This window comes from Belnapia moabensis DSM 16746, assembly GCF_000745835.1.
In the GTDB taxonomy this organism is placed as follows: Bacteria; Pseudomonadota; Alphaproteobacteria; order Acetobacterales; family Acetobacteraceae; genus Belnapia; species Belnapia moabensis.
In genome coordinates this window covers 1-54,471 of record NZ_JQKB01000008.1, presented here as the reverse complement: position 1 = coordinate 54,471, position 54,471 = coordinate 1, and the positions used below count along the sequence as shown (strand labels likewise).

Annotated in this window: 55 protein-coding genes and 1 pseudogene (1 of these 56 only partly in view); 21 read left to right on the top strand and 35 right to left on the bottom strand. The window is 71.4% G+C overall.

The window, feature by feature from the left end:
• A protein-coding gene (locus EP26_RS31770) for a sensor histidine kinase (RefSeq protein ID WP_052388908.1) crosses the window boundary here: on the bottom strand, positions 1 to 172 show its 5' end (the start). It extends 1,253 nt beyond the left edge of the window; the window shows 172 of its 1,425 coding nt (coding positions 1-172); the start codon lies at positions 170 to 172; its stop codon lies off the left edge, out of view.
• 117 nt (positions 173 to 289) lie between these two features.
• On the opposite strand from EP26_RS31770, the gene EP26_RS07250 reads away from it, so the two are divergent.
• Both EP26_RS07250 and EP26_RS07245 read left to right on the top strand, forming a co-directional pair.
• Positions 290 to 1,288 (top strand): sensor histidine kinase, encoded by a 999-nt coding sequence (locus EP26_RS07250; protein WP_043337458.1) that lies wholly within the window; start codon positions 290 to 292, stop codon positions 1,286 to 1,288.
• Positions 1,249 to 1,647, top strand: coding sequence for a response regulator (locus EP26_RS07245; RefSeq protein ID WP_052388907.1), 399 nt, complete (start codon positions 1,249 to 1,251; stop codon positions 1,645 to 1,647). The genes EP26_RS07250 and EP26_RS07245 overlap by 40 nt, the downstream gene beginning before the upstream one ends.
• On the opposite strand, the gene EP26_RS38070 is transcribed toward EP26_RS07245, so the two are convergent.
• From EP26_RS38070 to EP26_RS07210, 7 genes are all read right to left on the bottom strand, one after another.
• Positions 1,644 to 4,421: a phosphoenolpyruvate carboxylase gene (locus tag EP26_RS38070; protein ID WP_043337564.1), complete on the bottom strand. Its 2,778-nt coding sequence runs from the start codon at positions 4,419 to 4,421 to the stop codon at positions 1,644 to 1,646. The genes EP26_RS07245 and EP26_RS38070 overlap by 4 nt on opposite strands.
• Positions 4,422 to 4,665: 244 nt before the next feature.
• Positions 4,666 to 5,556 carry an NAD(P)H-hydrate dehydratase gene (locus EP26_RS07235; RefSeq protein ID WP_043337455.1) on the bottom strand — a complete coding sequence of 297 codons (891 nt, stop codon included), beginning with the start codon at positions 5,554 to 5,556 and terminating at the stop codon, positions 4,666 to 4,668.
• Entirely contained in the window at positions 5,553 to 6,293 is a 741-nt protein-coding gene (locus tag EP26_RS07230) for a histidine phosphatase family protein (protein WP_043337454.1), read from the bottom strand. Before EP26_RS07230 ends, EP26_RS07235 begins: the two co-directional genes overlap by 4 nt.
• A 53-nt stretch (positions 6,294 to 6,346) precedes the next feature.
• Positions 6,347 to 7,489, bottom strand: a complete 1,143-nt coding sequence (locus EP26_RS07225; RefSeq protein WP_043337451.1) for a DegT/DnrJ/EryC1/StrS family aminotransferase — start codon at positions 7,487 to 7,489, stop codon at positions 6,347 to 6,349.
• A gap of 21 nt (positions 7,490 to 7,510) precedes the next feature.
• On the bottom strand, positions 7,511 to 8,512 hold the full coding sequence (locus EP26_RS07220) for an NAD-dependent epimerase/dehydratase family protein (protein WP_043337449.1): 1,002 nt from the start codon (positions 8,510 to 8,512) through the stop codon (positions 7,511 to 7,513).
• 60 nt (positions 8,513 to 8,572) lie between these two features.
• Complete coding sequence (locus tag EP26_RS07215) at positions 8,573 to 9,529, bottom strand: potassium channel family protein (protein WP_043337448.1); 957 nt, start codon at positions 9,527 to 9,529, stop codon at positions 8,573 to 8,575.
• On the bottom strand, positions 9,522 to 9,908 hold the full coding sequence (locus EP26_RS07210) for a RidA family protein (RefSeq protein WP_043337445.1): 387 nt from the start codon (positions 9,906 to 9,908) through the stop codon (positions 9,522 to 9,524). Before EP26_RS07210 ends, EP26_RS07215 begins: the two co-directional genes overlap by 8 nt.
• 181 nt (positions 9,909 to 10,089) lie before the next feature.
• Between EP26_RS07210 and EP26_RS31765 the strand changes: the two genes are divergently transcribed.
• Entirely contained in the window at positions 10,090 to 11,013 is a 924-nt protein-coding gene (locus EP26_RS31765; RefSeq protein WP_052388906.1) for a transglycosylase SLT domain-containing protein, read from the top strand.
• A 60-nt stretch (positions 11,014 to 11,073) separates the two neighbouring features.
• The gene (locus EP26_RS07200; RefSeq protein ID WP_043337444.1) at positions 11,074 to 11,562 is read left to right on the top strand and encodes a hypothetical protein; all 489 of its coding nucleotides are present in this window, start codon (positions 11,074 to 11,076) and stop codon (positions 11,560 to 11,562) included.
• Here the strand turns inward: EP26_RS07200 and EP26_RS07195 are convergent.
• From EP26_RS07195 to EP26_RS31760, 5 genes are all read right to left on the bottom strand, one after another.
• Positions 11,559 to 12,428, bottom strand: a complete 870-nt coding sequence (locus tag EP26_RS07195) for a metal ABC transporter permease (protein ID WP_052388905.1) — start codon at positions 12,426 to 12,428, stop codon at positions 11,559 to 11,561. The genes EP26_RS07200 and EP26_RS07195 overlap by 4 nt on opposite strands.
• A complete protein-coding gene (locus EP26_RS07190) occupies positions 12,416 to 13,144 on the bottom strand; it encodes a metal ABC transporter ATP-binding protein (protein ID WP_043337442.1) in 729 nt (242 codons plus the stop codon). The genes EP26_RS07195 and EP26_RS07190 overlap by 13 nt, the downstream gene beginning before the upstream one ends.
• Before the next feature lie 164 nt (positions 13,145 to 13,308).
• Entirely contained in the window at positions 13,309 to 13,845 is a 537-nt protein-coding gene (locus EP26_RS07185; RefSeq protein ID WP_052388904.1) for a ferritin-like domain-containing protein, read from the bottom strand.
• A 78-nt stretch (positions 13,846 to 13,923) separates the two neighbouring features.
• The gene (locus tag EP26_RS07180; protein ID WP_211259394.1) at positions 13,924 to 14,802 is read right to left on the bottom strand and encodes a DMT family transporter; all 879 of its coding nucleotides are present in this window, start codon (positions 14,800 to 14,802) and stop codon (positions 13,924 to 13,926) included.
• A gap of 10 nt (positions 14,803 to 14,812) precedes the next feature.
• Entirely contained in the window at positions 14,813 to 15,781 is a 969-nt protein-coding gene (locus tag EP26_RS31760; protein ID WP_052388903.1) for an aldo/keto reductase, read from the bottom strand.
• Positions 15,782 to 15,836: 55 nt separating this feature from the next.
• Between EP26_RS31760 and EP26_RS07170 the strand changes: the two genes are divergently transcribed.
• A complete protein-coding gene (locus EP26_RS07170; RefSeq protein WP_043337438.1) occupies positions 15,837 to 17,492 on the top strand; it encodes an NAD(P)/FAD-dependent oxidoreductase in 1,656 nt (551 codons plus the stop codon).
• Between the two features lie 117 nt (positions 17,493 to 17,609).
• On the opposite strand, the gene EP26_RS07165 is transcribed toward EP26_RS07170, so the two are convergent.
• The 3 genes from EP26_RS07165 to EP26_RS07155 all read right to left on the bottom strand — a co-directional run bounded on the left by EP26_RS07165 (position 17,610) and on the right by EP26_RS07155 (position 20,273).
• Positions 17,610 to 17,951 (bottom strand): hypothetical protein, encoded by a 342-nt coding sequence (locus EP26_RS07165; protein WP_052388902.1) that lies wholly within the window; start codon positions 17,949 to 17,951, stop codon positions 17,610 to 17,612.
• Positions 17,952 to 18,079: 128 nt separating this feature from the next.
• Positions 18,080 to 18,346: a hypothetical protein gene (locus EP26_RS07160; RefSeq protein ID WP_043337436.1), complete on the bottom strand. Its 267-nt coding sequence runs from the start codon at positions 18,344 to 18,346 to the stop codon at positions 18,080 to 18,082.
• A gap of 58 nt (positions 18,347 to 18,404) precedes the next feature.
• Positions 18,405 to 20,273 (bottom strand): ABCB family ABC transporter ATP-binding protein/permease, encoded by a 1,869-nt coding sequence (locus EP26_RS07155; RefSeq protein WP_043337435.1) that lies wholly within the window; start codon positions 20,271 to 20,273, stop codon positions 18,405 to 18,407.
• A gap of 94 nt (positions 20,274 to 20,367) precedes the next feature.
• Here EP26_RS07155 and EP26_RS07150 point away from each other — a divergent pair, with 94 nt between their 5' ends.
• Positions 20,368 to 21,210, top strand: a complete 843-nt coding sequence (locus EP26_RS07150; protein ID WP_245624315.1) for an NUDIX hydrolase — start codon at positions 20,368 to 20,370, stop codon at positions 21,208 to 21,210.
• 76 nt (positions 21,211 to 21,286) lie between these two features.
• Here EP26_RS07150 and EP26_RS07145 read toward each other — a convergent pair whose 3' ends face one another.
• The 4 genes from EP26_RS07145 to EP26_RS07130 form a co-directional block, all read right to left on the bottom strand.
• Positions 21,287 to 21,664, bottom strand: coding sequence for a hypothetical protein (locus EP26_RS07145; RefSeq protein WP_043337432.1), 378 nt, complete (start codon positions 21,662 to 21,664; stop codon positions 21,287 to 21,289).
• 88 nt (positions 21,665 to 21,752) lie between these two features.
• Positions 21,753 to 22,718, bottom strand: coding sequence for an alpha/beta fold hydrolase (locus tag EP26_RS07140; RefSeq protein WP_043337431.1), 966 nt, complete (start codon positions 22,716 to 22,718; stop codon positions 21,753 to 21,755).
• Positions 22,719 to 22,773: 55 nt separating this feature from the next.
• Positions 22,774 to 23,562 carry an aldolase gene (locus EP26_RS07135; protein WP_043337430.1) on the bottom strand — a complete coding sequence of 263 codons (789 nt, stop codon included), beginning with the start codon at positions 23,560 to 23,562 and terminating at the stop codon, positions 22,774 to 22,776.
• 10 nt (positions 23,563 to 23,572) lie between these two features.
• Entirely contained in the window at positions 23,573 to 24,457 is an 885-nt protein-coding gene (locus EP26_RS07130; protein ID WP_211259393.1) for a hypothetical protein, read from the bottom strand.
• 113 nt (positions 24,458 to 24,570) lie between these two features.
• Here EP26_RS07130 and EP26_RS07125 point away from each other — a divergent pair, with 113 nt between their 5' ends.
• The 4 genes and pseudogenes from EP26_RS07125 (at position 24,571) to EP26_RS07105 (ending at position 27,251) form a co-directional block, all read left to right on the top strand.
• On the top strand, positions 24,571 to 25,443 hold the full coding sequence (locus tag EP26_RS07125; RefSeq protein WP_043337429.1) for an MBL fold metallo-hydrolase: 873 nt from the start codon (positions 24,571 to 24,573) through the stop codon (positions 25,441 to 25,443).
• 10 nt (positions 25,444 to 25,453) lie between these two features.
• Positions 25,454 to 26,362: pseudogene (locus tag EP26_RS38575) on the top strand (FAD-dependent oxidoreductase); the annotation flags it as partial.
• A gap of 92 nt (positions 26,363 to 26,454) precedes the next feature.
• Complete coding sequence (locus EP26_RS07110) at positions 26,455 to 26,646, top strand: hypothetical protein (RefSeq protein WP_043337424.1); 192 nt, start codon at positions 26,455 to 26,457, stop codon at positions 26,644 to 26,646.
• Positions 26,647 to 26,690: 44 nt separating this feature from the next.
• Positions 26,691 to 27,251 carry a demethoxyubiquinone hydroxylase family protein gene (locus tag EP26_RS07105; RefSeq protein ID WP_052388924.1) on the top strand — a complete coding sequence of 187 codons (561 nt, stop codon included), beginning with the start codon at positions 26,691 to 26,693 and terminating at the stop codon, positions 27,249 to 27,251.
• Here EP26_RS07105 and EP26_RS07100 read toward each other — a convergent pair.
• Both EP26_RS07100 and EP26_RS07095 read right to left on the bottom strand, forming a co-directional pair.
• A complete protein-coding gene (locus EP26_RS07100; RefSeq protein WP_043337420.1) occupies positions 27,248 to 28,285 on the bottom strand; it encodes an LLM class F420-dependent oxidoreductase in 1,038 nt (345 codons plus the stop codon). The two genes, EP26_RS07105 and EP26_RS07100, sit on opposite strands and share 4 nt — an antisense overlap.
• 5 nt (positions 28,286 to 28,290) lie before the next feature.
• A complete protein-coding gene (locus EP26_RS07095) occupies positions 28,291 to 29,241 on the bottom strand; it encodes a TIGR03619 family F420-dependent LLM class oxidoreductase (RefSeq protein ID WP_052388901.1) in 951 nt (316 codons plus the stop codon).
• 86 nt (positions 29,242 to 29,327) lie between these two features.
• Between EP26_RS07095 and cofH the strand changes: the two genes are divergently transcribed.
• Both cofH and EP26_RS07085 read left to right on the top strand, forming a co-directional pair.
• Positions 29,328 to 31,673: a 5-amino-6-(D-ribitylamino)uracil--L-tyrosine 4-hydroxyphenyl transferase CofH gene (cofH, locus tag EP26_RS07090; protein WP_211259392.1), complete on the top strand. Its 2,346-nt coding sequence runs from the start codon at positions 29,328 to 29,330 to the stop codon at positions 31,671 to 31,673.
• Between the two features lie 56 nt (positions 31,674 to 31,729).
• Positions 31,730 to 32,716: a Bug family tripartite tricarboxylate transporter substrate binding protein gene (locus EP26_RS07085; protein ID WP_043337417.1), complete on the top strand. Its 987-nt coding sequence runs from the start codon at positions 31,730 to 31,732 to the stop codon at positions 32,714 to 32,716.
• Here the strand turns inward: EP26_RS07085 and cofC are convergent.
• The 5 genes from cofC to EP26_RS07060 are packed head-to-tail and all read right to left on the bottom strand — an operon-like array spanning position 32,706 to position 36,868.
• On the bottom strand, positions 32,706 to 33,353 hold the full coding sequence (cofC, locus tag EP26_RS07080) for a 2-phospho-L-lactate guanylyltransferase (RefSeq protein WP_052388900.1): 648 nt from the start codon (positions 33,351 to 33,353) through the stop codon (positions 32,706 to 32,708). The genes EP26_RS07085 and cofC overlap by 11 nt on opposite strands.
• Entirely contained in the window at positions 33,350 to 34,258 is a 909-nt protein-coding gene (gene cofD, locus EP26_RS07075) for a 2-phospho-L-lactate transferase (RefSeq protein WP_043337415.1), read from the bottom strand. The genes cofC and cofD overlap by 4 nt, the downstream gene beginning before the upstream one ends.
• Positions 34,255 to 34,992, bottom strand: coding sequence for a coenzyme F420-0:L-glutamate ligase (cofE, locus tag EP26_RS07070; RefSeq protein WP_043337414.1), 738 nt, complete (start codon positions 34,990 to 34,992; stop codon positions 34,255 to 34,257). Before cofE ends, cofD begins: the two co-directional genes overlap by 4 nt.
• Positions 34,993 to 34,995: 3 nt before the next feature.
• On the bottom strand, positions 34,996 to 36,000 hold the full coding sequence (gene fgd / locus EP26_RS07065) for a glucose-6-phosphate dehydrogenase (coenzyme-F420) (protein ID WP_043337412.1): 1,005 nt from the start codon (positions 35,998 to 36,000) through the stop codon (positions 34,996 to 34,998).
• A gap of 13 nt (positions 36,001 to 36,013) precedes the next feature.
• Complete coding sequence (locus EP26_RS07060) at positions 36,014 to 36,868, bottom strand: TIGR03620 family F420-dependent LLM class oxidoreductase (protein ID WP_052388899.1); 855 nt, start codon at positions 36,866 to 36,868, stop codon at positions 36,014 to 36,016.
• A 127-nt stretch (positions 36,869 to 36,995) separates the two neighbouring features.
• Between EP26_RS07060 and EP26_RS07055 the strand changes: the two genes are divergently transcribed.
• The gene (locus tag EP26_RS07055) at positions 36,996 to 38,621 is read left to right on the top strand and encodes a peptide chain release factor 3 (protein ID WP_043337554.1); all 1,626 of its coding nucleotides are present in this window, start codon (positions 36,996 to 36,998) and stop codon (positions 38,619 to 38,621) included.
• Between the two features lie 206 nt (positions 38,622 to 38,827).
• Positions 38,828 to 39,853, top strand: coding sequence for a lipase family protein (locus tag EP26_RS07050; RefSeq protein WP_043337411.1), 1,026 nt, complete (start codon positions 38,828 to 38,830; stop codon positions 39,851 to 39,853).
• Here the strand turns inward: EP26_RS07050 and EP26_RS07045 are convergent.
• From EP26_RS07045 to EP26_RS07025, 5 genes are all read right to left on the bottom strand, one after another.
• A complete protein-coding gene (locus EP26_RS07045; protein ID WP_043337410.1) occupies positions 39,850 to 40,140 on the bottom strand; it encodes a contact-dependent growth inhibition system immunity protein in 291 nt (96 codons plus the stop codon). The genes EP26_RS07050 and EP26_RS07045 overlap by 4 nt on opposite strands.
• A 1-nt stretch (position 40,141) precedes the next feature.
• A complete protein-coding gene (locus EP26_RS07040) occupies positions 40,142 to 41,431 on the bottom strand; it encodes an adenylosuccinate synthase (RefSeq protein WP_043337408.1) in 1,290 nt (429 codons plus the stop codon).
• Complete coding sequence (locus EP26_RS07035; RefSeq protein ID WP_043337406.1) at positions 41,431 to 42,582, bottom strand: ATP phosphoribosyltransferase regulatory subunit; 1,152 nt, start codon at positions 42,580 to 42,582, stop codon at positions 41,431 to 41,433. Before EP26_RS07035 ends, EP26_RS07040 begins: the two co-directional genes overlap by 1 nt.
• Before the next feature lie 51 nt (positions 42,583 to 42,633).
• The gene (locus EP26_RS07030) at positions 42,634 to 43,026 is read right to left on the bottom strand and encodes a hypothetical protein (RefSeq protein WP_043337404.1); all 393 of its coding nucleotides are present in this window, start codon (positions 43,024 to 43,026) and stop codon (positions 42,634 to 42,636) included.
• A 67-nt stretch (positions 43,027 to 43,093) separates the two neighbouring features.
• Positions 43,094 to 43,528: a VOC family protein gene (locus EP26_RS07025; protein WP_043337403.1), complete on the bottom strand. Its 435-nt coding sequence runs from the start codon at positions 43,526 to 43,528 to the stop codon at positions 43,094 to 43,096.
• 55 nt (positions 43,529 to 43,583) lie between these two features.
• Here EP26_RS07025 and EP26_RS07020 point away from each other — a divergent pair, with 55 nt between their 5' ends.
• The 3 genes from EP26_RS07020 to EP26_RS07010 all read left to right on the top strand — a co-directional run bounded on the left by EP26_RS07020 (position 43,584) and on the right by EP26_RS07010 (position 46,284).
• Positions 43,584 to 44,276, top strand: a complete 693-nt coding sequence (locus tag EP26_RS07020) for a winged helix-turn-helix transcriptional regulator (protein WP_043337401.1) — start codon at positions 43,584 to 43,586, stop codon at positions 44,274 to 44,276.
• 200 nt (positions 44,277 to 44,476) lie between these two features.
• Entirely contained in the window at positions 44,477 to 45,697 is a 1,221-nt protein-coding gene (locus EP26_RS07015) for a PQQ-dependent sugar dehydrogenase (protein ID WP_245624314.1), read from the top strand.
• Complete coding sequence (locus EP26_RS07010) at positions 45,694 to 46,284, top strand: c-type cytochrome (protein ID WP_043337399.1); 591 nt, start codon at positions 45,694 to 45,696, stop codon at positions 46,282 to 46,284. Before EP26_RS07015 ends, EP26_RS07010 begins: the two co-directional genes overlap by 4 nt.
• A gap of 50 nt (positions 46,285 to 46,334) precedes the next feature.
• On the opposite strand, the gene EP26_RS07005 is transcribed toward EP26_RS07010, so the two are convergent.
• Positions 46,335 to 47,942, bottom strand: a complete 1,608-nt coding sequence (locus EP26_RS07005; protein WP_043337398.1) for a cisplatin damage response ATP-dependent DNA ligase — start codon at positions 47,940 to 47,942, stop codon at positions 46,335 to 46,337.
• Positions 47,939 to 49,021, bottom strand: a complete 1,083-nt coding sequence (locus tag EP26_RS07000; RefSeq protein ID WP_052388898.1) for a ligase-associated DNA damage response exonuclease — start codon at positions 49,019 to 49,021, stop codon at positions 47,939 to 47,941. Before EP26_RS07000 ends, EP26_RS07005 begins: the two co-directional genes overlap by 4 nt.
• Positions 49,022 to 49,287: 266 nt before the next feature.
• Here EP26_RS07000 and EP26_RS31755 point away from each other — a divergent pair, with 266 nt between their 5' ends.
• From EP26_RS31755 to pdeM, 3 genes are read left to right on the top strand one after another with little or no spacing between them, the layout of a single operon-like run.
• Positions 49,288 to 50,334, top strand: coding sequence for a sensor histidine kinase (locus EP26_RS31755; RefSeq protein WP_169747369.1), 1,047 nt, complete (start codon positions 49,288 to 49,290; stop codon positions 50,332 to 50,334).
• Between the two features lie 42 nt (positions 50,335 to 50,376).
• Complete coding sequence (locus EP26_RS06990; RefSeq protein ID WP_084112367.1) at positions 50,377 to 52,923, top strand: ligase-associated DNA damage response DEXH box helicase; 2,547 nt, start codon at positions 50,377 to 50,379, stop codon at positions 52,921 to 52,923.
• Positions 52,920 to 53,642: a ligase-associated DNA damage response endonuclease PdeM gene (gene pdeM / locus EP26_RS06985; RefSeq protein ID WP_043337397.1), complete on the top strand. Its 723-nt coding sequence runs from the start codon at positions 52,920 to 52,922 to the stop codon at positions 53,640 to 53,642. Before EP26_RS06990 ends, pdeM begins: the two co-directional genes overlap by 4 nt.
• On the opposite strand, the gene EP26_RS06980 is transcribed toward pdeM, so the two are convergent.
• Complete coding sequence (locus EP26_RS06980; RefSeq protein ID WP_043337394.1) at positions 53,620 to 54,099, bottom strand: fasciclin domain-containing protein; 480 nt, start codon at positions 54,097 to 54,099, stop codon at positions 53,620 to 53,622. The genes pdeM and EP26_RS06980 overlap by 23 nt on opposite strands.
• 184 nt (positions 54,100 to 54,283) lie before the next feature.
• Between EP26_RS06980 and EP26_RS06975 the strand changes: the two genes are divergently transcribed.
• On the top strand, positions 54,284 to 54,471 hold a 188-nt coding region (locus tag EP26_RS06975; protein ID WP_043337547.1), incomplete at its 3' end, for a helix-turn-helix domain-containing protein.

Here is a 54,471-nt window from a genome sequence, read left to right as displayed (position 1 = left end):
AGGTGGCCTCGGTCGAGCGGCGCGCCTCGGCCAGCCGGGCGAGGTTCAGCACCAGCAGCACGCCGCCGACCGCCAGCAGCAGGAAGGAAGCCGCGGCGGCGATGGCCGCCAGCCCGGTGAGGTCGCGCAGCCCGCGCCAGCCCAGCCCTGACCTGCCTGTCGCCTGCGGCATTCCACGCCCCTGTTGCCCGGATGCTGCAATGGCCGGCGGCGCATCGGGTTCCCGGCGAATTCACAGGCTGTTCCGCGGCTGGAGCAATCCGCCACGCCGCTGCCCTGTTGAACGCAAATGCGCATCCTGATCGCAGACGACGACCCCGATTTCCGCGGCCTGGCCAGCCGGGCGATGCGCCGCGAATTCGAGGGCGCGGCCATCACCGAGATCGGCGACCGCGCCGGCCTCGATGCCGCCCTCGCCGCGCCGCAGGGCCCGGACCTGCTGATCTCGGACCTCAGCCTCAACTGGATCGACGGCTTCAGCATCTTCGATGAGGTGCGGCGGGCCTGGCCAGGCTGCGTCGCCATCATGTTCACCGGCACCGGCGACGAGGAGGTGGCGGTGCGCGCCATCAAGGCGGGCTTCGACGACTATGTGGTGAAGTCGCCGAAGCAGCTGCGCCGGCTGGCGGCGGCGGCTCGGGCGGCCCTTACCCGCGTCGAGACCCGGCGCGGCCTCGAGGAGAACCGCGATCTGCTGACGCAGGAGCTGTATCACCGGCTGCACAACAACCTGCAGCTCGTGGTCGGGCTGATCGCCTTCACCGCCCGCAGCATCGACGAGCCGGTGGCCCGGCGCCGGCTCGACGACCTCGGCCGGCGGGTGCAGTCGCTGTCGCTGCTGCAGGAGCGGCTCTACCGCGGCGGGGACTTCCGGCGGGTGGATTTCCCGGCCTTCCTCGGGCAGCTGACGGAGGATCTCATCGCCCTCGACGGGCGCGGCGTCGCGACGCGGCGCACGCTGGAGCCGCGCATGCTGCCGGTCGACATCGCCGTGCCGCTGGCGCTGATCGCCAACGAGCTCATTACGAATGCGCTGAAGCATGCGGTGGCGGGGGCGGAGCCGCTGGTCATCGGCGTGGCTTTCCGTAGCGAGGCGGATGGAGCGCCTGTGCTGGAAGTCGCCGACAACGGGAGCGGGCAGCAGAATTCGGAGGCCGGGAGCGGGCTCGGCGGCCGGCTGGTGCAACGTCTTGCGCAGCAGATTGGCGGTGTGGTTGAAGTCGGCTCCAAGGACGGCGGCGGGAGGATATGTCGAATCACGGTGCGGAACCTGGCCAGGCCGGGCTGAGGGTCCTTGTTGTCGAGGACGAATTCCTCATCGCCGATTATCTGGTGGCGGTTTTGGAAGATGCCGGCCACCGCATCGCCGGCACCGCGGCGACGGCGGAGGAGGCCCTGGCGATCCTCGGCAGCGGACAGGCGGTCGATGTCGTCAGCCTCGACGTGAAACTGCCGGGTGGGCTCGACGGCATCGACGTTGCCGAATGGTTGCGCGCTACGGCCGGCCCGCCTTTCCTCTTCGTCACCGGCTCCGGCGACCCTGCCTTCCGCGCCCGCTGCGAGGCAGTGCAGCCGCTCGCCATCCTGCAGAAGCCGATCGATCCCGACCGGCTGTTGCGCGTGCTGGCGGGGGTGGCGGCGGGCTAGCCGAAGGCGCCGACCTCATGGGTGATGGCGGCGCCGCATTCGCGGACCAGGGCGAAGAGCTTCGCCATCGGCTGGAACAGCTTGGCGTGTTCGGTGGCGTAGCTCAGCCCCTCGCGCGGCGGGGCGGGCTCGCCGAATTCGAGGCCGATGACCGGGCCGGGGGCGGCGGGGAAGACTTCCTCCAATAGCTTCAGGGCCGGCTCGACATCGAGCTGGAGGATGCGGGCGACCAGGGCCTCGCGCGCCGCGCCGTGGCGGGGCGAGAAATCGGGAACATCGACGGCGAGCAGCCAGATGCGGTGGATCAGCGCCAGGCGCAGGGCATGCAGCAGGACGAGGCGGTCCGGCATCTCCGGCAGGTCGGGCCAGGCATGGCGGAGCGCCAGGTGGTCGGCCTGGAGGCGGCGGAAGAGGCGGCGCACCGGCGCGTCGAGGTCGAGCGCCTCCACGGCGCCTGCGACGCGGAGCAGCTGCTCGCGCCGGCCGGGGCGGCGGGTGAAGCCGGCGCGGTCGAGCCAGGGGCCGGGGTCGAGCGTGTCGACCACGGCGCGCAGCACGCCGATATCGGAGCAGGCGGCGGCGCGGGCGGCCATGGCAAGCGCCCGGGCGAAGCGAGGCGAGCGGGTGCGGAGGTCGGTGAAAGCGTCCGGGTTGGCGGAGGCGGCGGCGCCGAGGCCGTGCAGCGTGTTCGCCATCCAGCCGAGTTGCTGGAGGATGGCGTTGTTCGGGATCGCCCGCAGCTGCGAGGGGTGGCTGATGCGGATGGGCCCGCCCATGCCATCGGCCTGCCGCACGGCGGGGCGGGAGCCGGTGCGGTCGAGCAGGCCGGGGCCGAAGGCGCCGAGGAGGGCGGCATAGCCTGGGTCGGCGACGAGGGCCTGCATCTCGCGCCGGACGGTGGCGAAAAAATCCGCCACGTAGTCGGCCTCGGCATAGACCGGGTCCGTCACCCTCCAGGCCGGGGCGAAGGCATGTTTCGCAATGCCGGCGATGGTGGCGCGGGCGAGCGCGGACGTGCCGAAGAAGAGGTAGCCGTCGCCGCCCTGGAAGGCCGTCTCCTCGCGTAGCCGCAAGCCCGCACGGTCGAGCGCCATGCGGGCCTGGGGCGGCGAGAGATAGGCGAGGCGGTCGGCGAGGCTGCCCGGATGGCCGCCGCGGCCGACGCTCTCGCCATGGGTGTCGAACAGCACGACCTCGATGCCGTCGAGCTTGTGGCGGCGGAGCAGCTCGACGAGGCGAAGCTTGAGGCGCTCGGCCAGGTAGCTGCCGGCGAGCTGGCCGACATAGCGGCCGCTGTCGGAATAGCCGAATTGCAGGCAGATACGGCCATGGGCGCGGAGGTAGTCGCGGTAGTGCGGGCTGCGCAGCGCCTCCTCCAGCACCCGCTCGCCGCGGTCGAGAGCTTCCGCCGTCTCGAAGAGGGGGGATAGCTCGACCGCCCGGTCGGCGCCGAAGCGGCGGGCGAGCCAGAGGGCGGCGAGGAGCGTGTAGCCAGTCTCCGTCTCGGCGATGAGGAAGCGGATGGGCGCGGAGCCGTCCACATGCTTGGCGATCTGGGCGCAGATCAGCATGAGGCGCGCGGCGCTGGCCTGCTCGGCCAGGAGCGCGCCGAAGTCGACGGGCAGCGGCGCGACCTCGGCCAGCGCCTCGTTGATGGCGGCGAGCAGGCCGCGGCGCTGCGCCATGTCCTCGGCCGAGGCGGCGAGGCCGAGGCGCTGGCGCACGGCATTGTGGAGCTGGGCGGCGTTCAGCCGGACATGGGTGTGGGCCAGGGCGAGGCCATGGGTGGCGAGGCCGGCGCGGGCGGTGGCGAGGGCGAGGCGGGCAGCGTCGTCGGGGGCGGCGGCGATGGCGGCGGGGAAGAGCGCCATCAGCGGCTCGATGCCGGTCATCGCCGCCTCGCGGCGCTCGATCAGCAGATGCGCCATGGCGCGCACCGCCTCCGGCTCCGGCCGCTCGGGGACGGCGGCGAGCTGGGCCTCGGTCGCCTGCAGAGCCTCGGCGGTGCGGCCGGCGAGCGGGGCGGCGGGCTCGCCGAGGGCGGCGAACTGCGCGGCGAGGCGCTCGAGCTGGAGGCGCTTCATCGTCAGGCGGAGGCGGAGCGTGTCCCACCAGCCGATATCGGTGCGGCCGTCGGTGTCGTAGCCGACCCAGCTCGCCAGCAGGATCGGGCGGGGGACGAGCGTCGCCCAGCGGTCGGGCCAGACGGATTTGGCGGCGCCCAGCAGCGCCTCGGTCAGCCCGTCGATGGCGTCACGGCCGCGGGCGATGGCGGCGCCGGCTTGGCGGAATTCCTCGGCCAGCGTCGGCGCGGGGGGGCGGTGGGGGAGGTCCTGGGGGAAGGTTCCGCCGCTCGCCGCCTCGGCCAGGGCCGTGCCGGTCTCGGGCGGCAGCGAGAAGGTCGGGTGGGCGGTGAAGACGGCGGCGAAGCGCGGCGTCTCCAGCAGCGCGCGGTACTGGGCGAAGGGGACCGGGCTGTCATCCGGGTCGGGGCGCACTAGGCGGGCGGCGAGGTCGGCGAGGTCGGGCACGGCATCGGGCAGGCCGACATAGGCGGCGATGCGCTTCGCCCGCTCGCCCGCCGCCGCGTCGGCGATGCGCTGCACCATGTCGGCGACGAGGGCGAGGTCGAGGGCGCCATCATCCAACCGCCGGCTGATGGCCAGCGCGATCAGCAGCACCGGGTCGCCGAAAGGGTCATGCGCCGCCGCCGCCCTCGCCTCCCGTAGGCGGGCGAAGAGGTCTTGGAGGGGGTCGGGGGCGATGTCGGGCATGGCGTCATGTTGCACGTGCGAAGGTGAGGATGGCCAGCCTTTCCCTCGCTCCTCCATGCGCCTGTGGCCTGTCGCTGCCGGGACACATGCGGAACCCCAAACCACAGGATGGGCAAGATCCCGCGCATCTGGCGCAGCTCCGGGCAGTTCTTCGTGGAGCGGGCGGTGCCCGGCTCCGGGGTCGCGGCGGCCCGCGCGGTGCTCTACTTCCTCGCGCGCGCGAGCTGATTCCGGCGCTTGGCGGTCAGCCGGCGAGCCCGGCCATGATGCCGGGCACCTCGTCGGGGATTTCGCGTGCCAGGTAGCCGAGCGGGCCGATGCGGCGGGCCAGCCGGTCCCCCGCCTCGGCATGGAGGAAGACGCCCCAGAGCGTTGCCTGCAAGGGCGGCGCGCCGCGGGCGGCAAGGGCGGCGACGATGCCCGCCAGCGTGTCGCCCGAGCCGGAGGTGGCGAGGCCGACATTGCCGCGGTCGCAGGACCAGGCTTCGCCCTGGGGCGACGCGACGAAGGAGCGGCCGCCCTTCATGTCGACGACCGCGCCGAAGGTGGCGGCGGCGCGGCGGGCGGCGGCGAGCGGGTCGGCCGCGACCTCCTCGGCGGGGCAGCCGAGCAGGCCGCACATCTCGCCGATATGCGGCGTCAGCATCAGGCGGCCGGCATGGCGGCGCAGCGCCTCGCGGCAGTCGGGCAGCGCGGCGAGAGCGCCGGCATCGATGAGAAAGGCGGCTTCGCCCTCGGCCGTGTCCATCAGGCGGTGAGTCAGCGCGGCGAGGGCCGGCGGGTCCATCATGCCGGGGCCGAGCACCACCGCATCAGCCCCGGCGCAGCGGCGGGCGAGCATCTCGGCCTCGGCGGGGTCGATGCCGCCGGCCTCGGTCTCGGCGAGGGGGAAGACGCGGGCTTCGGGCATCGCCATGGCGAGGTGCGACGCGGCGCTGGCGGGGACGGCGAGTTGCACCTTGCCGGCGCCGGCCCTGAGCGCCGCAATGCCGGTGAGCAGGGCGGCGCCCGGCACCTCGCGGCTGCCGGCGATGACGAGGATGCGGCCGCGGCTGTTCTTGTCGGCGCCCTGCTGGTGGTCCGGCAGAGGCATGCCGCGCAGCAGCTCGGGCGTGAGGGAGGCGGGGGCGCTCATGGGGCCGGCGCCGTCGCCGGGGCGTCGGGCTCGGCGGTGACGGGGGCACCCTCCTCCAGCAGGGGCGCGAGGAAGTTGTAGCGGCGCAGGACGAGGCCGGAGCCCGGCTGGTGGACGTACTCGGTGATGCTGCAATTGGCCACGTCGCCCTCCCGGTCGATGGCGAGGATCTGCTCCTCCGTCATCCGCTCGATCAGGTAGCGGAGGCAGAGCACCACGACCTGATGCGCCACGATCATCACCCGCTCGCCGGCATGGTGCAGGCAGATGGTGTCGAGCGCGCTGCGGAGGCGGAGGATGACGTCGCACCAGCTCTCGCCGCCGGGCGGGCGGTGGTAGAATTTGCCGAGGCTCTTCCGCAGTTCGGCTTGGTCCGGGTACTCGGCGGCGATGCCGTAGCGGGTGAGGCGGTCGAGGATGCCGAATTCCTTCTCCCGCAGCCGCTCGTCGAGGGTGAGGGCATCGGGCGGGGTGCCCATCAGCTCGGCGGTCTGGCGGGCGCGAAGATAGGGCGAGGCGAGGACCACGTCGGGCCGCTCGCCGGGCGGCTGGTCGGCGAACCAGCGGCCAAGGGCGCGGGCCTGCTCCTCGCCGCGGGGGCTGAGGGGGACGTCCACGTCGCGGGAGAGGGTTTCGATGCGGTGCAAGCGGGCGGCCTGGGCGGCGTCGCGCGCGACATTGCCTCGGCTCTCGCCGTGGCGGACGATCCAGAGCCGCTCGGGCCAGCGCTGCTGCATGGATACTCCCCCTGCCGGTTGCGGGATGGCAACGCGGCAGGGGGCCGGGGTTTTCAGCCGGCCAGGTTGCGCAGCGCCCAGCCGATATGACCGACCTGCTCGTCGGTCAGCTCCGGGTACATCGGCAGGCTGAAGACCTCGAGCGCGGCGCGGGCGGTTTCGGCGCAGCCGGCTGGGCCGAGGGGGATGCGGCCGAAATAGGCCGGTTGCAGGTGGACCGGCACCGGGTAGTGGATGCCGGTGCCGACGCCGTCCGCGCGCAGGCGGGCCTGGATGTCGGCCCGGGTCATGCCCCAGGCGCCGGCGCGGAGCACGTACTGGTGGAAGACATGCTCGGTATCGGCCCGGCGGGCGGGCGGGGCGAAGGGGCCGCCGGCGAGCGCCGCGTCATAGGCGGCGGCGATCTGGCGGCGGCGCTCATTGCCCCAGTCGAGGGCGGTCAGCTTCACCCGGAGGATGGCGGCCTGGACCTCGTCGAGCCGGCTGTTCACGCCGACCATCGAGGAGACGTAGCGCTCCTTCCAGCCATATTGCCGGATGGCGGCAATGCGGTCGGCCAGCTCGTAATCGTCGGTCGCCAGGACGCCGCCATCGCCGAGGGCGCCGAGATTCTTGGTGGGGTAGAGCGAGAAGGCCGCGGCGCGGCCGAGCGTGCCGAGCTTGCGGCCGCCGAGGGTCGCGCCATGGGCCTGGGCGCAATCCTCGATCAGCGCGACGCCGGCCGCCTGGCAGGCGGCGAGCATCGGCTCAAGGTCGCAGGCCTGGCCGTAGAGATGGACGGCGATGACGGCGCGGATCGGCGGCAGGCCGGGGGGCGGGTCCTCGAGGACGGCGGTCAGTTCCTCGGGGTCCATGGTGTAGGTGTCGGGGTCGATGTCGAGGAGGAGGGGGACAGCGCCGGCCATCTCGATCGCCGCCACGGTGGCGACGGCGGTGTGGGAGACGGTGACAACGGTCGAGCCCTCGCCGATGCCCATGCCGCGCAGGATCAGCGCCAGGGCATCCGTGCCGTTGGCGCAGCCGACCGCGCGGCTGGTGCCGAGCCAAGCGGCGAATTCCTGTTCGAAGGCCTCGCCCTCGCGGCCGAGGATGTACCAGCCGGAGGCGAGGGCGCGGGCCACGGCGGCATCGATCTCGGCCTGCTGGGCGCGGTAGCCGGCGCCGGGATCGGCCTGGGGGATGACGGTCATGCTCATCGGCGGTTCGTCCTTGGAGCCTCAGCCATAGTCAGCCATGCGGGTGCGGTACCAGTCGAGGGAACGCGCGAGGCCCTCATCCAGCCCGACCAGGGGCGCCCAGCCGGTGGCGGCGCGGAAGGCATGGTCATCGGCGTGGTAGCTGCCGATGTCGATGGGGGCGCGGTCGGCGGGGAAAGACTTCACGGCGTAGTGACCTTTCCCGCCATTCGCGGCGATCAGCCGGTCGGCCAGCTCGATCAAGCTGGCGGGGGGCGAGCCGCCGAGGTTGAAGACCCGGCCGGCGACATCCGGCTTCGGCGCGTATTCGGCCGAGAGCAGGAAGGCGCGGACCACGTCGTCGACATAGGTGAGGTCGCGGAGCTGCTCGCCGCCCCAGACCTCGAACCCCTCCCCTTTCAGCACCTGGCGGATCCAGATGCCGAGGAAGGTCTGGCGGGCATCACGGATGCGGAGGCGGGGGCCGTAGCAGTTGGTCAGGCGGAGCGAGACGACGGGGCGGTGCAGCACGCGTTGCTCCAGCAGCCAGTACTGCTCGCCGGCCCATTTGGAGACGCCGTTGGCATCCGGCGGGTTGACCGGGTGCAGCTCGTCGACCGGCAGCTGCATCGGTCGGCCGTAGAACTGGCGGGTGGAGGCGTGGACGACGGTGGCCTTCGGCGCCGCCTCGCGCATCACCTGGATCAGCCGGACCTGGGCGACGGCGTTGATGGCGATGTCGGCCACCGGGTCCTTCTGGCCACCCATATGGCTGGTCTGGGCGGCCATGTTGAACAGCACGTCCACGTCCTGGCAGAGGGTGTGCAGCTCCACGTCGCGTATGTCGCCGCGGACCAGGAGGACGCCGGCGCCCTCCAGATTGGCCATGTTGGCCCCGCCATCGGGGAACATGGCGTCGAGCGCCGTCACCCGCGCGCCGAGCGCGGCGAGGGCATGGCAGAGGGCGCTGCCGAGGAAGCCGGCCCCGCCGGTCACCAGCACGCGCTTGCCGCGCCAGAAAGCGGCCCGTTCGGCCTCGGTCATCGGTCCTCGATCCTTCGTCCAGTCCGGCCAGTATCCGCACCGATTGCGGCGGAACCGCGCCTAATCCCCGGCGGCGGCGCGGCGCGTAGCCTCGTCGCGGGGCGCCGCGTCGGGCAGGCCGGCGCGGCTGCCGCGCATGATCTCGATGAAGCCGAAGAGCAGCAGCAGCTGGGCCAGCAGCATCTGGATGCTCGCCAGCAGCCTGATGCCGTCATCGGCCGGGATGATGTCGCCATAGCCCACCGTCGAGAGCGTCACCACGCTGAAATGCAGCGCATCGGCGAAATCCACCCGGATCGGCCCATGGGTGCTGGTGAAGAGCGGCCCGCCGGAGAGCCCGTCGGCGATGCGGTAGAGGCAGCCGAAGACCACCGTCAGCAGCGCCCAGAGGCTGGAATAGGCAGCGATCGGCACGGCGAGGCGGGAGAGCCGCCGCGTCACCGCGCGGAAGATGACGGCGATGTCGACCAGCAGGCGCACCACGTCGCCGACCGAGATCACGCTGACCGCGGCGATGGCGGCCATGGCGCCGATCAGCGCAAGGCCCTGGCCGGTGGCGGGCAGGCGGTTCACCGGGAAGCCGAGGGAGACGAGGCCGACCAGGCCGGTGATCGCCAGCCAGCGGGCGAAGCGGGGGAGATGGGCGAGGTCGGCGGCCTCCTCCTGCTCGGCCCAGGCGCTGAGGTCGCGGCGGCGGAGCCAGCAGGCGGCGACGAAGGCGGCGATCGGCAGGACGAAGGCGACGGCGCGCGCCCAGTCCGGCGCGTCGGGGAAGCCGGCACGGCCGATCACCACATAGAGGCAGGCATACATCGCCAGCCCGTTGGTGGTGCCGAGGGCGAATTGCGGGCCGTGCGGGAAGAGCCGGTAGAGCGCGCCGATCGCCAGTGCCGAGGCGCCGAGCAGGACCAGTGGGAAGGTGCCGCCCCGGTCGGCGACGCCGCCGGCGACCAGCAGCATCAGCCCGAGCGAGAGGCCGGTAGCGCCGAGGACGCTGCGGGGTCGGCGCTCAGGCATCGGCCCCCGGGGAGGATGCGAGCGCGGGCGAGGGCATCGCGGCGATGCCGGTGATCTCGACGCGCCAGCGAGGGTCGACCAGCGGGGCCTCGATGGTCATGCGCGCGGGCTTGGCGCGCGGGTCGAGCCAGCGGTCCCAGGCGCGGTTCATCGCCGGGGCGTCCTGGATGTCGGCCAGCACCACGGTGACGGTCAGCAGATTCGACTTGTCGGTGCCGGCATCGGCGAGCAGGGCATCGATCTGGGCGAGGATGTCGGCGGTCTGGCCCTCAGCGTCGAGGCCGGGGTCATCGGCCACCTGGCCGGCCAGGTAGACCAGCGCGCCATGCACCACGGCGCCGGAGAGCCGCCCTTCTTCCGCCAAGCGTCGGATCGCCATGCCTGCCTCCCTCTGAAGGGCCGAACCATAAGGGCGAGGATGGCGCGGTGGATACTCCCGATCGGAGGTGTCCTGCGGGTCACAGTGAGCATCGGCCGGCAAGGGCTTGGAACGGAACGGCGCCGGCAGCGTAAAGGGCATTGACACATCCATCGCTCCCACCCCCGAGGGAGATTCCTTCGTGACCGAAGCCACCCATCGTGCCGCCCCCCGCGGCACGCAGCCTTCCCATGTGCGTCGGCTTCGCCCGGCAATTGCCGCCCTCGCCTGCGCCCTTGTAGCGAGCATCGCCGTGCCGGCGCCGGCCGAGGCGCGGCCCAACCAAAGGCCGGGCGCGGCGCGCGCCCAGGCGAAGCCCATGCCCGTCGTCAGGCCGGCGCCACGGCGGCAGGCCGTGGCCCCGGTGCGGGCGTGGGTCAAGACCGTGGCGATGGTGCCCCCCGTCGCCCAGGCCGAGGACGGTACGCCGAGCCCCGTCGTCGCCACGGCACTGGCGGCGGCGACACGCAGCACCGGCGCCGACCCGGTGCTGCTGCGGGCCATCGCCTGGCAGGAGAGCCGCTTCAGCCATCGCGCCGTCAACCGGCAGAGCTCGGCGCGCGGACTGATGCAGTTCACCGAGGCAACCTGGCTTGAGGTGGTACGCGACTTCGGCGCGCGGCACGGGCTGGCGCGGGAGGCGGCGAGCCTGTCAACCGATGCGCGGACCGGAGCCATCACCACCAAGCGGCCGCGCGACCTGCGCCATATTCTCAACCTCCGCTTCGACCCGCGGCTTTCGGCCGTGATGGCGGCGGAGCGGTTGGGGGCGGAGCGGGCGGCGCTGGAGGCGCTGCTCGGCCGGCCGGCAGGGACCACGGAGCTGTACCTCACCCATCTGCTCGGGCCGGCGGGAGCACGGCGCTTTCTCGTCGAACTGGGCCGGGCGCCTTCGCGGCCGGCGGCGGAGGCGGTCGGTGCCGACAGCATCGCGGCGAATCGGGGTGTCTTCTTCGACCGTGCGACCGGGCGGGCGCTGAGTCTGGCCGAGGTGCAGGCTGGGGTTGCGCGGCTTCTCGCCTCACAGCGTGCATTGCCGGCGCCGATTACGCTCGCTGCGCGATAAATTTCTTGCTATCCTAGCAACGGTCACGAGATTACCAATCGTTCGTGGCCGGGGGATTGGATGGACGGCGGGAAGCAGTTGCTGGCGTTGGCGCCGGAGGCGGATCGGCTGTCCTCATCCCTGGGCGCTTGGGCGGAGCGGTTGCAGCTCCAGCCCGAGGCGCCGGTCCCAGCGGTCATCGAGAGCGGCTGGGCTGCGAAGCTGAAGGCGCATGTCCGGCAGGCCGGCGGGTTGCGGGCGGTGGCGGCACCTGCCCGGGAGGCCGCGGCGCCGGAGGCCAATCCGACCGGCGCCTTCCTCGAAGCCCTCAGTCTGCTGAAGGAGCAACTGCTGCGCGAGCGGGGGCGGGCGGATGCGGCGGAGGCCTTGCTGGTGGAGGCCGGGGCGCGGCTTGCGGAGCGCGAGGCGGCGCTCGCCGCCGCTGAGGCGCGGCTGGCCGAGGCGTCGAGGCGGGTGGAGAAGGCCGAGAAGGAAGCCCAGGCGGCGCAGCAAGGGCTGCGGCGGCTGCGCAAGCGCGGGCTGATCGCGCGGATTCTGAACGCCGACTAACCTGCAAGGTGCCGCCGGCGGAGCAGGCGGGCGGCGAGGCCGTCGACCGGTCCGGCCAGGACCGAGACCGCCCAGGCGAGGCCGGCGCAGAGCACCACCGCCGGGCCGGCCGGGACATCGGCATGGAAGGACAGCAGCAGGCCGGCGAGGCTCGCCGCCATGGCGATGCCGACCGAGGCATAGGCCATTCCGCCGAGCCGCCGCGACCAGTGCCGGGCGGCGATGGCCGGCAGCATCATCAGCCCGACGGCCATCAGCGTGCCGAGGGCCTGGAAGGCCGCCAGCAGGTTCAGCACGACGAGGCCCAGGAAGCCCAGGTGCCAGAGGGCGCCGCGGGCGCCGACCGCCTGGGCGAAGCCGGGGTCGAAGCATTCCAGCACCAGCGGGCGCCAGGCGAGCGCCAGGGCGGCGAGGGTGAGGGTGGCGGCGCCGGCCATCAGCAGCAGCGCGCCGTCATCGACGCCGAGCACGCTGCCGAAGAGCAGGGTGGTGAGTTCCACCGCGCCGCCGCGCATGGAGACCATGGCGACGCCGGCGGCCAGCGCCACGAGGTAGAGGGCGGCGAGCGAGGCGTCCTCGCGCCCGCCGGTGGCGCGGGAAAGGGCGCCGGCGCCGATCGCCACCAGCAGGCCGGCGACGAGGCCGCCGAACGCCATCGCCGGGAGGGAGAGGCCGGCGATGAGGAAGCCCGCGGCGACGCCGGGCAGGATGCCATGCGCGAGCACATCGGCAGTGAGGCTCATCCGCCGCAGCATGAGGAAGAGGCCGAGCGGCGGGGCGGCGACCGAGAGGGCGAGGCAGCCGACCAGGGCGCGGCGGAGGAAGCCGTACTCGATGAAAGGCTGGAGGAGGATCAGGCGGCGCAGGCCTCCGCCTGCTCGGCCCAGGCCTCGGCCATCATGCGGGCGCGGAGGCGGTTGGCGGCGGTCAGCACCTCGCCGGTCGGGCCCCAGCCGAGGCAGTCGCGGGCGAGCAGCAGCGTCTCGGGGAATTCGCGGCGGACGAGGTCGAGGTCGTGCAGCACGGCGATCACCGTGCGGCCCTCGCCGTGCCAGCGCTTCACCAGCGACAGCAGCTCGGCGGCGGTGCGGGCGTCGAGGGCGTTGAAGGGCTCGTCGAGCAGGATCACCGGCGCATCCTGCAGCAGCAGCCGGGCGAAGAGCACGCGCTGGAACTGGCCGGCGGAGAGGCTGCCGATGGGGCGGCGCTCGAAGCCAGCGAGGCCGATGGCGGCGAGCGCGGCTTCGGCCCGGGCGCGGCCGGCGCGGGGGATGGCGCGGAAGGCGCCCGTCTCGCCCCAGAGGCCGAGCAGGACGGCATCGAGGCAGGTGAGCGGGAAGCTGCGGTCGAGGCTCGATTGCTGCGGCAGCAGCGCGACCTGGCCGGCCGCACCCTCGATGCGGCCGCCATCCGGGCGGTGCAGGCCGGCAATAGCACGCAGCAGGGTCGTCTTGCCGGCGCCGTTGGGGCCGACCACGGCGGTGAGGCTGCCGGGGGCGAAGCGGCCGGAGAGGTGATGCACCGCGGGGCGGCGCTGGTGGCTGACCGTGAGGTCGGCAATTTTGATCTCGGCGGGGCTCATGCGGCCATGGCCCAGGCGACGGCGAGCCAGAGCCCGGTCGCGACGACCGCCGCCAGCGCGAGGCGGGCGGCGGCGCCGGAAGACAGGTCGAGGGGATCAGACCAGGGCATGATGTTATGAAATAACATCACCCCTGGGCGGTTGCTACCCCTGCCCTCGCGGACTTACGAAGCCTTGCGCTTGGAGCCGCCCTTGGCATCGTTGGCCGCCTCGCCGCCCATGACCTGGGCCATCAGCACCTGCTGGGTCAGCTCGGTCAGCTTCAGGTCGGTCTGCTTCTCCTCCTCGAGGATCTCGCCGAGGATTTGGCCGACCTTCTCCTCGCCGAGCGCCTTCGCCAGGGAGGCCGTGGTGCCGTAGGAGGCGATCTCGTAATGCTCGATCTTCTGCACCGCGGCGACGATGACGATGTCGAGGACGGGCCCCTTCTCGTACTCCTCCACCTCGTGCTGCGCCTCCTCGATCAGGCCGCGCATCGCCTCGCAGACCTTGCGGCCTGGGCGGGCGCCCATCTCCTCGAGCGCCTGCTCGACGCGCTCGACCTGGGACTGGGTCTGCTCGACATGCATGGTCAGCGCCTCGCGCAGCTCCGGCGCGGAGACCTTGCGGACGACGCGCTGCATGTTGCGGGTGCCCTGCTTCTCGGCGCTGTAGATGTCCTTCAGCGAGGCGACCAGCATCTCACGGATTTGGTTGTCCATGTCTCACTCTCCATCTGTAGCGTCGATGCGGAAGGAAAGGCTGGCAGCGGGTGAAGTTGCCTGCGTCACGGCAACGTCTCATCCCCTTGAGGCGAGGGCGACCCCGCCGAGCGTGAGCGCCAGCGCCGCGCCCTGGCGCAGGCCGAGCGGCTCGCCGAGCAAGGCGGCGCTGCCGAGCACGCCGATGATCGGCACCAGCAGCGAGCCGATGGCAGCGGTGCCGGCGGGCAGCCGCTTCAACGCGCGGAACCAGGCCAGATAGGCGAGGCACTGGCCGATCACCGAGGCATAGGCGAGGCAGGCCCAGCCGAGCGGGCGGACCTCGGCGGGATGCGCCTGCTCGGTGGCGAGCGCCACGGCGGCGACGGGCAGCGCGCCGATGGCGAGCTGCCAGGCGACGAGCGGCACCGGCGCCATCGCCAGCGGAAAGCGCTTGGTCCAGATGGTGCCGCAGGCGAAGAGCAGCGCCGTTGTGAGGATCGCCAGCACGCCAGGGAGCTTGCCCGCCCCTATGCCGGCGGCGAGGTCGAGCCGGCCGGCCATCAGCAGCGCCACGCCGGCGAGGCCAAGGGCGAGGCCCATGAGACGGCGCCAGCCGGGGCGCTCGCCGAGGAAGGGCCAGGCGAGCATCGTCGCCCAGACCGGCATGGTGTAGGCGATGATCGCCGCCTCCGACGCATCGAGCCAAAGGATCGCCAGCGGGGCGAAGAACAGCCAGGAGGTGACATTAAGCAGCGCCGCCACCGCCAGCCGGCCCCATTGGTCGGGCCGGGGCAGCAGCGCCTCGCGCTGCAGGGCCGCGATGGCGAAGAGCAGCAGGACGGAGCCGCTGGCCGCCAGCACCCGGAAGGTGAAGGGGGGCCAGTCCTGCATCAGCAGCTTCATCACCGGCCAGTTCATGCCCCAGGCGGCGGCCGTGACGGTGAGGTAGCCGAAGCCGGCGAGCTGGGGACTCACTCCCAAGGGGTCATGCCATGAGGACCGCGGCGATGCGCTCCAGCACCGGGGGCGGCAGCGGGCCCCGCTCCGCAGCGGCGATCGCCTGGTCGAGCTGCTCCGGCGAGGCGGTGCCGATCAGGGCCGTGCCCATCTCCGGCGGGGTGATGGCGAAGCGGATGGCGAGCTCGGCCAGCGAGGCGGCATGGCCCTCCTCCACCAGCGGGCGGAGGCGGCGGGCATGGGCGAGATCGGTGGCATAGTCGCCGGCCGAGGCGATGGGCGCGACCTCGGGCATGGCGATGGGGTGGCGCCCCGCTTCGCCGGAGAGGGCGCCGGCGGCGAGGATGCGGATGCCGATCAGCCCGACGCCCTGCGCCGCCGCCAGATGGCCGAGCTGGCGGAAATCCTGCCCCGGCAGGCCGGGCGGCAGCGAGGCGAGCCAGGAAGGATTGAGCGCGTTGAAGGGAAACTGCGCCGTGTCGATCAGCCCGGCCTCCAGGAGTTGGCGGAGGGCGGGTTCGGCGCCGAGGGCGGTGATGCCAAGAAAGCGGCACTTCCCCTGGTCGCGCAGCTGGTGCAGGGCGGGTAGCCCCTCGCCCAGCAGTTCGGTGAGGCTGTAGCCCTCTGGTAGGCCGATCGGGTCGTGGAGCTGGAGGAGGTCCACGGCGTCGCGGCCGAGGCGGCGAAGGCTCGCCTCCAGCGAGGCCGTGATGGCGCCGGGGATGTCGCGCGGCACGGCGGCGGGCAGGCGGAATTTGGTGCCGATCAGCGGGCGGGCGCCGAGCGCCGCCAGGGCCCGGCCGAGATTCTCCTCGGAGGCGCCATTGCCATAGGCGGGGGCGGTATCGACATAGTTGATGCCGGCCTCGAAGGCGCGGGCGAGCGACCGCTCCTGCTCGGCCGGCGTGCCGCGGACCATCAGCCCGCCGACGGCGCCGGCGCCGTAGCCCAGCACCGAGACCTTCAGCCCGGTTCGACCCAGGACCCGCTGTTCCATCCACCGTCCCTCCCCGCTAAGGGGAGGATACGCCTCGCCCGGCCCTTGGAAACCCATGCTGCGTCTGACCGAACTGCGCCTGCCCCTCGGCCATGAGCCCGAACTCCTGCGCGCCGCCATCCTCGCCCGGCTCGGCATCGCCGATGACGAGTTGCTCGACATCACCGTCTTCCGCCGCGGGCATGATGCGCGGAAGCCGCGGGCGATCATGTGGGTCTACACGCTCGACCTCGTGTTGCGCGACGAGGCGGCGGTGCTGGCGCGGCACAGAGGGGATGCGCATGTCCGCCCGGCGCCGGACACGCGCTACCGATTCGTGGCGCGGGCACCCGAGGGGGCGCTGCGGCCCGTCGTCATCGGCACCGGGCCCTGCGGGCTGCTGGCGGGGCTGGTGCTGGCGCAGATGGGTTTCCGCCCGATCATCCTTGAGCGCGGCAAGCTGGTCCGTGAGAGGACCAAGGATACCTGGGGCCTCTGGCGGCGCGGCGTGCTGACCCCTGAGAGCAACGTGCAGTTCGGCGAGGGCGGGGCAGGCACCTTCTCCGACGGCAAGCTGTACAGCCAGATCAAGGATCCGCGGCATTATGGACGGAAGGTGCTGACCGAGTTCGTGAAGGCGGGAGCGCCGGAGGAAATCCTCTATGTCTCGCGGCCGCATATCGGGACCTTCCGCCTGGTCTCGATGGTGGAGAGCATCCGCGCGGAGATCGAGCGGCTGGGGGGCGAGTACCGCTTCGGCAGCAAGGTGGTCGGGCTGGAACTCGGGGCGGGGCGGCAGGTGGAAGGCGTGGTGCTCGAGAGCGGCGAGGCGATCGCGGCGAAATCGGTCGTGCTCGCGATCGGGCACAGCGCGCGGGACAGCTTCGTCATGCTGCGCGATGCCGGCGTGTATCTCGAGCAGAAGCCCTTCAGCATCGGCGTGCGGATCGAGCATCCGCAGGGGATGATCGACCGGCTGCGCTGGGGGCCGAATGCGGGCAACCCGCTGCTCGGCGCGGCGGACTACAAGCTGGTGCACCATGCGTCGAACGGGCGCAGCGTCTACAGCTTCTGCATGTGCCCGGGCGGGACGGTGGTGGCGGCGACGAGCGAGCCGGGGCGCGTCGTCACCAATGGCATGAGCCAGTATTCGCGGGCCGAGCGGAATGCGAATGCCGGCATCGTCGTCGGCATCTCGCCGGCGGATTACCCCGGCGACGTGCTGGCCGGCGTCGACTTCCAGCGGCGGCTGGAAAGCGCGGCCTTCCTCGCCGGCGGCGGCGACTATCGGGCGCCGGGGCAGCTGGTCGGCGACTTCCTCGCCGGGCGGCCCTCGACCGAGCTGGGCGAGGTGCTGCCAAGCTACAAGCCGGGGGTGACGCCGACCGACCTGGCGCTCTGCCTGCCCGACTTCGCCGTGGCGGCGATGCGCGAGGCGCTGCTCGCCTTCGACCGGCAGATGCCGGGTTTCGCGCGGCCGGATGCGGTGATGACGGGCGTCGAGACGCGGACCAGCAGCCCGATCCGCATCCGCCGGGGCTGGGACTTCCAGAGCCTCAACACGCCGGGGCTGTTCCCGGCCGGGGAAGGCGCGGGCTATGCGGGCGGCATCCTCAGCGCTGGCGTCGATGGCATCCGCGTGGCGGAGGCGCTGGCGCTGCTGGCAACCGGACAGGAGGTGCCGCGAGAGATGAGCCGGGGCGTCGAGGCGTCGGAGACGACCTACGGGTAAGTGGGTCCTCGCGACGCCGCTGCGCGGCGCCGTGGGAGCCCCGGATGGTGCCTTGCCTTCAGCACCTCGCTCCGCCTTCCGCGGCAAAGCCGCGGAAGGGCACATGCCGGAAGCAGGCTATTCCGCCAGCAGGCTGCCGCGGCCGACGACGATGCGGCTGACCTCGCAGATGTTGACGCTGCGGATCTCTGCCCCGCGCCCACCGCTCCAGACCACGCGGAAGTCGTAATTGCCGCCGCGGCCAGGGCGGAAGCTGACCTTGCGGCCCGGCGTCAGCACATTCTCGCCCAGGCGGTCGCGGCCCCAATTGCTGTTGCTGGTCGGGTTGAAATACAGCTCGTCCACCTGCGCGCCCGAACTGTTCACGACCTCGATGGAGGTGTCGCAGCCTTGGGCGGAGGCCTGGCCGGCGGCGAGGGTGCCGAGCAGGGCAAGGGACAGGGCGTAGCGGCGGAACATCGGCTTCTCCGTGCAACGGGCGGCAGCCTGGCGATCCGTGCCACGACCCGACGCAGGAGTAAGACCGTTTCGATTAAAAAATCACGAAGAATGTGAGGATGGATGCGGGTGCATCATGCACCGCAACATCAAGGATGGGCGTCGCCGCCCGGAAGCTGGTCGCGCATCTCGCGCAGCTCGCCGCTCTCGACGCTCGCCAACGCGTTGCGCAGCACGCCGGAGATGGAGCGGTCGTCCATTGTGCGGGCCAGCAGGCCGAGCGCGCCGCCGAGCAGCGCGGAGGCGGCCGAGATGGGGGCGATGTTCTGCTCCATCATGTACTCGATCGCCTTGTCCACCACCGAGCCGGCGTGGCTGAGGTCGTCGGGGGCCACGCCCTGGGGGTCCAATTGCATGCCATGCGCTCCTTATTCGATGCGGCAGATAGGGTTTCCGGGGGGCGGCGAAAACCCCTCAGTCGGCCGTCGCCTCGCCGAGGCGGATGCGGGGCTGGTCGAGATCGGCGGCGCGCTGGGCCGCCGCCGCCGCCTCGGCCATGGCGACCGCTTCCGACTGGCGGCGCCACATCTCGGCATAGAGCCCGTCGCGGGCGGTCAGCTCGCCATGGTTGCCGCGCTCGACGATGCGGCCATCCTGCAGCACGATGATCTCGTCGGCCTCCACCACCGTCGAGAGGCGATGGGCGATGACGAGGGTGGTGCGGTCGGCCGAGATCTGGCGCAGCGCGGCTTGGATCTCCTGCTCGGTGCGGGTGTCGAGGGCGCTGGTCGCCTCATCCAGCACCAGGATGCGCGGGTCCTTCAATATGGTGCGCGCGATGGCGACGCGCTGCTTCTCGCCGCCCGAGAGCTTGAGGCCACGCTCGCCGACCATGGTGCGGTAGCCCTCCGGCAGGCGCTCGACGAAGTCATGCACCTGGGCGAGCTTCGCGGCGCGGACGATCTCCTCCTCCGTCGCATCGGGGCGGCCATAGGCGATGTTGTAGCGGATGGTGTCGTTGAACAGCACCGTGTCCTGCGGCACCACGCCGATGGCGGCGCGGAGCGAGGCCTGGGTCACGCTCTCGATCGGCTGGCCGTCGAGCAGGATGCGGCCGCCGGTTGCGTCGTAGAAGCGGAAGAGCAAGCGGGAGATGGTGGACTTGCCGGCGCCTGTCGGGCCGACGATCGCCAGCGTCCTGCCGGGCGGGACGTGGAAGGAGACACCTTTCAGGATCGTGCGGTCGGGGCGGTAGCCGAAGCGGACATCCTCGAAGGTGAGTTCGCCGGGGCCGGCGGCGAGCGGGCGAGCATCGGGCGCGTCGGCCACCTCGCGCTCCTCGCGGAGCAGGCGGAACATCGCCTCCATGTCGGTGAGCGACTGCTTCATCTCGCGGTAGACGAAGCCGAGGAAGTTGAGCGGCAGGTAGAGCTGGATGAGGTAGGTGTTCACCAGCACGAAGTCACCGACCGACATCTGGCCGGCGGCGACACCACGGGCTGCCATCAGCATGACGAGGGTGAGGCCGATGGCGATGATCGCCGCTTGGCCGCCATTCAGCATGTTGAGCGTGACCTCGGAGCGGCTATAGGCCCGCTCGTAGCGGGCCAGCGACGAGTCGTAGCGCCGCTCCTCATGCGCCTCGTTGTTGAAGTACTTCACCGTCTCGTAGTTGAGCAGGCTGTCGATGGCCTTGGTGTTGGCGTCCTGGTCCATCGCGTTCATCTCGCGGCGGAAGCGGAGTCGCCAGTCGGTGAACATCAGCGTGAAGGCGATGTAGACGGCGATGGTGCCGAAGGTGACCGCGGCATATGAGAAGTCGAACATTCCCCACAGGATCACCGTCACCAGCACGATCTCGAGCAGGGTCGGGACGATGCTGAACAGCATGAAGTCGAGCACGAAGGTGATGCCGCGCGAGCCGCGCTCGATGACGCGGGAGAGACCGCCGGTCTGCCGGTCCATGTGGAAGCGCATCGAGAGCGCGTGCAAATGCTGGAAGACCTCCAGCGCGATCCGGCGCGAGGCGCGGGCCTGAACCTTCACGAAGACGGCATCGCGCAGCTCGGCGAAGCCGGCGCTGGCCGCGCGCAGCAGGCCGTAGCCGATCACCAGCGCGATGGGGATGGTGGCGATGCCGCCCGCCTGCGGCCCCAGCGCGTCGACGGCGCGGGCATAGACGATGGGAACGAGGACATTGGCGCCCTTCGCCACCACCAGCAGCGCCAGGGCGATGACCACCCGCGCGCGCAGGCCGGGCTCGCCCTTCGGCCAGAGCCAGGGGGCGAGGGTGAGCAGCGTGCGGAAATGGCTGCGTTCTTCAGGGGCGGCGGAGTGGCTCATGCGCCTGGGACATAGGCCCGAACGGCGGCGGGGCAAACGGGCCATATGGCCGGGAGGGGACGCCGGGCGGTAGACCTACAGGATGAGTCCCTTCATGCGCCATATCGAGTCCTGCAACGACCTGCCCTCCCCGGCCGGCTTCATCCCCTTCCGCATCGCGGGGGCACAGGTGGGCTGGCTCGGGGCGGAGCTGGCGCGGGCGCTGACCTTCTTTCCGCGCGACTTCCATTTCGATGCCGAGGGGGTGACGCTGGCCGGCCGGCTGCGCGGAGTGGCGGCGCGGGCGGAGGCGCTGGCGGCGGTGACCCGCTCGCTGGCGGGGCGGGGGTTCTTCACGCTGAGGGATGAGGCTTTCGACGTGCGGGCGGAGCCGGAGGGGGCGGTGCTGGCGCTGCTGGACCGGGGCGCGATCCCGGCCTTCGGGGTGCGGGCGGAGGGAGTGCATCTCAACGGGCTGGTGCGGCGTGCGGATGGGCTGCAGGTCTGGGTGGGGGTGCGCGCGCGGAGCAAGCCGGTGGCGCCGGGGCAACTCGACCATGTGGTGGCGGGCGGAATCCCGGCGGGTCTCGACCCGATGCAATGCCTGGTGAAGGAGGCGGCGGAGGAGGCCTCGATACCGCCCGAGCTGGCCGGGCGGGCGCGGAAGGTGGCGCGGCTCTCCTATGTCATGCGGCATGGCGAGGGGATGCGGCGGGACATCCTGCATGCCTTCGATCTGGAGTTGCCGGAGGCGTTCACCCCGGTACCGGCGGATGGCGAGGTGGAGAGGTTCGAGCTGTGGCCGGTGCGGCGGCTCTATGAGGCGGTGCGGGACACGGAGAAGGTCAAGTTCAACGTGAACCTGGTGCTGATCGACCTCTTCCTGCGCGAGGGGCTGATCGACCCTGCCAGCGAGGAAGGCCGGGCCTTGCGGCGCGGGCTGGAGCAGGGCGCATGACCGAGCGGGAGATGCGGAATGTGCCGGCCGGGGTGCTCGTCGCGGGCAACCCGGCCCGGGTGGTCAGGTCCCTGCCCTACCAGGCGTAAGCGGGGCGATAGACCACCGGCGGGGGCGGCGCGTAGTAGGCCGGCGGCGGGGCATAATAGGCCGGCGGGGGCGCATAGTAGACCCGCGGCGGCGGTGCATAGACCACTGGCGGGGGCGGCGGGGCATAGTAGACCGGCGGCGGGGGCGCGGCATAGGCATTGGCCGCACCGGCCGCCAGCGCGCCGAGCGCCAGGCCGCCGATCACGCCGGCGACGACAGCGCCGCCACCGCCACCGCGGTGGTGGTGCGGGCCGCCCCAGCCACCACCATAGCCGCCGCGATGCCAGCCTTGTGCCTGGGCGGCGGGGGCGGCGAGAGCGGCAGTGGCGACCAGGGCCGCAGCGGCGGCGATACGAAGTTTCATCACACAACCCTCCTTGGGTCTGTGATGGATGAAACAGCTGGATCGTGACGGGCTTGTGGCAGGAAGCCGGCGGAAAGCCGCCGGAATGTCAATTCGATGCGATGGCGACGCCGCGCAGGAAATCGATCAGGGCCCGGTTCACCGGCTCCGGCGCCTCCTGCTGCACCCAATGGCCGATGCCTTCCAGCAGCACGGAGCCGCGCAAGCCGGGAAGGCGCTGCGGCAGCGCCTCCACCGCCGGCTTCGTCCAGCCGAGCACGGGATCGGCGGTGCCGGTGATGAAGAGGCTCGGCTGACGCAGGGAGAGGCCGGCGAAGGGGGCCATCAGCTGCCAGTTGCGATGGATGTTGCGGTACCAGTTCAACCCGCCGCGGAAGCCGGTGCGACGGTAGATGGCGGTGAGTTCCGCCAACTCCTCGGCCGGGAGCCAGGCGGGGAGCGCGGGCGGTTCGGCGAGGCTGGCAAGGAAGCCGGCCTCGGGCAGGTCCGGGCGCCAGCGCTCGGGCTCGGGCGGGTCGCCCGAAAGGGACCAGAGGGTGCGGCGGAGCGTGACTTCCGCATCGCCTTCGAGATCGGCCTCGGCGATACCCGGCTCCTGGAACCAGAGCTGGTAGAAGCTGTGGCGGCCGGCGCGGCGCAATGCCTCGATGGGGCTCGTGGGGCCGCGCGGGGCGAAGGGCACGCTCAGCCCGGCGACGGCGAGGAAGCGGTCCGGCCGCAACAAGGCGGCGTTCCAGGCGACGGGGGCGCCCCAGTCATGGCCCACGATCGCGGCCTGGGGCAGGCCGAGCGCATCCAGCAGGCCGACCATGTCGCCGACGAGGTGGAGAAGCGTGTAGTCCTCGATCGCCGCCGGCGCCTCGCTCCCGCCATAGCCGCGCATGTCGGGGGCGATGGCGTGGAAGCCGGCCTCGGCCAGCGCCTTCATCTGGTGGCGCCAGGAGCGCCAGGATTCGGGGAAGCCATGGCAGAGCAGCACCGGCGGCCCCTCCCCCGCCTCCGCGACATGAAGGGTGATGCCGTTGGCGGCGAGGCTGCGGTGGGTGATCGGCATGCAGCGTCTCCCGGTCTGGAGCGGGGTCCGTGAGCCAGTGCGAACGGAAACCGCTCTAGCTGGCGAAGTCGGACGCCTCCGCGGCGAGGATGCGCTTGACGCTCTCCAGATGCAGCCGGGCGCTCTCGCGGTCGCCCTCGCGCATCTGCAGGTAGGTTTTCTGCGCCATCGCATGCGGCACCGGCTTCAGCGGGCGGCCGGTGGACATCGCCAGGCGCTGCGCCTCGCAGGCGCGCTCGAGGTAGTAGAGATCGTCCCAGGCCTCGGCGATGGTCGGGCCGAGCACCATGATGCCGTGGTTGCGCATGAAGACGATGTCGGCCTCACCGATGCTGGCGGCGATGCGGTCGCCCTCGGCCTCGTCCAGCGCCAGGCCGGCATAGTCGTCGTCCACCACGGTGCGGCCGTAGAATTTCAGCGCCGTCTGGCCGGCCCAAACGAGGGGCGGGCCTTCCAGCATGGCGAGCGCCGTCGCGTTCGGCATATGGGTGTGGAAGCAGGCGCGGGCGCGTGGGACGTTCTTGTGGACGCGGGCATGGATGTAGAAGGCCGTCGCCTCCGGCACGCCCTCGCCGGCGACGACATTGCCGTGGAAGTCGCAGACCAGCAGGCGGGAGGCGGTGACCTCGGCGAAGCCCCAGCCATAGGGGTTGACCAGGAACAGGTCGTCCCGCCCCGGCACCATGGCGCTCAGATGGTTGCAGATGCCCTCGTGCAGGCCGAGCTTCGCCGCCATGCGGAAGCAGGCGGCGAGGTCGATGCGCGCCTGCTCCACCGTGGCCGCGTCGAGGTCCGAGTTGCGCAGGATGGCGGGGGCGGCGGGCGGGGTGAGGCTGTGGGCCATGGTTTGTCCTTCAGGCGGGCGGCATGGAGGGCGCCAGGACCTCGTGCCCCGGCGCGTAGAGGTTGTTGCTGATCGCAGGGTTGCGGTTGACCAGCGGGCGGCGGAAGAGCGGGTGCGTCATGCTGCGGATCTCGTGCTCCACCTGGAAGAGCAGGCGCCCGTCCTCCGGGTCGACGATGTCGATGAAGCGGTACTGGTGCTCGCTGTCCTCGCGGCTGACGAGGCCGCGCGCGGCGAGCTTCGCATGGACGCCGCCGAAATCGGCGAAGGCGAGCTGGATGTGGTGGCCGTCATACTCCGGTTGCGGCACATCGGTCTCGCGGTAGACCAGGTACTGGCCGGCGGCGACGAGGATATGCAGCGCGCCGTCGTGCATCGTGGCCGGGGCGCCGATGATCCGCTCGTAGAAGCGGGCGATGCCGGGGAGCGTGCCGGGGGTCGCGTCGAGCTGCACATAGGGCATGCCGAGGGCGATCCGGCCGAAGCGCTCCGCGTCAGGCGCGTGGACGCGCATGCGGTTGCCCCAGGGGCAGGTGACGTCGACATGCCCCTCGGCCTCGGCGAAGGCGAAGCGCGTGCCCTCCAGCCAGCGGCGGGCACGGTGGAGCTGGTGCAGCAGCAGCTCCCGGCTCGGTGTCACCAGGCCGACCACGCCGCGCAGCACCTGCGCCTTGCCGGTCGGCAGGTGGAACTGGCTGACGCCGGCATTGGCCCACATGTTGTCGAGGCCGGTCATCAGGTAGGGGTCGCGGGTCAGGCCGAGGCCGGTGATGTAGAAGGCCGTCGCCAGCGCCTGGTCGGGCACGCGGAGGTTGACGTGCTGGAGCTCGACCGAATTGCCGATGGTCTCCGCGGTCCGGTCGAAGGGGCATTCGACCTTCCTCATCCCGTCCATGATCCGTTCCTCCGCTCGCGGCGGGAAGCTTCGCGCCGGGCCTGGGGTCATGCAAGGGGTATGAGGGCGGCGGCTTCGCGCTAAACTGTTGCCGGACAAGGCGGAGACGGGCCATGGGGACGAGCTTCCAGCTGGGTGACCTCACCATCCACCGCGTGATCGAGGAGGAAAGCCCGCTCTTCGACCCACTCACTTTCTTCCCCAACCTGGCGCCGGAGGTGTTGGAGGAGAACCGCCACTGGCTGGAGCCGCAGGCGATCGACCCGGCGACGGGCAAGCTTCGCCTCGCCATCCAGAGCTATGTGATCCGCACGCCGCACCACACCATCCTGGTCGACAGCTGCGTCGGCAACCACAAGCCGCGAGCGCAGCCCTTCTGGAACCAGAAGACCGACGACACCTGGGAGCGCAACCTGGCGGCGGCTGGGTATTCGGTCGGCGACATCGACTACGTCATGTGCACCCATCTGCATGTCGATCATGTCGGCTGGAACACGCGGCTGGAGAACGGGCGCTGGGTGCCGACCTTCCCCAAGGCCCGCTACGTCTTCGCCGAGCGCGAGGTGGCGCATTGGGAGGCGGCGCGGAAGGAGACGCCGAATCCGATCTTCGAGGACAGCGTGCTGCCGATCCTGGAAGCAGGCCGGGCGGAGCTGGTGGCCGCGGACCATGGCATCGGCGACCACCTGCGGCTGACGCCGACGCCGGGGCATACGCCGGGGCATGTGGCGGTGGAGCTCGGCAAGGAGGAGGTGACCGCGGTGCTGACCGGCGACCTCATCCACTCGCCCTTGCAGATGCGCTACCCGGAAATCTCGATGCGGGCGGATACCGACCAGAAGCAGTCGGCGGAGACGCGGCGGCGCTTCCTCGAATGCCATTGCGATACCGGGCGGCTGCTCTGCACGGCGCATTTCCCCTCGCCCTCCACCGGGCATGTGACGCGCTGGGGGGACGGGTTCCGCTTCATGGCGACGGAGGCATGAGGCCGGGCGTATGAGGGTCGGCATCATCGGTTGCGGGGTCGCCGGCAGCGTGCTGGCGGAGATGCTGATGGCGGCGCCGGGCTTCTCCGTCGATGTTTTCGACCGCATGGCGCGGGGCGAGGAGGAGGAGGCCGGGACCGGGCTCAATTGCGGGCCGAATGCGATGAAGGCGCTGCGGCTGCATCTGCCGGCGCGGCATGCGGCGGTGCGGGAGGTCTCGCTGCCCTGGACGCGCTGGACCATCGAGACGGCGGAGGGCCGGAGGCTCTTCGACCTGAACCTGCACGAGGTGGCGGAGGAGCCCGGCATCCGCCTGCGCTGGTCGGAACTGTACCGGCAGCTGCGCGGGCCGGTGGCGGACATCACCCATCACGAGCTGGAGCTGGTGGCGGTGGAGGAGGATGCGGCCGGCCGTCTCGTTCCGGTGCTGGAGGCGCCGGACGGGGCGAGGCTGCGGCCGCGCGGCTACGAGCTGCTGGTCGCCGGCGACGGGCGCTATTCGGCGCTGCGGCGGCTGGTGGCGGGGGTGCCACGGCCGGCCTTCCACGGCATCGCCATGACGCGGCTGCTGGTGCCGGATGCGGCGGACTGCCCCTTCGACGAGTACGGGCAGTGGTTCAACGGCAATGCGCGGCTGCTGGCCTACCGGCTGCCGGGGGGAGCGGCCTATATCGCCGGCGGCTTCCCGCTGGCTTCGGCCGGGGCGGAGACTCCGCCGGAGGCGAAAACGGCGGCCTTCCAGCGGGCGCTCTACACGCCGGACGGGCAGGCCTGCCCTGCCGTCGCCTGGATGGTGGAGCGGCTGGCGGCTGGCGTCGAGGCGATCCATTGGGCGCGCCTGCAGGATTCGCCGCTGCTGCGGACGGCGGCGGCGGGGCGGGTGCTGTTCCTCGGCGATGCGGCGCATGCGATGGTGCCGACGCTCGGCCAGGGCGCGGCCCAGGCGATCGAGGACGGCGTCATCGCCGGCGCCCTGCTGCGGCGCGGCGGCGGGGCGGCGGGGCGGAGGACGTGGCCGCCTGGCGCGACACGCGGATCGACTTCGTTCGCCGCTTCAGCCTGGAGGCGACGGATACGATGTGCCCGGGTACCGACCCGGTGGCGGGCTCCATCGCCAAGCGGGACCCGGCATTCCTGGCGAAGCTGCGGAGGCTCTACACCGACGTGCCGGGGCCAGAGGAATTCGCCCCCGTCCGGGTCTAAGACTTGTTGCAACGAGGGTCAGCGCCATCTCCGCCGCCATGGACATGCCCGCCCCCACCCTCGACGCCGCCACCGTGGCGCGGCTCGCCGCCCGCCATCCGCTGCTGATCGGCGATCTCCGTTCCAACCATGCCGGAGAGACGGGAGCGGTGATGATCTATCGTGGCATCCTCACCTGCTCGCGCGATGCGGCGGTGCGGGACTTCGCCGCCCGGCATCTGAAGACGGAGGCCGGGCATCTGCGGCTGCTCGACGGGCTACTGGAACCGTCGCAGCGCAGCCGGCTGCTGCCGATCTGGCGCGTGGCAGGCTGGCTGACCGGAGCGCTGCCGGCGCTGGCCGGGCCGGCGGCGGTGCAGGTGACGATCGAGGCGGTCGAGACCTTCGTCGACCACCACTACCAGGAGCAGATCGACCGGCTGCCGGAGACCGGCGAGGCCGGTGCGGTGCGGGCGCTGCTGGAGCGGTGTCGGCTGGAGGAGGTGGAGCACCGCGACGAGGCGGCGGAGCTGCTCGGCGCCGGACGCGGGTGGCTCGCCCGGCTCTGGGGCGGCATCGTCGGGCGGGGCAGCGCCGCAGCGGTGGCCGCGGCGCGGCGGATCTAGAGGACGGCCTCGGCGGCGACGCGCAGCGCCTCCGGCGTCGCGCCGGTGAGGACGACGGTGCCGACCTTCCCCTCCTTCGCCACCGCCTTCCAGTCCTGCAGGCGGCCGCGGATGCGGTCGGCCGGGCCGACGAGGGCGATCTCGTCCACCAGCTTGTCGGGCACCGCGGCCGCGGCCTCCGCCTTGCGGCCGTCGAGGAAGGCGTCCTGGATCTTCACCGCCGCATCCGGGTAGCCGAGGCGCTTGCAGTAGTCGTTGTAGAAATTCTTGCCCCTCGCCCCCATGCCGCCGATGTAGAGCGCAAGCTCCGGCTTTACCGCGTCGCGGCAGGCTTGGAGGTCGTCGCCGAGGCGGATCTTGGTGTAGGGGGCGATGTCGTAGGCCTCGAGGCTGCGGCCGGATTTGGCCATGCCTTCCAGCGTCGGGCCGACCACGGCCTCGGCGGCTTCGGGTGACATGAAGATCGGCAGGTTGCCCTCGGCGATCTCGCCCGAGAGGCGCAGGCCGCCCGGGGTGATGGAGGCGGTGTAGATCGGCAGCGAAGGGTCGCCGTGGATGATGCTTCGCAGGGGCTTGCCGTGGCCGGTGGCGCCGGGCCCCTTGTAGGGGATCTGGTAGTGCTCGCCCTCGTGCTCCAGCGGCTTCTCGCGGGCGAGGATGGCGCGGATGATATCGACATATTCGCGCGTGCGGCCGAGCGGCTTGCCATTGGGCTGGCCGTGCCAGCCTTCCACCACCTGCGGGCCGGATGGGCCGATGCCGCAGAGGAAGCGGTTGCCGGAGAGGGCTTGCAGCGTCATCGCCGTCATCGCCGCGCAGGTCGGCGTGCGTGCCGGCATCTGCATGATGCCGGTGCCGGCCTTGATGCGCGTGGTGCGGGCGAGGACGAAGGCGATGGGCGTCACCGCATCCGTGCCGTAGGACTCGCCGCACCAGACGGCGTCGAAGCCGAGGCGCTCGGCCTCCAGCACGAGGTCCATCTCGAGCTGCGGCCTGGCGCCGCGGATCATGCCGATGGTGATGCCGAGCTTCATCGCGGTCAGACCTTGGCCAGGATGGTGTCGCGGAAGGCGCGCATGGCGTCGAGCGCCGCATCCGCCGTCTCGCCGGGGAAGGTGAGGTCGACGGCGGCGACGCCGAGGGATTTCAGCGCTCGGAGATCGGCGGCGATCTCGCCTGGCTGGCCGGAGAAGAGGCGACGCTCGCCGTCGCCAGCCTGCGCAGGTACATCGGACCCGAATTTCTGCACGCGGTAGGCGAGCGCCATCCCGGCCGGGTCGCGGCCAGCGGCGCGGGTCAGGCCGTGCAGCTTCTCGACGGCGGCGCGGTAGCGGGCGAGGCTGTCGAGCGGGTGCGAGGGATTGGTGCCGATCGGGTACCAGCCGTCGCCGAGCCGGGCGGCGCGGCGCAGCGCCGGACCGCTCTCGCCGCCGACCCAGACGGGCAGCGGGTTCTGCACCGGCTTCGGCGCGAAGCCGATATTGCCGAAGCGGACGAACTCGCCCTCGAAGCGCGGCTCCTCCTTGGTCCAGAGCTCGCGGGCGGCGAGGATGTACTCGTCCGTCACGCGGCCGCGGGCGTCGAAATCGGGCGCCTGCAGGGCCTCGAACTCCTCGCGCAGCCAGCCGGCGCCGATGCCGACGGTGAGCCGCCCGCCGGAGAGCACGTCGATGGTGGAGAGGATCTTGGCCGTCAGCATCGCCGGGCGGTGCGGGACGACCATCACTGAGGTGACGATGCGCAACCGCTCCGTCCGCGCGGCGAGGAACATCGCCTGAGTCAGCAACTCATGCCGCTCGCCGCGGCTGCTGGCGGGGAATTCGCCGGTGTCGGTGTAGGGATACTTCGCCCCGATCTCGCGCGGGATGACCACATGGTCGCTGACGGTCGCGTAGTGGAAGCCAAGCGCCTCGGCGCCCTGGGCCAGGCGGGTCAGCGCCTCGGGCGTCGCCAGCGGGCCGCCGCTCGGCGCGTTGAAGCCGATCTGCATGGGTCCGTTTCCTCCTCCCGGCGTTGCGTCGCCCGGGCCTCTGCCACAGGATGCGGCGAGCCCGCGGGACGGGCAAGGGTGACGGGATGGATGCGCTTCTGAACCGGCCGCTGGCGGCGCTGATGGCGGAGGCCGCGGCCTTGCGCGATGAGGGCCATGGACGGCTGTTTTCCTATTCGCGGAAGGTCTTCATTCCGCTGACCAAGCTGTGCCGCGACGTCTGCCATTATTGCACCTTCGCCGGGAAGCCGCAGCGGGGGCGCAACCCCTACCTGACGCCGGAGGAGGTGGTGGCCATCGCCCGCGCCGGCGCCGCCGCGGGCTGCACCGAGGCGCTCTTCACCTTGGGCGACAAGCCAGAGTTGCGCTGGCCCGCGGCGCGGGAGGCGCTGGAGGCGCTGGGTTACGCCAGCACCATCGACTACCTCACCGCCATGTGCGCCCTGGTGCTGAAGGAGACCGGGCTGCTGCCGCATGCCAATCCCGGCGTGATGACGCGCGAGGAGATCGCGGCGCTGCGCGAGGTGACGGCGAGCCAGGGGGTGATGCTGGAGAGCACCAGCGCGCGGCTCTGCGCGCCGGGCGGCGTGCATTACGGCAGCCCGGACAAGGACCCAGCGGCGCGGCTGGAGGTGTTGCGCCTCGCCGGCGAGCTGCACGTGCCCTTCACCACCGGCATCCTGATCGGCATCGGCGAGACGCGGGAGGAGCGTATCGAGGCCCTGCGGGCCATCGCCACCCTTCATGCCGAGCACGGGCATATCCAGGAAGTCATTATCCAGAACTTTCGGGCGAAGCCGGGCACGAAGGCGGCTGGCGCCGAGGAGCCCGATCTCGACGACCTGCTCTGGACCATTGCCGTCGCGCGCATCCTGCTCGGGCCGGCGATGAACCTGCAGGCACCGCCCAACCTCTCGCCCGGCGTCTATCAGCGGCTCGTCGCGGCGGGGCTGAACGACTGGGGCGGCGTCTCGCCGGTGACCATCGACCATGTGAACCCGGAGGCGCCCTGGCCGGAGATCGAGGCGCTGGCGGCGCGCACGGCGAAGGCGGGCAAGGTGCTGGTGCAGCGCCTGCCGGCCTATCCCGCCTATGTCCGCGCGGCCGGGGAGTGGATCGCGCCCGGCGTTGCGCCGAAGCTGCGCCAGGCGAGCGATGCCGGGGGCTGGGCGCGGGAGGATCGCTGGTCACCGGGCGAGATGACGCCGCCAATGCTGCCGGCGCCGCGCCTCGCCGCCGCCGATGCCGTGCTGGCGCGGGATGTCGAGCGCGCGGCCGGTGGCGAGCGGCTGGAGCCGGCGGCGATTATGCGGCTGTTTGCCGCGCGCGATGCCGACTTCGCCCATGTGACGCGGGCGGCGGATGCGCTGCGCGCCGCCGTCTCCGGCGAGACGGTGCGCTACGTCGTCAACCGCAACATCAACTACACCAATATCTGCACCTATCGCTGCACCTTCTGCGCCTTCAGCAAGGGGCGGACGCATGAGGCGCTGCGCGGCCCGGCCTATGACCTCGATCATGGCGAGATCGTTCGCCGCGCGGTCGAGGCCTGGGATCGCGGCGCGACGGAGGTTTGCCTCCAGGGCGGCATCCATCCCGACTATACCGGCGAGACCTATGAGGCGATCTGCGCGGCGATCCGCGCGGTGCTGCCGGAGATGCACATCCACGCCTTCTCGCCGCTCGAGGTGACGCAGGGGGCGGCGACGCTCGGCCTCTCGCTGACGGAGTATCTGGCGAGGTTGAAATCGGCGGGGCTCGGCACGCTGCCGGGGACGGCGGCGGAAATCCTCGACGACGAGATTCGCGCCGTCATCTGCCCGGACAAGGTGAACACCGCCGAATGGCTGGCCGTGGCGCGGGCGGCGCATGGGCTCGGCCTCCGGACGACGGCGACGATCATGTTCGGCCATGTCGAGGGGCCGCTGAACTGGGCACGGCATCTGCTGGTGCTGCGTGACCTTCAGGCGGAGACGGGGGGCTTTACGGAGTTCGTCCCCCTCCCCTTCGTCGCCATGGAGGCGCCGATGTTCCTCAAGGGCCAGGCGCGGCGCGGCCCGACCTTCCGCGAGGCGATGCTGATGCACAGCGTCGCGCGGCTCGCGCTGCATCCGCATATCCCGAACATCCAGACGAGCTGGGTGAAGATGGGGCCGCGGGGCGCGGCGATGGCCTTGCAGGCGGGGGCGAACGACCTCGGCGGGACGCTGATGAACGAGAGCATCAGCCGCGCCGCCGGCACCCAGCATGGGCAGGAATACCCGCCCGAGGCCATGGAGGCGCTGATCCGCTCCATCGGGCGGCTGCCCGAGCAGCGGACGACGCTCTATGGCCCGGTGCCGGAGGGGCGGCGGCAGGCGGCCTTCCAGGCGCCGGAGCTGGCGCCGGTGGTGCAGACGGCGCCGCGGAAGAGGGAGGCCGTGACGGGTTAATCGCCTTTTCAGCGGTCCTGCGTTATGGGGGCGCCAAACCCCTGCCGGAGAGACCGATGCCCCATCGTCGCCTGCTGCTGAAGGCCGCCGCCCTCAGCCTGCCCGCTCTCGCTGCCCGCGCCCAGGGCTTCCCCGAACGGCCGCTCCGCATCGTCGTGCCCTTCGCCCCAGGCGGCGCCGTGGACCTGACGGGGCGGCTGCTGGCGGAGCAGCTGCAGCCAGTGGTCGGGCAGAATGTCGTGGTCGAGAACCGCGGCGGCGCCGGCGGCAATCTCGGTGCCGATGCGGTGGCGAAGGCGGAGAAGGACGGCTACTCGCTGCTGCTCGGCTCGGCGAACATCCTCTGCGCCAATAAATTCCTCTTCCGCCGGTCCATGCCGCTCGACCCGATGCGCGACCTGGCGCCGGTGACGCGGGTCACCACGGGAACGGTGGTGCTGATCGTCAACGGCAAGAGTCCCTACAAGAGCTTCCAGGAGCTGATGGCGGCCGCCAAGAAGGACCCCGGCAAGCTCACCATGGGCTCCTCCGGCACCGGCACCGTCAGCCACCTCACCATCGAGTCGGTGAAGCGCGCGGCGGGCGTCGACATCACCCATGTGCCCTATCGCGGCGGCGGACCGGCCTTCCAGGACCTGCTCGCGGGCAATATCGACATGATGTTCGACGTGATCCCGGCGGCGATCGCCAATATCCGCGAGGGCGCCTTCCGCCCGCTCGCCGTCGGCAGCGCCGAGCGCATCACCTATGTGCCGGAGCTGCGCAACGTGCCTTCGATGAAGGAGCTGCTGCCGAGCGCCAATATCGACATGCAGAGCTGGTACGCCATCAACACCACGGCGGGGACGCCGGCGGACCGCATCGCCATCCTGCACCGGGCGCTGACGCAGGTGGTGCGGGGCGATACCTTCCGCGGGAAGATGGAGCCGATCGGCTTCACCCCCGTCGCCGACGAGACGCCGGCCGCCTATGGCGAGTACATGCGTGCGCAGGAGAAGGTGTGGCAGAAGCTGGTCGAGGACTCCGGCGCGACTATGGAGTGAGGCCGCACTCGCGCAGGAAGGCGAGCGTCCGCGTGCCGGCGGCCTCCGGCAGGCGGGCGAAGCTGGCGAGGTCGGCGGGGTGGTCGATATCCATCCCGATGCCTGGCAGCGGGACGATGCGCGGCGCGATGCCCTGGGCGCGGGCCGCGGCGAGGTGGGGGAAGTAGCTGTCTTCGCCGAAGCGCAGCGGCACGGCGAGCGGCGGCGACATCGCCACGGCATTCGATCCCAGCTCGTCATGCGCGGGCGCGATCGTGAAGGCAGGGGCGTCGCCATGCGCGGCGAGCACCGCCTCGATCTCGGCGGGCGTGACGGCGGGGATGTCGCCGGGCAGCGTCAGGATGCCGCGCGCGCCCTCTGCGGCGAGTGCGCGGGCGGCGGCGGTGACGCTGCCGGTATGGCCGTCGCGGGCGCCCTCGGTCAGAACGCGGGCGCCGCTGCGGTGGGCGAGGTCCGTCGCCCAGGGGTCGAGCGTCACCAGGGCAACGCCGGCGAGGCCGCGCGCCCCGAGCAGCGCCGCCAGCACCTCGCCGATCATCACCTGCATCAGCGCCACGCGCTGCGCCGGGGAGAGGGCGGGGGAGAGGCGCTGCTTCGCGCCTGCCAGCTCCTTCACCGGGAGGATGGCCCAGGTCATGCAGCGGCCAGCACGGCGCGCGCGAGGGCGATCTTGTCCTCGAGGCTCCGCATCAGCGTCGGCGCGCGGATGACCTGCGCCGCGATGCCTGTCGCATCGTCGCCGGGCTCCATAACGTAATGCGTCAGCAGCCCGGCATAGCGAGCGGCGACGGCGGCGGCGCTCGGACCGATGCCGGCCTGCTCGAACATGCGCGCGGTGGGGCCCTTCACCGCCTGGCCGGCGATGATTGACGAGACGGCGACGACCGGGGCGCCGCAGCCGGCGATGGCGGCGCGCAAGCCAGGCACGGCCAGGATCGGCTCTATGCTGATGAAGGGGTTGGAAGGGCAGATCACCACGGCGCGCGGCCGGGCGAGCAGCGCATCCAGCAGCGCGGGGTTCGGTCGGGCCTCGGCGGCGCCGGCGAATTCGATCCCGCGCACCGGCGGGCGAGTCTGGTCGCGGACGAACCAATGCTGGAAGTCGAGCCAGCCTTCGTCGCTGCGGATGCGCGTCCGCACCGGGTCGTCGCTCATCGGCAGGATGCGCGGGCCGATGCCGAGGCGGCGGGCGACGTCGGCGGTGATGGCGGTGAGGCTCTCGCCCGCGCGCAGCCGCCGCGTGCGCTCGACATGGAGCGCGAGGTCGCGGTCGCCGAGGCGGAACCAGGTCTCGCCGCCGATGCTCGCCAGCGTCTCCATGAAGGACCAGGTCTCGTCGCGGCGGCCCCAGCCGAGTTCCTGGTTGTCGAGGCCGGCCAGCGCATAGGTCAGCGTGTCGATATCGGGCGAGATGCTGAGGCCGAGATGCTCGAAATCGTCGCCGGTATTGGCGACGATCAGCAACTCATCCGGCGGCAGGACATGGCTGAGGCCGAGCGCCAGCTTGGCGCCGCCGATGCCGCCCGAGAGGGCCACGATCACCGGAACAAGTCCTCCGCCTCGGGCCGCAGCAGGTCGGCGGCGGGGCTGGGCGGGGCGTCCCATTCCAGGCCGCGCACCAGCACGACGGGCTGCGCCTCGGCGCCCTGGCCTTGCAGCAGGGAGGCGGCGGCGGCGATTTCGTCAGCGAAACCGCTGATGCTGACTTGCAGCGTACGGCCGAAAAGGTCCGGCCGGCCGCGCAGGTCCCAGAGCGCTGGCAGGCCGGCGGCGCCGATCGCGACGCCCACCGTGCCGCGGCGCCAGGCGCGGCCGAAGCTGTCGGTGATGATGATGGGGCAGCCGAGCCGCGCGGCGAGCGCGGCGGCGGTGCCGTCCGGGTCGCGCGGCAGCAGCAGCGCGTGGCCCTCCTCGCCGAGATTGGACTGGTCGATGCCTGCATTCGCCATGACGAAGCCCAGCCGGTGCTGCACGATCAGCAGGCCCGGCCGCGCGCGGACGACGCGCTGGCTCTCCGACAGCACCAGCTCGACGAAGCGCGGGTCCTTCTGCACCCGCTCCGCCAGTGCCCGCGCCTCGGCCGAGGGGGTGACGGTGGCAAGGGCGACGCTCCGCCCCTCGGCCTTGCTGACGATCTTCTGCGCCAGCACCAGCACGTCGTCGCCGCGAAGGGCGAGCCGGGCGCGGGCGAGGCCGGCCTCGATCAGCGATGCCAGGTCATCCCCGGCCCGCACCATCGGCAGGCCGGGCAGCGCCAGCAGTTCCAGCCGCTGCACGGCTCAGCCGAAGCGGCGGCGGAGCAGGGGCAGCACCTGCTCTCCATAGAGCTTCAGGAAGCGCGCCTGGTCCGGCCCCGGCGCGTGGAAGACGAGGTGGTTGAAGCCGAGCGCCACATACTCGCCGATGCGCTCGACATGCTCCTCGGCGTCGCTGGAGACGATCCAGCGGCTGGCGGCGCGCTCCAGCGGCAGGGCATCGGCCAGGCGCTCCATCTCGGCCGGGTCCTCGACCGACATCTTCTCCTCGGGCGAGAGGGCGAGCGCGGCCCAGTGGCGGGTATCCTCCAGCGCACGCTGCTTGTCGGTGTCGAAGGAGACCTTCACCTCGATCATGCGGTCGTAGTTGGGTTTCGGCGCGCCGGCGGCTTCCAGCCCGACGGCGAGGTTGGGCAGCAGCGTCTCGGTGTAGAGCTCCCGCTTCTTGCCGCTGGTGCAGATGAAGCCGTCGCCGCCGCGGCCGGCATATTTGGCGACGAGCGCGCCGGCGGCGGCGACATAGATCGGCACCATCTGCTCTGGCCGGTCGTAGATCGTCGCCTTGTCGGTCCTGTAGTACTGGCCCTCGAAGGTCACGCGCTCCTCGGACCAAAGCCGGCGCATCAGCTGCACCGCCTCGCGCATGCGGGCGAAGCGCTCCTTGAATTCGGGCCAGGGCGCGCCGGTCGAGGGCACCTCGTTCAGCCCCTCCCCGGTGCCGATGCCGAGGATGACGCGGCCGGGATACATCGAGCCGAGCGTGCCGAAGGCCTGGGCGACGATGGAGGGGTGATAGCGGAAGGTGGGCGTCAGAACGGAGGTGCCCATCACCAGCCGCTGCGTCCGGGCGCCGAGCGCGCCGAGCCAGACCAGCGAGTTCGGCGCGTGGCCGTCCGTGTGCTTCCAGGGCTGGAAGTGGTCGGAGATGAAGCAGGAATCGAAGCCGCATTCCTCGGCCATGATGCCGAATTCCAGCAGCTTCGCCGGGGCGAATTGTTCGGCCGAGGCCTTGTAGCCGAGCGTCAGCATCGGTGTGTGTCCTTCACAGGTCGGCCAGCGCCGCCAGCATGGCGTCGCGCGCCGCGATGTCGCCCTTGGCATGGATGGGCTGGATGCAGAGATGCGTCGTGCCCGCCGCGAAATGCTCGGCGAGCTTCGCCTTCACCGCCGCCGCGTCGCCGGAGATCACCATGGCGTCGATGAAGCGGTCGCTGCCGCCATCCTTCAGGTCGTCCTCGGTGAAGCCGATGCGCAGCCAGTTGTTCACGTAGTTCGGCAGGGTCAGGTAGTGCGCCAGCTCGGCGCGGCCGAGGGTGCGGGCGCGGGCGAGGTCGGTCTCGAGGCAGACCTTCTGCTCGACGGCCAGCACCTTGCCCGGGCCGAGGATGCCGGCGGCGATGCGGGTGTGCTCTGGCGTCACGTTGTAGGGCACGGCGCCATGGGTGCGCTTCGCCGCCAGCTCCAGCATCTTCGGGCCGAGGGCGGCTAGGAGGATGGGCCAGTCCTCGCCGGTATCGGCCTGGATGCCGTCGAGATAGGCGCGCATGGCGGGCACCGGCTTGTCGTAGCGATGGCCGCGCACACCCTCCACCAGCGGGATGTGGCTGACGCCGAGGCCGAGGACGAAGCGGCCGCCATGGAAGGCATTCAGCGTCGCCATGCCGCGGCGGGCGGTGAAGGGGTCCCGCGCATAGATGTTTGCGATGGAGCTGCCGACCGTCAGCCGCGTGGTGGCGGCGAGGAGGTGGCCGGCGAGGGTGAGGGACTCGTAGCCGCGCGCCTCCGGATACCAGAGCGTGCCGTAGCCGAGCTCCTCCACCCGCCGGGCGAGGGCGGCGAGGCCCGGCCCGTCCAGCCGGTCGGCGGGGTACCAGACCCCGAGGCGTCCCAATTCCATCCCATGCCCTCCGCCGGCCAGCATTGCGCCGGGGCCGCCCGCTGTCCACCAGCCCTGGTCTTTGGGCGCCCGGGAGCCTAGATCAAGGGCCAGACCCCATATCAGCAGAGACGCGCCCGTGGACGCCATGACCCCGGCCGACCTCTCCGCCACGGCACCGAACCAGGTTTCGGCCGAGGCGGGGCGGCGGCGCACCTTCGCCATCATCGCCCACCCCGATGCCGGCAAGACGACCCTGACCGAGAAGCTGCTGCTGCGTGGCGGCGCCATCCAGCTCGCCGGCGCCGTGCGGGCCAAGGGCAATGCCCGGCGCACCCGCTCGGACTGGATGAAGATCGAGCAGGACCGCGGCATCTCCGTTGCGACCTCGGTGATGACCTTCGAGCGCGGCGGGCTGATCTTCAACCTGCTAGATACGCCGGGCCACGAGGACTTCTCCGAGGACACCTACCGGACGCTGACGGCCGTCGATGCCGCGGTGATGGTGCTGGACGCCGCCAAGGGCATCGAGGCGCAGACCCGCAAGCTCTTCGAGGTTTGCCGCCTGCGCGACATCCCGATCATCACCTTCGTCAACAAGATGGACCGCGAGGCGCGCGACCCCTTCGAGCTGATCGACGAGATCGAGAAGACGCTGGCACTGGACGCCGCCCCCGTCGCCTGGCCGGTCGGGCGGGCGAGCGAGTTCGCCGGCACCTGGGACATGCTGGCGCGGCACTTCCTGCCCGTCGATGCGGATGACCGCTCGGCCGTCGCGCTCTCGGGCCTGGACGATCCGAAGCTGGCCGGGCTGGTCGGGCCGGAGCGGGCGGCGGCGCTGGCGGAGGAGGTCGGGCTGGCCGAGGCCGCCTGCCCGGAATTCGACCTGGAGGCTTTCCGCCAGGGCACCCTCACCCCGGTCTTCTTCGGCAGCGCGTTGCGCGACTTCGGCATTGGCCACCTGCTGGACGGCCTCGCCCGCTACGCCCCGCCGCCGCAAAGCCGCAGCGCCGATGCGCGGCCCGTGGACCCGGGCGAGCCGGCGCTGACCGGCTTCGTCTTCAAGGTCCAGGCCAATATGGACCCGAATCACCGTGACCGCGTCGCCTTCGTCCGGCTCTGCTCCGGGCGGCTGGTGAAGGGGATGCGGCTGAAGCAGGTCCGCACCGGCAAGCAGGTGCCGGTCAATGCGCCCCTGTTCTTCTTCGCCAAGGACCGGCAGGTGGCCGAGGAGGCCTGGCCGGGCGACGTGGTCGGGGTGGCCAATCACGGCACCTTGCGCATTGGCGACACGCTGACCGAGGGCGAGGCGATCAACTTCCGGGGCGTGCCGAGCTTCGCGCCCGAAATCCTCCGCCATGTCCGGCTCGAGGACCCGATGCTGGCGAAGAAGCTGAAGACGGCGCTCTCGCAGCTCGCCGAGGAGGGCGTGGTGCAGCTCTTCCGCCCGCTCGACGGTTCGAACCCCGTCGTCGGCGTGGTCGGTCAGCTTCAGCTCGATGTGCTGCAAAGCCGCCTCAAGGTCGAATATGGCGTGCCGGCCGGCTTCGACGACACGATGTGGCAGATGATGCGCTGGGTCACTGGCGAGGATCGCGCCGCGCTCGACCGTTTCGCCCAGGCCAACCGGCGCGACGCGGGCGAGGACCATGACGGCGCACTGGTCGCCTTCTTCGGCTCCGACTGGCGGCGGAAGCGGGCGGAGGAAGAATGGCCGATGCTGCGCTTCCACGCCGTGCGCGAACAGCATGGGCTGGAGATGGCGAAGCGTTAAGATGGATGTCCAAAAGTAACCGGCTCGGTTGAACAGCCGGCCGGAGCAATTGCCACCAACGCAATCGCGCGGAACCTTGAGCGAGGGCCGCGTGTTCTCTCCCCGAAAGCCGCACCGGGCATGCCCCGGGTAAGCCGGCGGGGCCCGCCATCGGCGGTTCCCTTCGCCCCCGCTGCGGCGGGTGGCCACAATGCAGGAGAGACACAGTGACGACAGCGACTGACGCTGCGCTCGCGCAGCTTTCATTCAATGCCTATTCGAATACGCCGGTGACGTTGCCGGCCGGCTTCACCCCCGCAGCGGACCTGCCTGTCACCCTCGGTGCCGGGCAGAGCTTCGCGGGCGGCCTCTATCAGAGCGACAACTCCGCGGCGCTGGTGACGGAGGGCGTGGTGAACGGCCAGGAGAGCCTCGTCATCGTCTTCCGCGGCAGCGACGACCAGCAGGACAGCTTCAACGACCTGCAGAACATCAATGCCGACTATGCCGACTTTACCTCGCTCTTCCAGGCGGTGGATCAGGCGGCGGCGAGCGGGCGTTACGACCAGATCGTGGTGACGGGGCACAGCCTCGGCGGGTCGCTGGCGCAGCAGTTCATGGCCGCGCACCCTGACCAGGCGGGCGTGACCTATGATGCCGTGACCTTCGGCTCGCCGGGCGCGATCCTGCCGCCGGGTGCGGATCCGCGCATCACCAATTTCGTCATCGCCGACGATCCGGCCGTCGCGCTCGGCGCGCACCGGGCGGAGATCGGCGAGGTGCTGCGGGCCGACCCGACCCTGGCGAATCTTGCCGCCGACAAGGCCGCAGAGGAATTCCCCGGCCTCACCGAGGAGCAGGCGCTGGCGACGATCAACAGCCTTACCGTGAACTACGAAAACCGCGGCGACATCGTGCTGCTGCCGGGCAAGAGCGCCGACCTCTCGCCGCAGGCGGGCATCGCCGGCCTTGTCCAGCTCGATGCGGCGCAGCACGCGCCGGAGCTTTATGCCAGCAGCACCGCGACGGCGGCCGCCTCGCCCGAGCCGGAGCTGATCGTGCCGGAGACGGGCACGACCGACCCGCAGCTGCTCGCGCTGCGCAGCATCTATGACAGCGACGGCGGCGACCCGCAGGTCTTCCAGTCGCTGATCGATGGCTGGCGGCAGGATGTGCAGGCGGAGGCGAACGACGTCTTCACCGGCATCCGCGACGACCTTGCCGCGATCGGGCAGGACCTGAACCTGATCTAGGGCTGCTCCAGCAGCCGCAGGATATCCCTCAGCCACTCGGCCGTGGAATGGCCGTTGGCCGAGGGGTCGATATCCGGCTCCAGATGCCGCAGGAAGGCGGCATCGGCGAGGCTGCCGGGATGGTCGGCAAGGAAGCGGCGGATGTCCGCGGCAAGCAGCGCGCGTTCCGCCAGAGTCTGCACTTGCCGCACCTCCGCCATGATTGCCGCATCGTCGCCGTCCAGGTCGCAGTCCTGATGGAACCGGGCCTGGATGAACCCGGCGAGATGCGGGTAGAGCGCAGGCACGCTACCCCGCGAAGGGGTCGCGCAGCGTGATGGTGTCGTCGCGGTCCGGGCTGGTGCTGAGCAGCACCACGGGCGCCTCCACCAGCTCCTCGATGCGGCGGACATACTTCACCGCCGCAGCCGGAAGGTCGGCATAGGAGCGGGCGCCGCGGGTGGAGCTGGTCCAGCCCTCCAGCACCTCATAGACCGGTTTCGCCGCGGCCTGGGCGCCGGCGGCGGCCGGCAGGCGGCGGTAATGCTCGCCGCCGATGGTGTAGCCGGTGCAGATTTTGAGCTCCATAAGCCCATCCAGCACGTCGAGCTTGGTGAGGGCGAGGCCCTGAATGCCGCCGGTCTTCACCGCCTGCCGCACCAGGCAGGCATCGAACCAGCCGCAGCGGCGCGGGCGGCCCGTCACCGTGCCGAATTCACGGCCGCGCTCGCCGAGGCCCCGGCCGATCTCGTCCGTCAGCTCGGTCGGGAAAGGGCCGCTGCCGACGCGGGTCGTGTAGGCCTTGGCGATGCCGAGCACCATACTGATGGCATCCGGCCCGATCCCCGCCCCCGCCGCCGCATTGCCGGCGACGGTGTTGCTGCTGGTGACGTAGGGGTAGGTGCCGTGGTCGACATCGAGCATCACCGCCTGCGCACCCTCGAAAAGCACGCGCTGGCCGCGATGCCGCGCCTCGTCCAGCCGCTCCCAGGCCGGCTCGGCGAAGGGCAGCAGCCGTGGCGCCAGCGCCAGCAGCCCGTCGAGCAGCGCCTGCTTCTCGAAGGTCTGGGCGCCGAGGCCGCGCAGCAGGCTGTTGTGATGCAGCAGCAACTCGTCGAGCTTGGCCGAGAGCGTCGCCGGCTCGGCGAGGTCGCAGAGGCGGATGGAGCGGCGGCCGACCTTGTCCTCATAGGCCGGGCCGATGCCGCGCCCGGTGGTGCCGATCTTGTCCTCGCCGCGCGCCGCCTCGCGCGCCTTGTCGAGCGCCGGGTGCAGCGGGAGGATCAGCGGCGTGTTCTCGGCGATGCGGAGGTTCTCCGGCGTCACCGACAGCCCCTGCGCGGTGACGCGGTCGATCTCGGCCAGCAGCGCATCCGGGTCGAGCACCACGCCGTTGCCGATGATGCCGAGCTTGCCGCGCACCACGCCCGAGGGCAGCAGCGAGAGCTTGTAGACCTGCTCGCCGATGACGAGGGTATGGCCGGCATTGTGTCCGCCCTGGAAGCGCACGACGATGTCGGCCCGGCTCGCCAGCCAGTCCACCACCTTGCCCTTGCCCTCGTCGCCCCACTGGGCGCCGATCACCGCCACATTGGCCATTACACGTCGTCCTTGCTGAAAGGCGTGGCAGCACCGTCGCGCAGGACATGCGTGCAGCGCAGCGCGGCGGGGCTGTCGCCCGGCGCCAGCGCGGCGACCGTGGCGAAGCCCTGGCTCCGCAGCGCCGCAGCGGCGGCGGGCGGGGTGCCGAGGGGGAGGAAGATGCGTGGCCGTGAGGCGGCGGGACGGGCGGCGCGCAACACGGCGTCGGGGTAGAGGCTCATGCCCGTCGCCGGCTCGTCATTGGCGGAGACATAGCGGCCGCCGCGCGCCAGCTCGCCGGTCGCGCCCGGCCCGTAGAGGGTGAAGGCGACGCCTACATGATAGCGGAAGCCGCGGAACTCCACCGGATCGAGGGTGATGCGCAGCTCCGGCTCCCGCGCGCGGATGGCGGCGATGACGGCGGCGGCGTTGTCTGCGATGGCGCGCGCCGCGGTCGGCAGGTCGGCGGCGGCGAGCGCGGCCAGCGCGCCATCGGCCGGGCCGGCGGCGGCCAGCAGCACCGGCAGCGCGGCGGCCAGCGGCCCCGCCTGCTCGGCCAACGCCGTCGCCGCGGCGGCATCCTTGCGGTCGAGCGCGCGCGCCAGGCGCTGGCTGAGCGTGGACGGCACGCCAGCGGCCTCCAGCAGGGCCGGCGCCATGGTGGGGAGGGTGATGTCGAGGCTCACGGCGGGGACGCCGGCGCGGGCCAGCGCCTCGGCGGCGACCAGGGCGACCTCGGCATCAGCCTCGGCGGCATCACTGCCGATCAGCTCGATGCCGGCCTGCGGGAGCTGGCGCTCCGGCGCAAGCTGGGTGCCGCGCACGCGCAGCACCTGCCCGGCATAGCAGAGGCGGAGCGGCCGGGCCTGCAGGCCGAGCCTTGTCGCCGCGATGCGGGCGACCTGCGGCGTGGTGTCGGCACGCAGCCCCATCATCCGCTGGCTGACCGGATCCATCAGGCGGAAGGTCTGCTCGGCCACTGCGGCGCCGGAGCCGGCGAGCAGGCTGTCCTCGAATTCCAGCAGCGGCGGCTTCACCCGCTCATAGCCATGCCCGGCGAATGCGGCCATCAGCGTCTCGACGAGCGCCGCCTCCCGCTCCGCCTCGGGGGGGAGGAGGTCCATCAGCCCGGCGGGCAAGAGGGCGGGGTTGGGCAGGTCGTCGGTCATGCGGGCGCGGGTGTGGCAGGGGGCAAGGGGGGATGCAAGGGGCTCACGCCCCTATTCGTCCAGGGGATAGTCGGCCAGCTCCGGCCGCATGGCCTCGATGACGAAATCGACGAAGGCGGCCGGGGCGTCGAGGTAGAACTCCCGCGGCGAATAGGCGCCGACCTGCGCCTCCACCCCCTGCCCTGCCAGCCATTCGGCCAGCGCCTCCAGCGCCTCGCGCGGCGTCTCGCTGAGGAAGGAGACCTGGGAGCGGAGCTTGTCCGCATCCCGCCCCGGTGTGTCGCTGTGGCTGAACTGCAGGTCTATGTTGGCTCCCGGCTGGCGAAGCCAGATGGCGCGCTCCGTCCGCCGCAGCACGGCGAAGCCGAGCCGGGCGGTGAAGAGCGCCACCACCGTCTCGAAATGCTCCGGGTTCAGCCGGTTGGCGACATGGTTGAAGCGCATGGTGCGGGCTCCGCTTGGCTCTCGCCGGCAGTGGAGCGCCGAAACCTCACGAGGTCGAGCCGGCTTCTCAGGATGCCTCCTTCCCCGACCCCATCGCGGTCTTCGCCGCCTCGAGGTCCATCCACATGATCTCCCAATGGTGCCCGTCCGGGTCCTCGAAGCTGCGGCCATACATGAAGCCATAGTCCTGCGTCTTGCCGGGGTCCTTGCGCCCGCCGGCGCCGCCGGCCCGCTCGACCACGGCATCCACTTCGGCGCGGCTCTCGGCGGAGATGCAGATCAGCGCGGCGCTCGAGGCATGGGCATCGGCGATCGGCTTCGCCGTGAACTGCCGGTACTTGTCATGGGTCAGCAGCATGGCGTGGATGGTCTCGGAGAAGACCATGCAGGCGGCGGTCTCGTCGGTGAACTGCGGGTTCAGCGTCGCGCCGACGGCCTCGTAGAAGGCGATCGAGCGCGTCAGGTCGGTGACGGGCAGGTTCACGAAGATCAGCTTGGGCATGAGCGTCCTCCCTGGGGCTTGAGGATGCTGCCCGGAATAGTTATAAATTGCAACTATGAAGTCAGAAAAAATAACCGAAACTGGGCCGCGCCGCTGGTACGAGGATGCCTGCGCCGCCGCACATGCGCTTGACCTGGTCGGCGAGCGCTGGGCGCTGCTGGTGATGCGGGAGCTGATGTTCGGCCCCCGGCGCTTCGGCGAGCTGCGCGCCAGCCTGCCCGGCATCAGCGCCAACGTGCTGACCCAGCGCCTCGCCGGACTGGAAGCGGCGGGGGTGGTGGTGCGGCATCGGCTGCCGCCGCCGGCCTCGGCCCAGGTTTATGCGCTGACCGAATGGGGGCTGGAGAGCGAGCCGATCTTCCAGGCGCTCGGCCGCTGGGCGGCGCGCTCGCCCCTGCATGACCCGACGCTGCCTTTCAGCGCCGCCTCGCTGCTGCTCTCCCTGCGGACGATGCTGGATGCGGGGCGGGCTGGCGGGCTGGCTGCGCGCATCGGCTTCCGGCTGGGGGCGGAGCGCTACCTCGCCCGGCTCGGCGAGGGGCGAATCGTCATCGCGGCGGGGCCGGTCGAAGGTGCCGATCTCATCCTCGACGGTGCCCCAGCCGTCATCGCCGCCGCGATCTATGGCGGCCAGCCGCTGGAGGCGCTGGAGGCCGCGGGGGTGCTCAGGGTCGAGGGCGACCGGGCGCTGGCCGCGCGCTTCCTCACCTTGTTCCCGCTGCCGCCCAAGGCCGGGGCCGCGTCATGAAAGGCTGCATGGATCGTTGTCAATCCAACGGGCAACGAGGTGCCTGATCCGGCTCCAGCGAAGCTGCGCCTGCCGCCTCACGCAATAGAGAGGCTTGGAAGCCGAATATAGCCGGCCATCTTCGCCGTACCTTGCCACGCTGCCGCTTTCGTTCTTCCATCGCGGAAGCTGGCTTCGGATGGCCGCGGAGGGAGAGATTAATGAATTTCAAAGGCGCGATGCTTGGCACCGTCCTGGCACTGTGTGCGGTGCCGGCCTTCGCACAGCCGGCCGCCCAGGCACCGGTTCCCGGCTGGGCCGTCGGGCGGCCGGAAGGCTCCACCCTGGCGCCGCATGCACCCCGCCTCACGGCGACGCCGCGCGACCAGGTGCCGGTTTCCGCGATTCGCCTTCCGCCCGGCTTCCAGGCCGAGATCTATGCGCACGGCATGCCTGGCGCCCGCATGATGGCGGAGGGCCCGAACGGCACCATCTTCGTCGGCACCCGCTCCATCGGCCGCGTCTATGCCGTCTCGAAGAATGCGGACGGCACCACGCGCACCCGCGTAATCGCCCAGGGGCTGACCCAGCCCAACGGCCTGGTGATGGTGGGCAACAGCCTCTACGTCGTCGCCGTGAACCGCGTGCTGCGCTACGACAATATCGAGCAGAACCTGGAGGAGGTGCCGGCGCCGGCCGACCTGACCGCGGCCTTCAACCTGCCCACCGAGCGGGACCATGGCGGCAACCACCATTGGAAGTTCACGACGCTCGGCCCCGATGGCCGCATCTACATGAATATCGGCGTCAACTGTAATATCTGCGAGTTCGACCGCGATCAATTCGCCACGCTGGTTTCCTTCAACCCGGACGGCAGCGACCGCCGGCTTGAGGCGCGCGGCATCCGCAACAGCGTCGGCATGGCGCATCACCCGGTGACGCGCGAGCTGTGGGCCACCACCAACGCGCGCGACTGGTCCGGTGACGAATGGCCGGAGGATTCGCTGCACCGCATCGCCCGCCGCGGCGAGGATATCGGCTTCCCCTTCTGCTCGACCGGGCAGCCCGACCCGCAATACAACGCCGGGAAGGATTGCAGCCAGTTCTCCCGCCCCACGGCGCTGCTGGGCCCGCACACCGCCGCGCTGGGCATGCGCTTCTATACCGGCACCATGTTCCCGGAGGCGTATCGCAACCAGATCTTCATCGCCCGGCACGGCTCCTGGAACCACAGCCGACTGGTCGCCTTCGACGTGGTGGTGGCGAAGCTGGACGCGCAGGGCAATGTCACGGGGGTCGAGGAATTCCTCACCGGCCTGCGCGACGACGCGAACCAGAAGTTCCTAGACCGGCCAACGGATGTGCATGTGATGCGCGACGGCTCGCTGCTGGTGTCCGGCGAGCAAACCGGCGCGCTCTACCGCATCACCTACCGCCAGTGAGTCTCGCGCGGTTCCTGGCGGCGGCCGTCCTGGCCGTCGGCCTCCCTGGCCTCGCGGCCGCACAGGACAAGGGCCGGGGCCAGGCGCTGGCCAGCGGCCGTTGCAGCACCTGCCATGGCGAGGATGGGCGAAGCCGCATTCCGGACATCCCCTCGCTCGCAGCGCAGCAACCGGGCTACGTCACGATCCAGCTGATCCTGATGCGGGAGGGCATCCGCCAGGTCCCGGCGATGCAGCCCTTCGTCGAGAATATGCCCGACCAGGATATCGAGGATCTCGCCGCCTGGTTCAGCAGCCTCCCGCCCAGCCCGGCCGAGGACCGCAGCCCGCGCGATGCGGCGCTGGCAGCCCGCGGCGAGGCCTTGCTGGGTCCGCGGCATTGCACGACCTGCCATCTGCCGAGCCTTGCGGGACGCGAGCAGATCCCGCGCCTCACCGGCCAGCGTGAGGAGTTCCTCGCGCGCACCCTGACCGAATACCGCGACGGCCAGCGCAACGGTGCCGACCCGCAAATGAATGGTGCCGTGTTCGGCCTGTCCGATGCCGACATCGCGGGGCTGGCGCATTACCTGGCGCATCGGGAATGAGGCGGGCCTGAGCAGCCCTGCGCCACCGTCCCGGATACCAGGGAGGGTAATCACCCCTCTGCCGGCCCCGCCTCGACATAGGCCATCAGGTTCTCCAGCCGGTCCGCCTCGCTGGCCGGCTTGTCGGTGCGGATGCGGGCGATGCGCGGGAAGCGCAGCGCGACGCCCGATTTGTGCCGTCCGGAGAGCTGCGCCGCGTCGAAGATCACCTCCAGTACCAGCGCCTTCTCCACCTCCCGCACCGGGCCGAAGCGGCTGGTCGTGTGGTTGCGGATCCAGCGGTCGAGCCAGCCCAGCTCCTCATCCGTGTAGCCGGAATAGGCCTTGCCGACCGGCACCAGCTCCTCGCCCCCTGCCCCATCCGGGCGCCAGAGGCCGAAGGTGTAGTCGGAGTAGAAGCTGCTCCGCTTGCCATGGCCGCGCTGGGCATACATCAGCACGGCGTCGATGGAGAGCGGGTCGCGCTTCCACTTCCACCACATCCCCTTCTGCCGCCCGGCGAGGTAGGGGCTGTCGGCGCGTTTCAACATCAGCCCCTCGATCGAGGCTGCCCGCGCGCCATCCCGCACCTCGGAGAGCTGCGCGACGGAGGCGAAGGCGATCAGCGGCGAGAGGTCCATCCGCGCCGGCTCATGGCGGGCGACCCAATCCTCCAGCCTTCGCCGCCGCTCGTCGAAGGGCAGCGGGCGAAGATCCTCACCGCCTTCGAAGAGCAGGTCGTAGAGGCGAACGCCGACCGGGTAGTCGCGCAGCATCTTCGGCCCGACCTGCTTGCGGTTCAGCCGCTGCTGCAGATCGGCGAAGGGGGCCACCAGGCCGTCGCGGATCACCAGCAGCTCGCCATCCAGCACGCCATGGAAGTCCATCGCCTCGGTGATCTCGGGGAAGCCGCCCGAGATGTCCTCCCCGCCCCGGCTCCAGATGCGCCGGCCGCCCGGCCCGGCGGTGAGCTGGACGCGGATGCCGTCCCACTTCCACTCGGCGCGATAGGCCGCGGGGTCGAGCGCGGCGAGGTCGCGGTCCTCCAGCGGATGGGCCAGCATCAGCGGGCGGAAGACGGGTGCGTCGCGCGGGTCGGGCTTTTCCGCCTGCCCCTCCAGCCAGCGGAAGATCGGCAGGTAGGGCGGGGCGACGCCGTGCCAGATCTCCTCGATCTCCTCGACCGGCTTGCCCGACCACTCGGCCAGCGCGACCCGCGCCAGCCGCCCGGAGACGCCGACGCGCAACCCTCCGGTGATGAGCTTGATCAGCGCCAGCCGCCCGCCGGAGTCGAGCGTGTCGAGCCAGCCAGCGATCAAGGCTGGCAGCTCCGCCTTCGGCGTCACCTCCAGCGCCTCCACCACCTCGGAGAGGGTCGGCGGCTCGGCGTTCACCCCCATGCGCTCCGGCCAGATCAGCGCCACCGTCTCGGCCAGGTCGCCGACATAGTCGTGGCTGAGGGCGAGCAGCACCGGGTCCGTCCGCGCCGCCACCAGGTCGCGGATCAGCATCGGCTTGGCCGTGGTGAAGACCAGCTCCTCGGTCAGGGCGGCGAGGCCGACGCCGCGGTCCGGGTCCGGCTGGGTGGCGAACCAGTCGCGCAGCAGGGCGAGCTTGGCGTTGCGGCCGGGAGTGAAGACCAGCCGCTCCAGCAGCTCGGCGAATGCGGGCAGGCTCATGCCGCGGGGGCTCCCTCGGACGCCACAGCCTCGTCCTCATCCTCGCCGAGCCCGACCAGATGCAGCGCCCGCCCGCGGATGCCGCGCCCGGCCAGCGCATGCACCAGCGCGTCGTCCCGCCCATGGGTCACCCAGACCTCCGGTGCGGCCACCTCGTCGATGGTGCGGTTGAGGTCCGGCCAATCGGCATGGTCGCTGATGACCATGGGCAGCTCGACGCCGCGCAGCTTCGCCCGCTGGCGGACCCGCATCCAGCCGCTGGCCAGCGCCGTCACCGGCTCGGCCAACCGCCGCGCCCAGCGGTCGGCGATGGCCGAGGGCGGGGCGAGCACGATGGCGCCGCGCAGCTCCGCCTTGTTGGCAACCGTCGCCGGCCGCAGCTCGCCGAGCGGGACGCCGAGCTGCTCGTAGAGCCGGCAGAGCGGCTGCTGCGCCCCATGCAGGTGGATAGGTCGGTCCCAGCCCGCGGCGCGGAGCAGCGTGATCAGGCGCTGGCACTTCCCGAGCGCGTAGCAGCCGACCACATGCGTCCGCTCCGGGAACAGGGCGAGGCTCCGCAGCAGCTTCGCCACCTCATGCGCCGGGTCCGGGTGGCGGAAGACCGGCAGGGCGAAGGTCGCCTCGGTGACGAAGACGTCGCAGGGCACGGGCTCGAAGGGCAGGCAGGTGGCATCCGCCTGGCGCTTGTAGTCGCCGGAGACGACGGCCCGGCTGCCCCGCCACTCCATTACCACCTGCGCCGAGCCGAGCACATGCCCGGCCGGCACCAGGCGGATGGTGACGTCGCCCTGCCGCAGCACCTCGCCATGGCGCATCTCCTGCTGGCTATCTCCCGCCCCCTCGCCCATCCGCGCCCGCATGATGGCGAGCGTCTCCGGCGTCGCCAGCACGGATCGGTGGCCGGGCCGGGCATGGTCGGCATGGCCATGGGTGATGACGGCCCGCTCCACAGGCCGTACCGGGTCGATGAAGAAGCCGCCGGGCTCGCAGAGGAGGCCGTCGGGGGTGACGCGGAGCCAGGTCTCGGGATGAGGCATCGTGAAGGAAGCTTGGCCCTGCGCCGCGCCGGTGCAACCCATCACCTTGCTGCCAGGATATTGTTGAATTGTTCGAAAAATCACCTCACAGCGAAGCTAATTGCGTCCCGGGTGGCGCTGATTGAGAGTGCGACGCAGTGATGACGGATGGTTTTGGCCGTGTCGGCAACCCGGCCTGCGGCGCGCTGTTTCCATTGGCGCGCGCCAAGGCAAAGCCAAGGAAACCTCTGGTCGCTTCATGCGTCATACGGGACCGTAACTGCAACGGCCTACGGCGTCGCGGCATCGATAAAGGGCAAGAGGACTGGATGTCGCCAGGGCAAGGGAGTGCCACAAATGCCAGGCTGGCGACGCAGGTGACGGCTGGTCAGGCCGAACCCTCCCTCCTGGCCGACTACGCCCCGGTGATGCTTTGGCAGGCGGGGCCGGACCGCGAGCGGACTTTCGTCAACCAGTCCTGGCTCGACTTCACCGGCCGGACGCTGGAGGAGGAGTTGGGCGCCGGCTGGCTCGAGGACGTGCATCCCGAGGATCGGGCACGCCGTGAGCAGGCCTTCCTCCGCGGCTTTGCCGACCGCGTGCCCTTCACCCTCGACTTCCGCCTCCGCCGGCATGACGGGGAATGGCGCTGGCTGCTCGAGACCGCGCGGCCGCTCTGCCAGGATGGCCAGTTCACCGGCTTCGTCGGCTCCTGCGTCGACATCACCGAGATGCGCCAGGCGCTGGAGGAGCGTCGCCACGCGCTCGCCGAGCGGGAGCTGCTGCTGGCCGAGCTGCATCACCGGGTGAAGAACAACGCCCAGGCCACCACCTCCTTCCTCGGCCTGCAGGCCAGCCGCGCCACCAGCCCGGAGGTATCGGCCGCGCTGCGCGGCGCCGCGACGCGAGTGATGCTGGCGACGCTGGTGCAGGACCGCATGTTCCGCATCGCCGAGAATGCGATGATCGACCTCGGCGCCGAATTGCAGGCTACCGCCCGCAGCGCGCTGGATGTGGTCGGCCGCCCCGGCATCGCCCTGGAGGTGGAGGTGGAGCCGGGGCTGCTGCTGCCCGTCTCCCAGGCGACGCCGCTCGCCCTCATCGTCAACGAGCTGGTGGTGAATGCCGTCCGCCACGCCTTTCCCGAACACCATACCGGCACCGTCCGCCTGTCGCTGCGCCGGCCAGCGCCGGGGCTCGGCGAGCTGGTGGTGGCGGATAACGGCATCGGCCTGCAGGAGGCGCAGCGGCGCAACTCGCCGCAGGGCTGCCTCGGCCTGCACCTGGTGCCACGGCTGGCGCGGCAGGCCCATGCCAGCCTGCGGATCGAAGCCGATAGCGGAACGAAGGCGACGCTTCGCTTCGCCTGCGGGTAACGCCTTCCCGAGTCCGCCCGGTCCCGCCATATAAGGGGCCGGATGGGAACATTGCCGGAACCGTTTGCCGCCTGGTTCGCCGGGCGAGGCTGGACGCCGCGGGCGCACCAGCTCGCGCTGCTGCGGGCGGGGCAGGCTGGCGAATCCGCCCTGCTGGTCGCGCCGACCGGCGGCGGCAAGACTCTGGCCGGCTTCCTGCCGAGCCTCGTCGACCTCGCCCGCAACCCGCGTCCCGGCCTTCACACCCTCTACATCTCGCCGCTGAAGGCGCTGGCCGTCGATATCGCTCGCAATCTCATGGCGCCGGTCGAGGAGATGGGCCTGCCGATCCGCATCGAGACGCGGACGGGCGACACGCCGCAGAACCGCCGCGCCCGGCAGCGCGCCGACCCGCCCAACCTGCTGCTGACGACGCCGGAGAGCCTCGCCCTGATGCTCTCCCAGCCCGAGGCGGCGGAGGTCTTCGCCGGGCTCGGCGCCGTCATCGTCGATGAGATCCATGCGCTGGCCGGCAGCAAGCGGGGCGACCAGTTGGCCCTCGCCCTCGCCCGGCTCGGGAGGCTGGCACCGGCGGCGCGGCGCGTCGGCCTCTCGGCGACGGTCGCCTGGCCGGAGCCGCTGCGCGCCTTCCTCTCCCCCTCCGGCAAGGCCGAGGATGTGCGCCTCGTCCAGGTGCGCGGCGGCGCGCCGCCGGAGCTGTCGATCACACTGCCCGAGGGCCGGCTGCCCTGGGGCGGCCATATGGGCCTCGCCTCCATGCCGGAGGTCTACCGCCGCATCCGCGAGGCGCGTGTCACCATCGTCTTCGTCAACACCCGTGCCCAGTCGGAGCTTTGCTTCCAGGCGCTATGGCGGTTGAACGAGGACGGCCTGGCGATCGCCCTCCATCATGGCAGCCTCACCGTCGAGCAGCGCCGCAAGGTGGAGGCGGCGATGGCGGCGGGGAAGCTGCGCGCCGTGGTGGCGACCGCCTCGCTCGACCTCGGCATCGACTGGGGCGATGTGGACCAGGTCATCCAGGTCGGGGCGCCGAAGGGCGTGGCGCGGCTGCTGCAACGCGTCGGCCGCGCCAACCACCGGATGGACGAGCCCTCCCGCGCCGTGCTCGTCCCCGCCAACCGCTTCGAGGTGATCGAGTGCACCGCGGCGCTCGAGGCGGTGCGGCACGAGGAGCTGGACGGCGACCCGCCGCGCCCCGGCGGGCTCGACGTGCTGGCCCAGCACATCCTCGCCATGGCCTGCCACGCTCCCTTCCATCCGGACGACCTCTACGAGGAGGTCCGCCGCGCCGCGCCCTATGCCGCCCTCACCCGCCGCGACTTCGACGACGTGCTCGGCTTCGTCGAGAATGGCGGCTACGCGCTCCGCGTCTATGACCGCTTCCGCAAGCTGTTCCGCGATGCCGAGGGGCTGGTCCATGTGCGCGACCAGCACGTGGCACGGCAGCTGCGGATGAATCTCGGCACCATCGTCGAGACGCCGCTGCTGAAGGTCCGCCTCCGCGGCGGCCCGGTGCTGGGCGAGGTGGAGGAGTGGTTCATCTCGACGCTCGTCGCCGGCGACTGCTTCATCTTCGCCGGCCAGACGCTCCGCTTCGAGGCGCTGGACGGCGTCAGCGCTGTCGTATCCCGGGGCGGCGAGGGCGAGCCGCGCGTCCCCGCCTATGCCGGCTCCCGCATGCCGCTCTCCACCTGGCTCGCGGCCCGGGTGCGGGAGATCGTCAACGACCCGCGCAAGTGGCGCCTGCTGCCCGCCCCCGTGCAGGACTGGCTGAAGCTGCAACGCAAGCAGAGCATGCTGCCCCCCAAGGACGGGCTGCTGATCGAGACCTTCCCGCGCGGCGGCCGCTGGTTCCTCGTCGCCTATTGCTTCGAGGGGCGGCTGGCGCACCAGACGCTCGGCATGCTCGTCACCAAGCGGATGGAGCGCGCCGGCTTCGGCCCGCTCGGCTATCTCGCCACCGACTACGTCCTCGCCACCTGGTCCGCCTTCGAGGCGACCGATGTGGAGCACCTCTTCGAGGAGGACATCCTTGGCGAGGAGTTGGAGGAGTGGATGGCCGAGAGCTCCATGCTCCGCCGCACCTTCCGCAACATCGCCACCATCGCCGGGCTGCTCGAGAAGAACCACCCCGGGCAGGAGAAGCGCCCGCGCCAGATGACCATGAATGCCGACCTGATCTACGACGTGCTGCGCAAGCACGAGCCCGACCACATCCTGATGCGGGCGACGCGGCAGGAGGCAGCGGGCGGACTGACGGATGTCGCCCGCATCAGCCTGCTGCTGGCCCGCGCCCGCGGCCGCATCATCCACCGCCGCCTCAACCGCGTCTCGCCGCTGGCCGTGCCGGCGCTGATCGAGGAAGGGCGCGAATGGGTCGCCGGCGGCGCCGAGGACGCGCTGCTCGCCGAGGCCGAGGCGCTGGTCGGCGAGGTGACCGGCGGCGCCGAACTCTTCTCCGGCCTGCTCGCCGATGTGACGGAGGGCATCGCCATCCGCCCGCGCGACGTTGACAAGCCGCGGCACCGCGAGCGGCCGCGCCGCAACCGCTTCATCCGCAACGCGCCGAAGAGCCTCGGCCAGGCATGAGCGCGGCCCCGATCCATCTCGGCGGCGAGCGGCTGATGCTCGACCCGGCTGGCGTGCTGCACTGGCCGGCGCGGCGCACGCTGGTCGTCGCCGATCTGCACCTGGAGAAGGGCAGCGCCTTCGCCGCCGCCGGCCGCTTCCTGCCGCCCTACGACACGCGGGAGACGCTCTCCCGCCTCGCCCTGCTGCTGCGTCGCTGGAAACCGGCGCGGATCATCGCTCTCGGCGACAGCTTTCACGACCGGCATGGCGCCAGCCGCCTGCCGCCCGCGGAGCTGGAGGCGCTGCACCGCATGCTCTCGGGCATCGAGATGCTCTGGGTGCTGGGCAACCATGACCCGGAGCCGCCCGAGGGACTGCCCGGCACGGCGGCCGAGGAAGTACGCGACGGCCCGCTCGTCTTCCGCCACCAGGCGCGGCCGGCCGCCTCGCGCTTTGCCATGGCACCGGGCGGCGAGGTCTCCGGCCATTTCCACCCGAAAGCGACCATGGCGACGCGCGCCGGCGGCATTACCCGCCCCTGCTTCGTCGCCGACGGCAGGCGCCTCGTGCTGCCCGCCTTCGGCGCCTATACGGGCGGGCTCGACGCGCGGGACCCGGCCATCGCCGGCCTATTCCCGCGCGGCGCGCGCTTCTTCCTGCTGGGGCGGGAGCGGCTGTTCAGCATGACCGCCGCTCCCTCGCAACAGGCGGTGCCTACGGGAACAGCACCTGGCTGACGGCGTGGATGATGCCGTTGTTGGCGACGATGTCCGGCCCGACCACCAGCGCCGGCGCCTGGACGTTCAGCCCGCCCGCGCCGAAGCTGCCGGTCTGCCGCTCGGGCGCCGGGTTGCTGATGGCGATCTTGCTGCCGTCATTGGCGACCAGGATCTCGGCGCCGTTCACCGTCCTGAAGCGCCGCCCGTCCAGCAGGCCAGAGGAGGGCATGGAGCCGGAGACGATGTGGTAGGCCAGGAACTCGCGCAGCCGCAGCGGGTCGGCGCTGTTCTGGTTGATGTTGCCTGAGCCCTGCGCGGTCAGCTCGGTGATGCGGGCATTGACCACGTCGAAGACCGCATCGACCGGGGCAAAGACCGTCACGCTCGCCGTGGAGCGCAGCTGGTCGGTGATGCCGGCCTGGGTGATGAGGTCGATGAAGCGGTTGAAGCGGCCATCGGCGGCCAGCGTCTCCATCACGTTGCGGGTCTGTGCCTGGGCCGGGCGGAGGCCCGCCAGGATTGTGCTGCCTGCGAAAGCGGTTGCGAGGAAATGACGACGGTGTAATACCAACCGCCATGGTCACTGACTCGCATGTGATCCGCGGTTTGCGGCGGGCGTGATTCGCTGTCTCCCGGGGGTTCGATTCGGGAGGCTTGCGATGGCGGTGGTGATCACGCGGCAGGACTTGTCGGCGGATGCCCTGAGGCAGGCTGCAGCTCGCAGTCGGGACGCGAACGCAGCGCGACGCATGCTGGCTCTTGCCTTGGTACTGGAAGGGCAGTCGCGCACGGACGCGGCCGCAACCTGCGGCATGGACCGGCAGACCCTGCGCGATTGGGTGCACCG

Excerpts from the sequence above, each read along its gene's own strand:
- EP26_RS07250 (WP_043337458.1), top strand. The coding sequence starts at position 290 with ATGCGCATCCTGATCGCAGACGACGACCCCGATTTCCGCGGCCTGGCC.
- EP26_RS07245 (WP_052388907.1), top strand. The coding sequence starts at position 1,249 with ATGTCGAATCACGGTGCGGAACCTGGCCAGGCCGGGCTGAGGGTCCTT.
- EP26_RS38070 (WP_043337564.1), bottom strand. The coding sequence starts at position 4,421 with ATGCCCGACATCGCCCCCGACCCCCTCCAAGACCTCTTCGCCCGCCTA.
- EP26_RS07235 (WP_043337455.1), bottom strand. The coding sequence starts at position 5,556 with ATGAGCGCCCCCGCCTCCCTCACGCCCGAGCTGCTGCGCGGCATGCCT.
- EP26_RS07230 (WP_043337454.1), bottom strand. The coding sequence starts at position 6,293 with ATGCAGCAGCGCTGGCCCGAGCGGCTCTGGATCGTCCGCCACGGCGAG.
- EP26_RS07225 (WP_043337451.1), bottom strand. The coding sequence starts at position 7,489 with ATGAGCATGACCGTCATCCCCCAGGCCGATCCCGGCGCCGGCTACCGC.
- EP26_RS07220 (WP_043337449.1), bottom strand. The coding sequence starts at position 8,512 with ATGACCGAGGCCGAACGGGCCGCTTTCTGGCGCGGCAAGCGCGTGCTG.
- EP26_RS07215 (WP_043337448.1), bottom strand. The coding sequence starts at position 9,529 with ATGCCTGAGCGCCGACCCCGCAGCGTCCTCGGCGCTACCGGCCTCTCG.
- EP26_RS07210 (WP_043337445.1), bottom strand. The coding sequence starts at position 9,908 with ATGGCGATCCGACGCTTGGCGGAAGAAGGGCGGCTCTCCGGCGCCGTG.
- EP26_RS07200 (WP_043337444.1), top strand. The coding sequence starts at position 11,074 with ATGGACGGCGGGAAGCAGTTGCTGGCGTTGGCGCCGGAGGCGGATCGG.
- EP26_RS07190 (WP_043337442.1), bottom strand. The coding sequence starts at position 13,144 with ATGAGCCCCGCCGAGATCAAAATTGCCGACCTCACGGTCAGCCACCAG.
- EP26_RS07185 (WP_052388904.1), bottom strand. The coding sequence starts at position 13,845 with ATGGACAACCAAATCCGTGAGATGCTGGTCGCCTCGCTGAAGGACATC.
- EP26_RS31760 (WP_052388903.1), bottom strand. The coding sequence starts at position 15,781 with ATGGAACAGCGGGTCCTGGGTCGAACCGGGCTGAAGGTCTCGGTGCTG.
- EP26_RS07170 (WP_043337438.1), top strand. The coding sequence starts at position 15,837 with ATGCTGCGTCTGACCGAACTGCGCCTGCCCCTCGGCCATGAGCCCGAA.
- EP26_RS07165 (WP_052388902.1), bottom strand. The coding sequence starts at position 17,951 with ATGTTCCGCCGCTACGCCCTGTCCCTTGCCCTGCTCGGCACCCTCGCC.
- EP26_RS07160 (WP_043337436.1), bottom strand. The coding sequence starts at position 18,346 with ATGCAATTGGACCCCCAGGGCGTGGCCCCCGACGACCTCAGCCACGCC.
- EP26_RS07155 (WP_043337435.1), bottom strand. The coding sequence starts at position 20,273 with ATGAGCCACTCCGCCGCCCCTGAAGAACGCAGCCATTTCCGCACGCTG.
- EP26_RS07150 (WP_245624315.1), top strand. The coding sequence starts at position 20,368 with ATGCGCCATATCGAGTCCTGCAACGACCTGCCCTCCCCGGCCGGCTTC.
- EP26_RS07145 (WP_043337432.1), bottom strand. The coding sequence starts at position 21,664 with ATGAAACTTCGTATCGCCGCCGCTGCGGCCCTGGTCGCCACTGCCGCT.
- EP26_RS07140 (WP_043337431.1), bottom strand. The coding sequence starts at position 22,718 with ATGCCGATCACCCACCGCAGCCTCGCCGCCAACGGCATCACCCTTCAT.
- EP26_RS07135 (WP_043337430.1), bottom strand. The coding sequence starts at position 23,562 with ATGGCCCACAGCCTCACCCCGCCCGCCGCCCCCGCCATCCTGCGCAAC.
- EP26_RS07130 (WP_211259393.1), bottom strand. The coding sequence starts at position 24,457 with ATGGACGGGATGAGGAAGGTCGAATGCCCCTTCGACCGGACCGCGGAG.
- EP26_RS07125 (WP_043337429.1), top strand. The coding sequence starts at position 24,571 with ATGGGGACGAGCTTCCAGCTGGGTGACCTCACCATCCACCGCGTGATC.
- EP26_RS07105 (WP_052388924.1), top strand. The coding sequence starts at position 26,691 with ATGCCCGCCCCCACCCTCGACGCCGCCACCGTGGCGCGGCTCGCCGCC.
- EP26_RS07100 (WP_043337420.1), bottom strand. The coding sequence starts at position 28,285 with ATGAAGCTCGGCATCACCATCGGCATGATCCGCGGCGCCAGGCCGCAG.
- EP26_RS07095 (WP_052388901.1), bottom strand. The coding sequence starts at position 29,241 with ATGCAGATCGGCTTCAACGCGCCGAGCGGCGGCCCGCTGGCGACGCCC.
- cofH (WP_211259392.1), top strand. The coding sequence starts at position 29,328 with ATGGATGCGCTTCTGAACCGGCCGCTGGCGGCGCTGATGGCGGAGGCC.
- EP26_RS07085 (WP_043337417.1), top strand. The coding sequence starts at position 31,730 with ATGCCCCATCGTCGCCTGCTGCTGAAGGCCGCCGCCCTCAGCCTGCCC.
- cofC (WP_052388900.1), bottom strand. The coding sequence starts at position 33,353 with ATGACCTGGGCCATCCTCCCGGTGAAGGAGCTGGCAGGCGCGAAGCAG.
- fgd (WP_043337412.1), bottom strand. The coding sequence starts at position 36,000 with ATGCTGACGCTCGGCTACAAGGCCTCGGCCGAACAATTCGCCCCGGCG.
- EP26_RS07060 (WP_052388899.1), bottom strand. The coding sequence starts at position 36,868 with ATGGAATTGGGACGCCTCGGGGTCTGGTACCCCGCCGACCGGCTGGAC.
- EP26_RS07055 (WP_043337554.1), top strand. The coding sequence starts at position 36,996 with ATGACCCCGGCCGACCTCTCCGCCACGGCACCGAACCAGGTTTCGGCC.
- EP26_RS07040 (WP_043337408.1), bottom strand. The coding sequence starts at position 41,431 with ATGGCCAATGTGGCGGTGATCGGCGCCCAGTGGGGCGACGAGGGCAAG.
- EP26_RS07035 (WP_043337406.1), bottom strand. The coding sequence starts at position 42,582 with ATGACCGACGACCTGCCCAACCCCGCCCTCTTGCCCGCCGGGCTGATG.
- EP26_RS07030 (WP_043337404.1), bottom strand. The coding sequence starts at position 43,026 with ATGCGCTTCAACCATGTCGCCAACCGGCTGAACCCGGAGCATTTCGAG.
- EP26_RS07025 (WP_043337403.1), bottom strand. The coding sequence starts at position 43,528 with ATGCCCAAGCTGATCTTCGTGAACCTGCCCGTCACCGACCTGACGCGC.
- EP26_RS07020 (WP_043337401.1), top strand. The coding sequence starts at position 43,584 with ATGAAGTCAGAAAAAATAACCGAAACTGGGCCGCGCCGCTGGTACGAG.
- EP26_RS07015 (WP_245624314.1), top strand. The coding sequence starts at position 44,477 with ATGAATTTCAAAGGCGCGATGCTTGGCACCGTCCTGGCACTGTGTGCG.
- EP26_RS07005 (WP_043337398.1), bottom strand. The coding sequence starts at position 47,942 with ATGAGCCTGCCCGCATTCGCCGAGCTGCTGGAGCGGCTGGTCTTCACT.
- EP26_RS07000 (WP_052388898.1), bottom strand. The coding sequence starts at position 49,021 with ATGGGTTGCACCGGCGCGGCGCAGGGCCAAGCTTCCTTCACGATGCCT.
- EP26_RS31755 (WP_169747369.1), top strand. The coding sequence starts at position 49,288 with ATGTCGCCAGGGCAAGGGAGTGCCACAAATGCCAGGCTGGCGACGCAG.
- EP26_RS06990 (WP_084112367.1), top strand. The coding sequence starts at position 50,377 with ATGGGAACATTGCCGGAACCGTTTGCCGCCTGGTTCGCCGGGCGAGGC.
- pdeM (WP_043337397.1), top strand. The coding sequence starts at position 52,920 with ATGAGCGCGGCCCCGATCCATCTCGGCGGCGAGCGGCTGATGCTCGAC.
- EP26_RS06980 (WP_043337394.1), bottom strand. The coding sequence starts at position 54,099 with ATGGAGACGCTGGCCGCCGATGGCCGCTTCAACCGCTTCATCGACCTC.